This window comes from Bacillus sp. MYb56 (assembly GCF_002976445.1).
GTDB classification, from domain to species: domain Bacteria; phylum Bacillota; class Bacilli; order Bacillales; family Bacillaceae_G; genus Bacillus_A; species Bacillus_A mycoides.
The window spans coordinates 1-57,671 of sequence record NZ_PCOH01000003.1; the positions used below are offsets into that span (position 1 = coordinate 1).

50 protein-coding genes, 3 pseudogenes, 1 riboswitch and 2 other annotated features (1 of these 56 running past the window's edge) are annotated in these 57,671 nt (G+C 34.6%); of the genes and pseudogenes, 15 read left to right on the forward strand and 38 right to left on the reverse strand.

What is annotated here, in order from left to right:
• Nucleotides 1-75 precede the first annotated feature (75 nt).
• From CQ058_RS04735 to CQ058_RS04750, 3 genes are all read right to left on the reverse strand, one after another.
• Nucleotides 76-717, reverse strand: coding sequence for a FusB/FusC family EF-G-binding protein (locus tag CQ058_RS04735; protein WP_002126776.1), 642 nt, complete (start codon nt 715-717; stop codon nt 76-78).
• Between the two features lie 110 nt (nt 718-827).
• Nucleotides 828-1,514 carry a DUF421 domain-containing protein gene (locus tag CQ058_RS04745; protein WP_002126773.1) on the reverse strand — a complete coding sequence of 229 codons (687 nt, stop codon included), beginning with the start codon at nt 1,512-1,514 and terminating at the stop codon, nt 828-830.
• A 155-nt stretch (nt 1,515-1,669) separates the two neighbouring features.
• Complete coding sequence (locus CQ058_RS04750) at nt 1,670-1,933, reverse strand: CD3324 family protein (protein ID WP_002189171.1); 264 nt, start codon at nt 1,931-1,933, stop codon at nt 1,670-1,672.
• 326 nt (nt 1,934-2,259) lie between these two features.
• Here CQ058_RS04750 and CQ058_RS04755 point away from each other — a divergent pair, with 326 nt between their 5' ends.
• Nucleotides 2,260-2,964, forward strand: a complete 705-nt coding sequence (locus CQ058_RS04755) for a polysaccharide deacetylase family protein (RefSeq protein WP_002189169.1) — start codon at nt 2,260-2,262, stop codon at nt 2,962-2,964.
• A 35-nt stretch (nt 2,965-2,999) separates the two neighbouring features.
• On the opposite strand, the gene CQ058_RS04760 is transcribed toward CQ058_RS04755, so the two are convergent.
• Entirely contained in the window at nt 3,000-4,343 is a 1,344-nt protein-coding gene (locus CQ058_RS04760; protein ID WP_002012165.1) for a sodium-dependent transporter, read from the reverse strand.
• A gap of 302 nt (nt 4,344-4,645) precedes the next feature.
• Nucleotides 4,646-4,868: a binding site (T-box leader), on the reverse strand.
• Between the two features lie 220 nt (nt 4,869-5,088).
• Here CQ058_RS04760 and CQ058_RS04765 point away from each other — a divergent pair.
• The gene (locus tag CQ058_RS04765) at nt 5,089-6,723 is read left to right on the forward strand and encodes a putative polysaccharide biosynthesis protein (protein ID WP_002189167.1); all 1,635 of its coding nucleotides are present in this window, start codon (nt 5,089-5,091) and stop codon (nt 6,721-6,723) included.
• A gap of 274 nt (nt 6,724-6,997) precedes the next feature.
• Here the strand turns inward: CQ058_RS04765 and CQ058_RS04770 are convergent, their stop codons facing one another.
• The 5 genes from CQ058_RS04770 to CQ058_RS04790 all read right to left on the reverse strand — a co-directional run bounded on the left by CQ058_RS04770 (nt 6,998) and on the right by CQ058_RS04790 (nt 12,346).
• The gene (locus tag CQ058_RS04770; RefSeq protein WP_002189165.1) at nt 6,998-7,573 is read right to left on the reverse strand and encodes a hypothetical protein; all 576 of its coding nucleotides are present in this window, start codon (nt 7,571-7,573) and stop codon (nt 6,998-7,000) included.
• Between the two features lie 48 nt (nt 7,574-7,621).
• Complete coding sequence (gene cysK, locus CQ058_RS04775; protein ID WP_002189164.1) at nt 7,622-8,539, reverse strand: cysteine synthase A; 918 nt, start codon at nt 8,537-8,539, stop codon at nt 7,622-7,624.
• A 10-nt stretch (nt 8,540-8,549) separates the two neighbouring features.
• Entirely contained in the window at nt 8,550-9,761 is a 1,212-nt protein-coding gene (locus tag CQ058_RS04780; RefSeq protein ID WP_002189163.1) for an MFS transporter, read from the reverse strand.
• Between the two features lie 290 nt (nt 9,762-10,051).
• A complete protein-coding gene (gene hflX / locus CQ058_RS04785; RefSeq protein WP_105589505.1) occupies nt 10,052-11,311 on the reverse strand; it encodes a GTPase HflX in 1,260 nt (419 codons plus the stop codon).
• A 480-nt stretch (nt 11,312-11,791) separates the two neighbouring features.
• Nucleotides 11,792-12,346, reverse strand: a complete 555-nt coding sequence (locus CQ058_RS04790) for a cobalt transporter CbiN (protein ID WP_002189162.1) — start codon at nt 12,344-12,346, stop codon at nt 11,792-11,794.
• 180 nt (nt 12,347-12,526) lie between these two features.
• On the opposite strand from CQ058_RS04790, the gene CQ058_RS04795 reads away from it, so the two are divergent.
• Both CQ058_RS04795 and CQ058_RS04800 read left to right on the forward strand, forming a co-directional pair.
• Complete coding sequence (locus CQ058_RS04795; protein WP_105589506.1) at nt 12,527-12,616, forward strand: 3-oxoacyl-ACP synthase; 90 nt, start codon at nt 12,527-12,529, stop codon at nt 12,614-12,616.
• Nucleotides 12,598-12,699, forward strand: a pseudogene (locus CQ058_RS04800) (ketoacyl-ACP synthase III); the annotation flags it as partial. The gene CQ058_RS04795 and the pseudogene CQ058_RS04800, both read left to right, overlap by 19 nt.
• A 137-nt stretch (nt 12,700-12,836) precedes the next feature.
• Here CQ058_RS04800 and CQ058_RS04805 read toward each other — a convergent pair.
• From CQ058_RS04805 to CQ058_RS04820, 4 genes and pseudogenes are all read right to left on the reverse strand, one after another.
• Nucleotides 12,837-14,024, reverse strand: a complete 1,188-nt coding sequence (locus CQ058_RS04805) for an MFS transporter (RefSeq protein WP_258169449.1) — start codon at nt 14,022-14,024, stop codon at nt 12,837-12,839.
• 235 nt (nt 14,025-14,259) lie between these two features.
• A pseudogene (locus CQ058_RS04810) lies at nt 14,260-14,595 on the reverse strand (YrdB family protein).
• A gap of 531 nt (nt 14,596-15,126) precedes the next feature.
• A complete protein-coding gene (locus CQ058_RS04815; RefSeq protein WP_002189159.1) occupies nt 15,127-15,939 on the reverse strand; it encodes a polyphosphate kinase 2 family protein in 813 nt (270 codons plus the stop codon).
• 90 nt (nt 15,940-16,029) lie between these two features.
• Complete coding sequence (locus tag CQ058_RS04820) at nt 16,030-17,463, reverse strand: carbon starvation CstA family protein (RefSeq protein ID WP_105589507.1); 1,434 nt, start codon at nt 17,461-17,463, stop codon at nt 16,030-16,032.
• Between the two features lie 243 nt (nt 17,464-17,706).
• Here CQ058_RS04820 and CQ058_RS04825 point away from each other — a divergent pair, with 243 nt between their 5' ends.
• Nucleotides 17,707-18,171: a hypothetical protein gene (locus tag CQ058_RS04825; protein WP_002086342.1), complete on the forward strand. Its 465-nt coding sequence runs from the start codon at nt 17,707-17,709 to the stop codon at nt 18,169-18,171.
• Nucleotides 18,172-18,190: 19 nt separating this feature from the next.
• On the opposite strand, the gene CQ058_RS04830 is transcribed toward CQ058_RS04825, so the two are convergent.
• The 4 genes from CQ058_RS04830 to CQ058_RS04845 all read right to left on the reverse strand — a co-directional run bounded on the left by CQ058_RS04830 (nt 18,191) and on the right by CQ058_RS04845 (nt 22,838).
• A complete protein-coding gene (locus CQ058_RS04830) occupies nt 18,191-18,469 on the reverse strand; it encodes a hypothetical protein (protein ID WP_002135550.1) in 279 nt (92 codons plus the stop codon).
• Between the two features lie 27 nt (nt 18,470-18,496).
• Nucleotides 18,497-19,759 (reverse strand): MFS transporter, encoded by a 1,263-nt coding sequence (locus tag CQ058_RS04835; protein WP_002193108.1) that lies wholly within the window; start codon nt 19,757-19,759, stop codon nt 18,497-18,499.
• A 197-nt stretch (nt 19,760-19,956) separates the two neighbouring features.
• Nucleotides 19,957-21,336 (reverse strand): S-layer homology domain-containing protein, encoded by a 1,380-nt coding sequence (locus tag CQ058_RS04840; protein ID WP_002189156.1) that lies wholly within the window; start codon nt 21,334-21,336, stop codon nt 19,957-19,959.
• Between the two features lie 257 nt (nt 21,337-21,593).
• Nucleotides 21,594-22,838 carry an N-acetylmuramoyl-L-alanine amidase gene (locus CQ058_RS04845; protein ID WP_002189153.1) on the reverse strand — a complete coding sequence of 415 codons (1,245 nt, stop codon included), beginning with the start codon at nt 22,836-22,838 and terminating at the stop codon, nt 21,594-21,596.
• A gap of 156 nt (nt 22,839-22,994) precedes the next feature.
• Here CQ058_RS04845 and CQ058_RS04850 point away from each other — a divergent pair, with 156 nt between their 5' ends.
• A complete protein-coding gene (locus CQ058_RS04850) occupies nt 22,995-23,480 on the forward strand; it encodes an 8-oxo-dGTP diphosphatase (protein ID WP_002189152.1) in 486 nt (161 codons plus the stop codon).
• A gap of 27 nt (nt 23,481-23,507) precedes the next feature.
• Here the strand turns inward: CQ058_RS04850 and CQ058_RS04855 are convergent, their stop codons facing one another.
• The 3 genes from CQ058_RS04855 to CQ058_RS04865 are packed head-to-tail and all read right to left on the reverse strand — an operon-like array spanning nt 23,508 to nt 26,663.
• Nucleotides 23,508-25,133, reverse strand: a complete 1,626-nt coding sequence (locus CQ058_RS04855; protein ID WP_002189148.1) for a YndJ family protein — start codon at nt 25,131-25,133, stop codon at nt 23,508-23,510.
• Nucleotides 25,134-25,138: 5 nt separating this feature from the next.
• Nucleotides 25,139-25,750, reverse strand: a complete 612-nt coding sequence (locus CQ058_RS04860; protein WP_002126740.1) for a DUF4166 domain-containing protein — start codon at nt 25,748-25,750, stop codon at nt 25,139-25,141.
• A gap of 4 nt (nt 25,751-25,754) precedes the next feature.
• The gene (locus CQ058_RS04865) at nt 25,755-26,663 is read right to left on the reverse strand and encodes a DoxX-like family protein (RefSeq protein WP_002189146.1); all 909 of its coding nucleotides are present in this window, start codon (nt 26,661-26,663) and stop codon (nt 25,755-25,757) included.
• Nucleotides 26,664-26,855: 192 nt separating this feature from the next.
• Nucleotides 26,856-27,042: riboswitch (Lysine riboswitch) on the forward strand.
• Nucleotides 27,043-27,243: 201 nt separating this feature from the next.
• Here CQ058_RS04865 and CQ058_RS04875 point away from each other — a divergent pair.
• Nucleotides 27,244-28,473: an aspartate kinase gene (locus CQ058_RS04875; RefSeq protein WP_002189143.1), complete on the forward strand. Its 1,230-nt coding sequence runs from the start codon at nt 27,244-27,246 to the stop codon at nt 28,471-28,473.
• Nucleotides 28,474-28,753: 280 nt separating this feature from the next.
• A complete protein-coding gene (locus tag CQ058_RS04880) occupies nt 28,754-29,206 on the forward strand; it encodes a VOC family protein (protein WP_002189141.1) in 453 nt (150 codons plus the stop codon).
• Nucleotides 29,207-29,495: 289 nt separating this feature from the next.
• On the opposite strand, the pseudogene CQ058_RS04885 reads toward CQ058_RS04880, so the two are convergent.
• Nucleotides 29,496-29,935: pseudogene (locus tag CQ058_RS04885) on the reverse strand (helix-turn-helix domain-containing protein).
• A gap of 144 nt (nt 29,936-30,079) precedes the next feature.
• A complete protein-coding gene (gene asnA / locus CQ058_RS04890; RefSeq protein ID WP_002189139.1) occupies nt 30,080-31,063 on the reverse strand; it encodes an aspartate--ammonia ligase in 984 nt (327 codons plus the stop codon).
• A gap of 70 nt (nt 31,064-31,133) precedes the next feature.
• Nucleotides 31,134-31,393, reverse strand: a binding site (T-box leader).
• A gap of 408 nt (nt 31,394-31,801) precedes the next feature.
• On the opposite strand from asnA, the gene CQ058_RS04905 reads away from it, so the two are divergent.
• The gene (locus CQ058_RS04905) at nt 31,802-31,933 is read left to right on the forward strand and encodes a DUF3934 family protein (protein WP_000047589.1); all 132 of its coding nucleotides are present in this window, start codon (nt 31,802-31,804) and stop codon (nt 31,931-31,933) included.
• Between the two features lie 135 nt (nt 31,934-32,068).
• Here the strand turns inward: CQ058_RS04905 and CQ058_RS04910 are convergent, their stop codons facing one another.
• The 6 genes from CQ058_RS04910 to CQ058_RS04935 form a co-directional block, all read right to left on the reverse strand.
• Entirely contained in the window at nt 32,069-35,263 is a 3,195-nt protein-coding gene (locus CQ058_RS04910) for a DEAD/DEAH box helicase (protein ID WP_002193110.1), read from the reverse strand.
• 118 nt (nt 35,264-35,381) lie between these two features.
• Nucleotides 35,382-36,314, reverse strand: coding sequence for a response regulator (locus CQ058_RS04915; RefSeq protein WP_002189137.1), 933 nt, complete (start codon nt 36,312-36,314; stop codon nt 35,382-35,384).
• Between the two features lie 2 nt (nt 36,315-36,316).
• Complete coding sequence (locus CQ058_RS04920) at nt 36,317-37,615, reverse strand: sensor histidine kinase (protein ID WP_087946990.1); 1,299 nt, start codon at nt 37,613-37,615, stop codon at nt 36,317-36,319.
• Between the two features lie 64 nt (nt 37,616-37,679).
• Entirely contained in the window at nt 37,680-39,392 is a 1,713-nt protein-coding gene (malS, locus tag CQ058_RS04925) for an oxaloacetate-decarboxylating malate dehydrogenase (RefSeq protein WP_002012227.1), read from the reverse strand.
• Between the two features lie 74 nt (nt 39,393-39,466).
• Nucleotides 39,467-40,906, reverse strand: coding sequence for an aspartate ammonia-lyase (gene aspA, locus CQ058_RS04930; RefSeq protein WP_002012229.1), 1,440 nt, complete (start codon nt 40,904-40,906; stop codon nt 39,467-39,469).
• A 24-nt stretch (nt 40,907-40,930) separates the two neighbouring features.
• The gene (locus CQ058_RS04935) at nt 40,931-42,202 is read right to left on the reverse strand and encodes a cation:dicarboxylate symporter family transporter (protein WP_002012230.1); all 1,272 of its coding nucleotides are present in this window, start codon (nt 42,200-42,202) and stop codon (nt 40,931-40,933) included.
• Nucleotides 42,203-42,582: 380 nt separating this feature from the next.
• Between CQ058_RS04935 and pyrH the strand changes: the two genes are divergently transcribed.
• The gene (gene pyrH / locus CQ058_RS04940) at nt 42,583-43,323 is read left to right on the forward strand and encodes a UMP kinase (protein ID WP_002168682.1); all 741 of its coding nucleotides are present in this window, start codon (nt 42,583-42,585) and stop codon (nt 43,321-43,323) included.
• 56 nt (nt 43,324-43,379) lie between these two features.
• On the opposite strand, the gene cls is transcribed toward pyrH, so the two are convergent.
• From cls to CQ058_RS04970, 6 genes are all read right to left on the reverse strand, one after another.
• Nucleotides 43,380-44,591 (reverse strand): cardiolipin synthase, encoded by a 1,212-nt coding sequence (gene cls / locus CQ058_RS04945; protein ID WP_002189134.1) that lies wholly within the window; start codon nt 44,589-44,591, stop codon nt 43,380-43,382.
• 131 nt (nt 44,592-44,722) lie between these two features.
• Nucleotides 44,723-45,868 (reverse strand): ABC transporter permease, encoded by a 1,146-nt coding sequence (locus CQ058_RS04950; RefSeq protein WP_002031112.1) that lies wholly within the window; start codon nt 45,866-45,868, stop codon nt 44,723-44,725.
• A 1-nt stretch (nt 45,869) separates the two neighbouring features.
• Nucleotides 45,870-46,979: an ABC transporter permease gene (locus CQ058_RS04955; protein WP_002086376.1), complete on the reverse strand. Its 1,110-nt coding sequence runs from the start codon at nt 46,977-46,979 to the stop codon at nt 45,870-45,872.
• 36 nt (nt 46,980-47,015) lie between these two features.
• Complete coding sequence (locus CQ058_RS04960) at nt 47,016-47,954, reverse strand: ABC transporter ATP-binding protein (protein WP_002189130.1); 939 nt, start codon at nt 47,952-47,954, stop codon at nt 47,016-47,018.
• 124 nt (nt 47,955-48,078) lie between these two features.
• Nucleotides 48,079-49,179 carry a sensor histidine kinase gene (locus tag CQ058_RS04965; RefSeq protein WP_002189129.1) on the reverse strand — a complete coding sequence of 367 codons (1,101 nt, stop codon included), beginning with the start codon at nt 49,177-49,179 and terminating at the stop codon, nt 48,079-48,081.
• 4 nt (nt 49,180-49,183) lie between these two features.
• On the reverse strand, nt 49,184-49,822 hold the full coding sequence (locus CQ058_RS04970; RefSeq protein ID WP_002012250.1) for a response regulator transcription factor: 639 nt from the start codon (nt 49,820-49,822) through the stop codon (nt 49,184-49,186).
• Between the two features lie 324 nt (nt 49,823-50,146).
• On the opposite strand from CQ058_RS04970, the gene CQ058_RS04980 reads away from it, so the two are divergent.
• From CQ058_RS04980 to exsE, 4 genes are read left to right on the forward strand one after another with little or no spacing between them, the layout of a single operon-like run.
• The gene (locus CQ058_RS04980; RefSeq protein ID WP_229168169.1) at nt 50,147-50,587 is read left to right on the forward strand and encodes an RNA polymerase sigma factor; all 441 of its coding nucleotides are present in this window, start codon (nt 50,147-50,149) and stop codon (nt 50,585-50,587) included.
• Entirely contained in the window at nt 50,584-51,027 is a 444-nt protein-coding gene (locus tag CQ058_RS04985) for a hypothetical protein (RefSeq protein WP_002189127.1), read from the forward strand. The genes CQ058_RS04980 and CQ058_RS04985 overlap by 4 nt, the downstream gene beginning before the upstream one ends.
• Nucleotides 51,020-52,090 carry a hypothetical protein gene (locus CQ058_RS04990; RefSeq protein ID WP_002189125.1) on the forward strand — a complete coding sequence of 357 codons (1,071 nt, stop codon included), beginning with the start codon at nt 51,020-51,022 and terminating at the stop codon, nt 52,088-52,090. Before CQ058_RS04985 ends, CQ058_RS04990 begins: the two co-directional genes overlap by 8 nt.
• Nucleotides 52,087-53,043 (forward strand): exosporium protein ExsE, encoded by a 957-nt coding sequence (gene exsE, locus CQ058_RS04995; protein WP_002189124.1) that lies wholly within the window; start codon nt 52,087-52,089, stop codon nt 53,041-53,043. Before CQ058_RS04990 ends, exsE begins: the two co-directional genes overlap by 4 nt.
• Nucleotides 53,044-53,073: 30 nt before the next feature.
• On the opposite strand, the gene CQ058_RS05000 is transcribed toward exsE, so the two are convergent.
• Together CQ058_RS05000 and CQ058_RS05005 are read right to left on the reverse strand one after the other, a co-directional pair.
• Nucleotides 53,074-54,321: a DUF445 domain-containing protein gene (locus tag CQ058_RS05000; protein ID WP_002189122.1), complete on the reverse strand. Its 1,248-nt coding sequence runs from the start codon at nt 54,319-54,321 to the stop codon at nt 53,074-53,076.
• Nucleotides 54,322-54,474: 153 nt separating this feature from the next.
• Nucleotides 54,475-55,812, reverse strand: coding sequence for a D-serine ammonia-lyase (locus CQ058_RS05005; RefSeq protein WP_002189121.1), 1,338 nt, complete (start codon nt 55,810-55,812; stop codon nt 54,475-54,477).
• A 149-nt stretch (nt 55,813-55,961) separates the two neighbouring features.
• Between CQ058_RS05005 and CQ058_RS05010 the strand changes: the two genes are divergently transcribed.
• Nucleotides 55,962-56,507 carry a helix-turn-helix domain-containing protein gene (locus CQ058_RS05010; RefSeq protein ID WP_002012259.1) on the forward strand — a complete coding sequence of 182 codons (546 nt, stop codon included), beginning with the start codon at nt 55,962-55,964 and terminating at the stop codon, nt 56,505-56,507.
• A gap of 48 nt (nt 56,508-56,555) precedes the next feature.
• Here CQ058_RS05010 and CQ058_RS05015 read toward each other — a convergent pair whose 3' ends face one another.
• A complete protein-coding gene (locus CQ058_RS05015; protein WP_003188684.1) occupies nt 56,556-57,236 on the reverse strand; it encodes a prolipoprotein diacylglyceryl transferase family protein in 681 nt (226 codons plus the stop codon).
• Between the two features lie 17 nt (nt 57,237-57,253).
• Nucleotides 57,254-57,671: the 3' portion of a TlpA family protein disulfide reductase gene (locus CQ058_RS05020; RefSeq protein ID WP_002031090.1), read on the reverse strand. It continues 137 nt past the right edge of the window; the window shows 418 of its 555 coding nt (coding positions 138-555); its start codon lies off the right edge, out of view — the gene reads right to left on this strand; it ends in the stop codon at nt 57,254-57,256.

The following is a 57,671-nucleotide window of genomic DNA, read 5'->3' on the forward strand; positions in this document are numbered from 1 at the left end:
AAAACCCCGAATCATGGGGCTTTTTTTAAGTGTCCATGATTCGGGGTACAGTTCAAATACTAGAGGTCTTCTATTTTATTTCTTTAGTCTCTCAATAAAATCCTGTAACTTATCAAGCGATTTCATATTATGATTACAAGCTACACCATCTTTGCAAATATAGTTTCCCTTTCTAACGAAAGTTCCTGGTACATCACCTTTAATTTCAACTAAAAACATTCCTACTTCTTCATGCCCATGACATAATGAACAAATGCTTTTTTTATTTAAACTTTGAAATGTTCCTTGCAGACCAACAAACTTATTTTTATCATTTTTCGCTATAATAAATTTCCTGCTTGACCCTTTATCAATCCAGCTTAAATAAGATAATTCTTTCATGTCCAGTTCTTCCATATCAGGGAGCTTTAATTTTTTCGCTTTAGGAAATAATTTTTTTAATGTTTGTGCTGTAACTTCTTGAAACGGAATGACATACGGATTTATTTTCATTAAAAACGATTCTGCATCTTCTCTATTTTGAACTGTTAATACCGTATCAATTAACTCTTTCTGTTCATCCGTTAAATTCTCAAATACATGTATTATCTTTTCAATCGCAAGTGATTTTAACGCTTGAATTACACCTCTATCATTTGCCGTCGCATGTCCATTTGCTAAAATATAAGCTTGTGACTTTATAAAATTGTATTGATCACTTCTAATAAAAGCTTCCATCTTTATCACTCCATACAAATTGTTGATCTAGTCTTATTGTATACAATGATTCAGCTTTTTGATATGTAAAAGATAACTTAGAAATGAACATTACATACTCTGACTATGTTCTACCGAGGCATTTCCTGACAAAAGAAACCATCATCTGTTTTCCATTCTGCATATAATACATCTTCAAATTTAGTAATCCCTTTTTGCTTTATTTGTTTATAAAGCCATCCTTCATCAAAACCTGCTTCCCTCAAATTATCTTTCACTACTTTACCATCACTAATTAATGAAATCGGTAAGTATACAGGTTTATGTTTTAAACTTAAATCATTTATAGTAGGAGATTCATATTTGCTTTTCTTCAGAACACTTATGTTTCCATTAGGTTCCAAAATCATATATTCAACTTCTCGGATTGAAAATATATCTTTTTGTTGTCTTAGCATTTGTTGTAGTTGATTAATATCCAAATGATTTGAACTTAGTTGTTCCCGGTCAATATATCCATTACGGATAATGATTGACGGAGAGCCTTCAAAAAAACTTCTCGTCCCTCTAAATTTTTGCGTTATCACTTCTATTGTATAAATTAACACTACCCATACAAGTACTGCATATAAAATAGACCATACTTTTATTTCCGGATCATATATAGTATTTCCTACTAATTCTCCGAGAACTATGGCAGAAATAAAATCAAATGGCGTTAACTGAGATATTTGTGTCTTCCCTAATATTTTAGTAGCAATCAATAGCACAAAAAAACCAAAAAATAGTTCTATCGTTATTTGTCCTAGATGATTCATATATGCTCACCTTTCTGCTTTTCACTCAAATGCTCTATACTCTATTTAGTAAAAAGCCGGCACATTTTTTCTATTATCTTGCCCATTCATATCCAATAGATACAAAACAAGAAGAGTCTACTTCAATTTAATAATTGAACTAGACTCTTTTATTTTCATTTAGAATACACAATCTTTTTAATCGTTTCTCCGGAAAGAAAATGCTCCTCCGCAAGTTGATGAATGGAAATTCCACTTTTAAACGCTTCTTTAATAGCTTTGTTTCTTTCATCTAGTTGTTTTCTTCCTCCAGATTGTGTACCCCATTTATAATGTTTTGTTTCTTGTTTTGGAATGTAAATTGTTTCACCTTGTATATACTTTTGAATTTCAGCAATTAAACTTTCTGGTAAAACGGCCTTAGCTTTTACGTATTTCATTTCTGCTCGCCCCTTATTTTTTATGGTTCATTTCAATAAGGTGCAAAGCCAAATATAAAAAATGATACGAGCTCATTTAGGCGATTGTATATTACTTGTCTACCCCACGCAAAGTATCGCCATTTCCATACTTGGCTTTGCATGAGACGCTGCAGTGTCTGGCAATTGAATTATAATCGCCATATAAACACCTCCTAATATACCTTTTGCATTTTATTATATGATAAATTTCTTCCCCTTGCATCCACATCCTTTTTAAAGCACGAAGTTACTTAGTTTGATATAATACTTTTTAGTCCAATCCAAAAGTATAGTGAGGTTGCGTTATGAAAAAGAATATAATCATTACAATCGTTACATTATTCATTATTACTGTAGCATTATTCGGAACATACAAATTGATGAACGCAAGAAGTTTTCAATTGTTTGGAGGTTTAACAAACCGAGTAGAAACAAATGAAAAAGTGATTGCTTTAACTTTTGATGATGGTCCTACTAACAATGTAAAACAAATATTACCGCTACTAGATCGATACGATGCAAAAGCTACTTTCTTTTTAATCGGAAATGAACTAGAGAAAAACCTATCGTTAGGAGAAGATATCGTACAATCTGGACACCAACTTGGAAATCATACATACTCTCATAACAGAATGGTTTTCAAAACTCCTTCTTTTATTAAAGAAGAAATAGAAAAAACGAACTCGATAATCCGTCAAACAGGATATACAGATGAAATTGATTTTAGACCACCTAACGGTAAAAAGCTAATTGGTCTGCCCTATTATTTAAATAAAAACAATATCGAAACAATCACATGGGACCTTGAACCTGATACTTTATATATATCTACAGCTGATAAAATTGAATATGTTAGTAAAAATGTAAAACCAGGTTCTATCATTTTATTACACTCTATGTATGATGAGTCTAATGAAAATTTACAGACCATTGAAGGTATTTTAGACTCTTTATCTAAGAAGGGCTATCAGTTCGTAACAGTAAACGAATTACAAAAAAGAGCAAAATAAAAAGGTAGCGTATCATAGAGCGATACGCTACCTTTTTATATAATTCCAAGTACATTTAGGAATACGATAATAATCGCAATTGGTGCAATATAGCGAAGTAAGAATAACCATAATACGAACAGTTTATAGCCTTTATTTTTACTTACACCAAGTTCTTTCATTAATACATCTTTCTTCATTTTTAAAGGGACAAAGATGGAAACTAATAAAACACCAAGTGGCATTAGTATGTTACTAACCGCATAGTCTGCTAAATCAAAAATTGTTTTCCCAAATGGTTTCACATCACTTAACAAACCGAATGATAAGGCTGATGGAACCCCTACAACAAAGATTAACAAGCCAACAATTAATGCCATTTTTTCACGTTTCCCTTTACTTTTACCTTTAGTTGTTAAAGACGCAACACTAATTTCTAACATCGAAATTGCTGATGTAATAGTAGCAAAGAAGAATAGTAATAAGAAAACAATGAAGAATAATTTCCCGAACGCCATTTTACTGAAAATAGCTGGCAGTACGATAAACAATAGCCCCGGCCCTTGAGATGGTTCCATTCCAAATGCGAATACAACTGGGAAAATCGCTAGCCCTGCAAGTAATGTAATAACAAGTGTTAAAGCTACGATAGAAAATGCTGAACGCGGTAAACTTTCTTCTTTCGGTAAGTATGAGCTATACGTTACCATAACGGCTACACCGACGGATAGCGAGAAGAACGATTGCCCCATTGCATATAAAATGATTTCTGATGTTACGTTTGAGAAATCAGGTTGTAAGAAGAATCGAACTCCTTCTCCAGCACCGTCTAACGTAAGTGCACGAACAATTAATACGAAGAATAAAACGAATAGCGCTGGCATGAAATATTTATTTACTTTTTCAACACCATTTTGTACACCTTTACTTACGATGAAAATAGTAATAAGGATGAATAATAGCTGTGATCCAACTGCTAAATACGGATTGGAAATGATTTCACCAAACGTAGCTTCGTATGCTCCATTTCCTTCCCATAGTCTACCTGTAATTGCATTCCATAAGTATAATATAATCCATCCTCCTACAACACTGTAGAAAGAAAGTAATATGAAACATGTTACAATCCCTAACTTCCCTAACCATGGCCATAATGTTTTTGGTGCGATTTCTCTATATGCATCAACGGCCTCTTTTTGTGTACTTCTTCCGATAACGAACTCAGCTAATAATAGCGGTAAACCAATTAATAATGTGAAACCGATGAAAATAAGGAAAAACGCGCCGCCCCCTCCAATTCCGGCCATATACGGGAACTTCCAAATCGCCCCTAGACCAATTGCTGAACCTGCTGCAGCTAATACGAAACCTAATTTCGATGTCCATTGCTGTGAATTCATTTGTTAATCTCCTCTCTTTATCTTTTTCTGTTTTACAATCCGGTATTTATATTGTTCTATCCATACTCTTTTCTAATACGTTCACTTCCTCCCTAATAATAAAAAAACGCCCCTACGTAAATACGTAGGGACGACAAAAATATCGCGGTACCACCCTAGTTATGAAGATACAACAAAAGTAAGACCTAAATAAAAAACGTCCCTACGCAAATACGTAGGGACGATAAAATATCGCGGTACCACCCTAGTTATGAAGCCACACCAAAATTAGGACCTAAATAAAAAACGTCCCTACGTAAATACGTAGGGACGATAAATATCGCGGTACCACCCTAGTTGTGAAACAATCTTCACCACTTTATTTGATAACGGTATAAACTACCGTCTTTCATTTCCTCATAATGTGAGATTTATGAAAGATGCTCCAGGACGAACTTCATGAATAATCTATATACTGATTCACACCAACCATCAGCTCTCTGAAATAGGGAGATATTCACTACTATACCCTTTCATTGCCCAAATATTATTTTCCGAATTGATTACTATCATTTTTATCATACATTAAAAATAGTGTCAACTTATATTTTGAAATTTTATGCATTACATTCTATTTAAAAATTCAAAATATGACTTTTGTATGAATAGTATTAGAACATTTATGGTTTATACTGTATTAACTTCTCTAGCAGGTTTATAGTAGTATACGATAAATGCAAGACAGCACGAGTAGGAGGAAAGAATTTTGTCTACTTCAAAAGTTTTAAAAGGTACCGCTTTATTAAGTGGTGCAACAATGATTTCACGAATTTTAGGTTTTATATACTTTTTCCCCTTTCAATTATTAGTTGGAACGCAAGGGGTCGCTTTATATGGATACGCATACTCTTGGTACGGTATTTTATTAAGCTTTTCAACAGCTGGTATTCCTATTGCCGTCTCAAAATTTGTTGCAAAACATAATGCACTTGGTGATTATAGTACAAGTAAAAAATTGTATAACTCGAGCGTAAAATTAATGATGTTTATGGGCTTTTTAGGATTTTTAACTTTATTTATTGGAGCACCGTACATATCACAATTTATTATTCGCTCGAAAACACCAGATCCACAATTTATCGCAGACGTAACACTTACGATGCGAGCATTAAGCTTCGCGCTTATTATCGTACCAGCTATGAGTGTTACACGTGGTTATTTCCAAGGTTTTCAACATATGAAACCAAGTGCTGTTTCTCAAGTCGTAGAACAAATCGCACGTGTCGTTTTCATTTTAGTTGGTAGTTTTATCGTCTCAAAACTATTAGGAGGTTCAGTAGCTTCTTCTGTTGCAGTTGCTACATTTGGTGCTGTTATCGGGGCACTTGCAAGCGTCTCTATTTTAATGATGTACTGGAAAAAATATAATGGATTAAAACCTCCTGAAGGTGAGCTGAAAACGAGATCATCAAACATTCCGTTAAGAAGTATTTATATGGAATTACTACGTTATGCAATTCCAATTGTATTTGTAGGCATTGCAATCCCGCTCTATACGTTAGTAGATCAATATACCGTAGCTGATGTCCTTAGAGCGATGGGAGAACCTTTAGAAACCGCGAATGCAGTTTTCGCTTATATAACGAACTATGCCCAAAAGTTAATTATGATTCCGGCTTCACTTGCAACTGGATTCTCATTAACAATTATTCCGGCTATAACGAAATCATTTACAAGCGGGAAGCTAGATGAATTACAAGGACAAATTTCAAAGATATTTCAAGTGTTGTTATTCTTCACTATCCCAGCCGCATTCGGTCTTGCTAGTATCGCTTACGATGCATTCCGCATGGTTTATGTAAATCCTGAAATTGCACTTGGTGGATCACAATATTTAATTTCATTTGCACCTTCTGCTGTATTAAGTGCAATTTTCACAGTTTCAGCCGCTATATTACAAGGAATTGATTATCAAAGAAAAACAATGATTGCATTCTCAGCCGGTATTCTCGTTAAAATTGTGGTGAACACACCGCTCTTACATTTATTCGGTGGACATGGTGCTGTACTTGGGACAATTCTTGGATATCTCGTTTCAAATATTATTATGTTGTACTGCATTGTTAAGTTTGCGAAATTTAAAATTGGCGAAACAGCAAAAACAGTATTTCTTATTACGATTTACTCCGCAGCAATGTCTGCTGTTGTGATCGTATTAAGAGCATTTATAAGCTGGATTATTCCTGGCCAATCTTATGTAGAATCACTGATTATTGTATTTATATGCGCATCAGCAGGAGGACTTGTTTATCTTTTATTCGTATTAACAAGTGGACTTGCTTCGCATATTCTCGGTAATCGTATTCAACGTTTACCCGTATTAGGGAAGTTAGTAAGATAACATGAAACTATAATCAGTGGGTGTTTTGTCCGTCCCCTACTGATTATTAGCCCACAAATAGCAGAGTAAATTTTGAAAATTAACTGCGGTTCTTATATTGGAAATTTTGTAGTTCTTTAAATGCATGAAGCTTGTTTTATCAACAAAAAAGTGGAGCCTCAAGAATAGCATCTTGAGGCTCCACTTTTTTTAACAATGAAATTTTAATCTCCTCTAATTCCGCCTAATTTACAACATCATAACATGACACTTATTTCAAATATTATTAGATTTTTTAAGAGTTTGATGGATACCAAGAGAATTTCGTGTCACTATCCAGCGGTTTATTCTTAGTTTCCTTTTTGATTAAGTTAAACCACTCATTTAACATTTGAGTTTTTGGCAATTGTGCGGCAGGATCATCTTCCCAGATAATATGTGAAAACCACGCTTTTGTTTCCCATTCAAATTGTAATTCTGCAAAGGAAATTGCAGGATGTTCAGCTTCATTAAATTGCTGATTTACTGCATTTGAAACTTCTGAGGCTTGAGGTAACAACTCGTTCTGAATTCTATTTTTTATATTCTCATTTTCTAATTGATCCCAAAAATACAATTGCCCGTTTATTTGATAGAAAATATCAAATGAAGCTTCACTTTTTTTCAAGTTCAGTAATACGAATGCACGTTCCACATTATTATCAGCTGCTTTTACAGCATTAATAATTATATTTTGTGCTATGGATACCCAATAACTATTTGCTTCTTCTATCGGTGATTCAACATATAATTCTTCATTCAATTCTGATAGAGTCGCCTCATGATTATTTACTTGTTCAACTTTTTTGAAAAACCTATTAAAAAACCCCATAACTGCCCCCTTGTTACCTTTTTCTCATTTAAGGTGTTTCCATCAATTTTATTCAAATAGCCCCATACTTAAATAGCGCTCCCCTGTATCAGGTGCAATACATAAAACCTTTTTACCAGCACCTAAACGCTTCGCTATCATTATTGCTGCGTAAACAGAAGCTCCTGAAGATGGCCCTACTAGTAATCCTTCTTGTCTTGCCAAGTTCCTCATTGTAGTTAATGCCTCTTCATCTGCAATTTGCATAATTTCGTTATACACTTCTGTATTTAAGTTTTTGGGAATAAACCCTGGGCTTGTTCCGACTAGTTTATGAGGGCCTGGAACACCACCAGATAACACTGGTGATCCTTTCGGTTCTACTACGGCAATATATAAGTTTGGTAGTTTCTCTTTTAACGTTTCACCGGTCCCTGTAATTGTTCCACCTGTTCCTGCGGTTGCTACAAATGCATCAAGTTCTCCATCCATTTGTTCATAAATTTCAAGTGCAGTCGTATAACGATGAATATTCGGATTTGCTGGGTTTTCAAATTGCTGCGGAATAAAACTATTTGGAATTTCTTTTTGTAACTCTACCGCCTTCGCAATTGCTCCTGGCATTCTTTGTTCTGCAGGTGTTAAAACTACTTCTGCGCCGTATGCTTTCAATAAATTAATACGCTCTTTGGACATATTATCTGGCATAATTAAAATAGCTTTATACCCTTTAGCAGCTGCATTCATCGCTAAGCCAATTCCTGTATTTCCACTTGTCGGTTCAATAATTGTATCACCTGGCTTAATGAGACCATGTTCCTCGGCAATATGAATTAAGTTATAGGCAGCGCGATCTTTCACACTGCGTGACGGATTAAACATTTCCAGTTTTACATACACATCCGCTGCGTCCTCTGGAATAAATTTAGATAATCGGACAACAGGTGTATCTCCTATTAATTCTGTAACGTTTTCACATACTTTCATAGCACATCCCCTATTCTATCTTTTTCTTGTCATTTGGCAGTAACAATGAAGTCAGTCCAATTAATGGTAAACAACTACATAATAGCATAATAAACTGAAGACTATACACATCAGCCAATTTCCCAAGGACTACAGCACCTAATGCTCCAAGACCAAACGCAAGACCGACAATTAATCCTGATACCATTCCAACTTTCCCTGGAACAAGTTCTTGTGCATATACAACGATTACACTAAAACTACTAGAGCTAATAAATCCAATGCATAAAAATAACGGTACAACCCACATAAGAGAAACGTGAGGTAACAATAGTGCAAGCGGCGCTGAACCGAGCATCGAAAAGACAATAATCTTTTTCTTACCGAATCGATCCGCTAGCGGACCACCAAAGAAAGTACCTAATACACCAGCAATCATAAAAGCGAAGACGAAATACTGTGCATTTTTTATAGATAAACCGTAATGCTCTATTAAATAAAATTGATAGAAATTCCCGATACCAGCACCGTACCAAGAACGTACGAATGTTAGAAAAACAAGAAGTATAATAACAAATTTAATGTGCGTACTTACAATCGCATTTTCAGCCTCAAGTGCAGCCCTCTTTTTCCTTCTTACAGCACCAGTGGCTAATTCATTTTTATACCAATTTGATACGAAAATTAGTAATACAATTCCAACTGCTGCAAAGGCTGTAAAACCTAAAGAACCAATTTGACCGAGCGGAACGAAAATTAATGCTGTAAAAATAGGTGCTAGAGAATTCCCTGTATTTCCCCCCACTTGATAAATCGCTTGTGCTAAACCTCGTTTTGCACCGGCTGCCATGTAAGCAACACGAGCGCCCTCCGGATGAAAGACCGCGGAACCTAATCCAATAAATAAAACAGAAATAATAACAACTATAAAGTTCGGTGCAAATGCGAGTCCAATCATCCCAAGCATACTCGAAAACATACCGAGCGGTAATAAAAATGGTGACGGCTTCTTATCTGAATACATCCCAAAAACCGGCTGCATAATCGATGACGTCATATTTAACGCAAACGCAATCCACCCTACTTGCATATAGGATAAATTCATCGTTTTTTCCAAAATAGGAAACAAAGCTGGCACAACTGCTTGCATCGAATCATTCAAAAAATGTCCGAAACTAATCGCAAATAATATTCGATATATTGTCGGTGTTTCTACTGTATTTTTTTGTGAAACTGCCTGCATATGTGTATTTCTCCTTCCTGTACAAAATATATATTTATTACAGTTAGTGTAATAAATTTAGACTTTACTCAGAATAAATTCTGAGTTTTGAAACATTTCTATTCTATACTGGTTTCATTTCTTTTTCCAGAAATTCAACTTCTAAAAAAATATATTTTTTCTATGTGCTTTGTCGGATTTATTTATATGAACTCTTTGTATTTTCTTTTATACTAAGGCAGAACGAAAGGAAGGCTTGCAACTATGAAGAAAAAGACGATCCTAAAACATATTAGGATCGCCTTTTTTTATTAAATAGAAAAACGCTTATATTTCTCATAATCACTCGTCTTACATTCTAGTGCCATTTTCGTACCTTCGTTTTCATAACTCGTAGATAAAACGTGTGCATGATTGTTGAAATACGAAACTACCTGCCCTTGATCATACGGAATTAACATTTCACACTTCGTATACTCTTTATAAATGTGTGAACGAACTACTTCTACAAGCTCTTCAATTCCAACATGTTTCTTCGCAGATAGATAAACGCGATCTTCTTGCACTTTCGGAATTTCAACATCTACCAAATCTGATTTGTTGTATGCATAAATCGTCGGGATATTTTCCACGCCAATTTTCTTTAACGTTTCATTTGTAATATCAATTAATTGCTCATAATTGGGATTTGAGTAATCTACAACGTGAATAAGTAAATCTGCTTCCGCCACTTCCTCTAGAGTTGAACGGAATGCTTTCACAAGATGATGCGGTAATTTACTTACAAATCCAACAGTATCCGTTAATAAAAATGATTTATTATCCGGCAAATCAATATTTCGTACAGATGTCTCTAACTTCGCAAATAACATATCTTTTTCAAATACTTGTTTCCCTACAGTACCATTAAAAATTTCAAGCATTGTATTCATTATCGTTGATTTACCTGCATTCGTATATCCTACTAACGACACAACTGGAATTTCATTTTTCTTACGTTGTTTACGCTGCGTTTGGCGCTGTGCAACAAGTGCTTCTAATTCTTTATTTAGAGCCGCAATTTGTTCTTCAATTTTACGACGATCTAATTCCAACTTCTTCTCACCGACACCTTTATTTTTCGTGCCAACTCCCCCGCTTTGTCTTCCTAAAGATTCACGAAGACCGATTAAACGAGGCATCATGTACTGAAGATGGGCCACTTCTACTTGCAACTGCGCTTCTTTCGTTTTCGCACGTTGCGCAAAGATATCTAAAATTAAAATGGTACGATCAATTACTTTACAATCTAAATCCTCTTCTAAATTTCGAATTTGTGAAGGAGATAATTCGTCATTAAAGATGACCATATTTGCATCTGCTTCTTTCACATACGCTGCTACTTCTTCAATCTTCCCTTTTCCAATATAATGCGACGGATTTACTCGTTGTAAATTTTGCGTCACTTGACCGATTACTTCCACATCACAAGCTTCCGTAAGATTTGCTAACTCTTCCATCGAATATGCAAAATCAGCTTCCTTACCTAAATTTACTCCAACTAATATTGCTCTTTGTAATAATTCTTCCATATATTTATTCCTCCATTTCGATTACGCAAAATAAAAAACACAGGTCACTGCCTGTGTTTTTGTAAACGGATAAGGGTTCACCAAAGAAATAGAAGAAAGCAGTGCTTTCGTCCTATACATGGTCAAAAAGTCCCAAGATAGTATACGTATCCAACAAGTGTTCACCTATACTATCCCATTCTATTTATAAAGGCAAAACAAAAAGAGGGCGTATTCGTCCCTCCCTCTTTTTCACATATAAGCTTAATAAAGGGTTCCTTTAAAATAGGCAGACCAATCCCGTTCACTCTGTACACAGACAGAGCCTTTGAGCGCTATTCAATTATCGGCACAAAGTATTGAGACGTAATCTGATTAAGATCAAAGGAAGCCCCTCCGTTCATTTTAAGTTACATAAAGTGTAGCATAAGTAATTCGCTTTCACAAGATTAAACCACCTATAGAAACCGAAAGAAAATCTTTATATTTTTACTTTAATCGTCATTTTTTGCGAATTCTTTTCACAATAAAAATAACCACAGCTACAATGAATAATACACCTATAACAATAACCACAACTTGCCACAAACTTAAGCCGCTCACCATATCCCCTTTTAAATTCACTTTCTTCGTTGGAACAGACTCTTTTGCAATATGACGTAAAGCCATTTTCTCTATCTCTGCCTCATCTAATCTCTTCGTTCCACTGCAGCTAGATGTCTCCAACAGTTTCACTTCTCCTCTATGAGAAGTGAACACTAGGTACTCTCCTCCCTCTGCAAAACGAAACGCACAACTACTACTACTGCTTGTATATATAATAATTTGCGAAGAACTTGTCCCTTTCCAAATTTTCTTCACTTCAAATAATGTTTTCATTCTTCCGTCCTTCTCTTGAACTTCTAATACCTTACCTTCAAACACTACATCATTTTGTTGTAACCTCTCTTCTGGTGATGCTTTAGTACAATCACAAGCATAAGGTTTCTCTGGTAAAATAAAATAAGTAAAGCTACAAATTAAAACAAGAGACAATACATATACGATTCTTTTCAAGAATCTCAAACCCCTTCATTATCAAATTTAGAAGCTTTCCGTATATTATTTGGACATCACTCCTCAAATCCCTTTCCGTTTATTAAAATATATTAATTTTATTAAACAGAAAATCTTTATCCACATTTTTATGATCTAATATTAGTATCAGATTATAAAAACAAGTTAGGAGATGTTCTTATGAATTCTCAATCTCGTATTACTGCAATTGGTACTTATGTTCCAAATCAAATATTATCTAATAAAGATTTAGAAAAGAAGGAAAATTAAATAATGGAGATACACTTTTACTGTAGGGATTTGGCGATGGATGTATGCATTTAGGGCTTATTGTGGAGTGGGATTTAAACTGAAATTTCCTTTTATACAACTAACATTACGGTAAATAAAATTATATCAACGATTCCAGTTAGACTATTAGTTGATCACAAAAAAGCGGCATTCAAAGATTGATTATCTCCCTTTGAACGCCGCTTCTTTTATCTAAATTTTATTTACCTGTCCGAGACCATATCACAACAGGAATAAACAGTAAGGCTACAGCCCCTCCCGCTAATGATAATGCCGCATAACTGGAATTAGCTACTACCATTCCTGACATCGCTCCACCTGAAGCTCCGGCTAACGCAATAAAAACATCTATTTTCCCTTGTGTTTTAGCACGTGTAGAAGGAGTTGTGGAGTCAACGATTTGTGCTGTACCACTAATCAATCCGAGATTCCATCCTAATCCAAGTAAAGAAAGAGCAACAATTAATAATAGTAAAGAATCACTCGGTGCTATCGCAGCTATGACACCCGCTGCAAGTAAAATCCCCCCACCAGCTATACTCATCTTAGTACGGCCAATTTTATCAATTAACATTCCTGTAACAAGTGATGGAAGGTACATTGCACCTACATGAAAACCAATCACGAGACCTACTGCACTTAATCCATGACCGTGGTGTCCCATGTGAACTGGAGTCATCGTCATAATCGCAACCATCACTATTTGAGTAAGTATCATTACGATTGCTCCAACAGTAACACCACGTTTATTTTCTATCATTTCTTCTGTTACTGGTTGCCCTTTATATGTATGTTCCTGTTTATATCTTTCTATTATGTTAGCAATAATTAACGGATCTGGACGAAGCATAACAAAAAGAACAAGACCCGCAAGTATAAATGCCGCTGCTGATAATATGAACGGACCAGCAAGGTTAGGAATTCCAATTGAATGGGCAAAATCTCCCATTACGCCTACTAAATTTGGACCAGCTACCGCACCAAAAGTCGTCATAACCATCGTAATACTAATAGCAGTTGCTCGCTGCTTCTTATCTGCTAAATCGGTACCAGCATAACGAGCTTGTAGATTCGTCGCTGTACCTGCACCGTATATGAGTAAAGAAACTAGTAAAAGAATAATACTATTTGTTAACGCAGCCAATACAACTCCAATAGCCCCTAGCCCCCCTACTATAAACCCTGTTGCAAGTCCTATTCGGCGACCATATTTTTGCGATAACTTCCCAACAAAGAAAGCGGCTACCGCAGATCCCATTGTAAACATAGCAGCCGGTAATCCTGCATATGCATCTGTCCCAAGCATTTGCTGTGCAAGAAGTGCACCTACTGTAATACCAGCAGCTAACCCCGCTCCACCAAACATTTGTGAAATACTTACGATTATTAACGTTCATTTATATAATTTTTGTTGCTCTTCTTCTGTATACATACGCTTACTTATTAAAGCATCTGCTGTATCTATCATTTCCTCACCCTCCCTATGAAACTAATATCTCTTGTTAATGTACTATAAAACAACAAAATCCCAAAATTTAAAGCGCTTAAATTTATCCATATTTCGTTACTCCTACACCTTAAATAATGCTAAGTTCCTTTCGTGAAGAAACTTAGCAAAAAAATTATTGTTTCCAAATAATGATTAAAGTGCGATTTATTACAAATACCATTCCAAGAATAATAGCTCAGGTTATTTGATCAACAACATATAGAGCAACTGAGGTAACTCCAAACAATATGATTTCCAACATAAACCTATATGGTTCTGGCAGTTTTAATGATGCTTTAGGTGCAATGAAAACCCCCCATATTGTCGCAAAAAGTAGTGGTGAGCCAATGCCAAAAATAAATTTCACATATACACTTTCCCAAAATTGAAAGCCCCAGTAACATAGTGATGCAAGAGCACATAATTCTAGAAAAAATCGAATCGCTAAATTTATAGGTTTTATAAACATTTAAAGAACACCCCTTTGAAAAATATATTTAAAATCCTATGAAAATAATATTATGCATCCGTTATTTGAACTTGATACGTGCCCATTCATGACATGTAAAAAAAAATTATACATCTTATTAATATTATTCAGTTTATCTTTCTAAACTTCGAAAACTTGATCTTGACGGATAATGAATGAAAGCAAATACTTAATGACAGTGATACATATGCCTATAATCACAAAATAAAGAACTCCACGGTTTACGTTTCGCCCATTACCGAGGAGTTCCCAAAATAACTCTATAAATTTTTTTGACAGCTAACGTTCCATAATTAAAATGCGATTCATATTTAGCCTATTCCCCTACTACTCTTTCTTAAAGCTTCCCCTTCCTAAAACAACAAACTTACTACAGCACAAACTAAAATAATTGGTACACTCGCTTTATATAAATATATAAAATACTTCCAACTAAAAAGCTGTCTTGTAATTTGGTAAAACCAAATTACAAGACAGCTTCCCTTCATATTTCCTATACAAACCTTTTTACTATTTGACTCCTGCATCTTGCACAGATTCAATTTTCTTTTTCTTTCCTTCTTTTATTTCATTATAATAAGAAGGTAATTCTATATTATGCTCTAAGAAATAATCCTCAATTAATGAAATAATTACTTTCAATGTTTTCAAACGGGCGTATAATTTATCATTACTCGCGATAATATGCCATTTTGCATTCGGCTTATTTGTATTTTCAAACATGTCTTCTATTGCTTCGACATACTCATCCCATTTTTCACGATTTCGCCAGTCTTCATCTGTAATTTTCCACCTTTTAAGAGGGTTGTTCTCTCTTTCTGTAAATCTCTTTAACTGCTCATCTTTACTAATATGATAGAAAAACTTTCCTATTATGTAATGATCATCTGTTAATAGTTTTTCGAAATCATTAATTTCATCATACGCTCTCGTCCACTCTTCGTTTGTAGCAAAGCCTTCAACACGTTCAACTAATACACGCCCATACCATGAACGGTCGAATATAGTAATTTGCCCGTACTGAGGAAGTTTCCGCCAAAAACGTTGCAAATAATGATACCGTTTTTCATGAGGAGCAGGCGCTCCAATTAGATTTACTTGGAATCCGCGTGGATCAAGATGTTCAGTCACTCGCTTAATTGCTCCGCCTTTACCTGCCGCATCCCAACCTTCCATAACCATCATAACGGCTATTTTCTCTTCTTTTAATATTTGTTGTAGTGCCAATAAACGCATTTGATATTTTTCAAGTTTCTTATTGTACTTAAATTTCGAATCAATTCTTTTCGTTAAATCTACTTTAGCAAGATGCTCTTTTTCCATCAAACGAATCCCCCTTGTTATATGACAATGTTATTTCAACATATTTATTGGTAATTTTTTCTTGTTTCAAAAAAGCTGTGTAGAAAATCTCTACACAGCTTCTTTCTCTAATTGTACATCCACCTCAATATTCTCTCTTCTATTCCTTACAGCTTTCATAAAGAATACAGCAGTTAAAATAACTGTAATAACCGCACCTACAATATACGATGTATTTAGCTGAATATTAAAACCAATTTTCGCATTTAAAATATAAACAACTGTCATGAGCGTCATAAATATCGCTGGAATTAAAGAAACGATATACTGTTTTCCTTTTATAAATAAATACATCGTTCCAATCCATAACGCAATGGCTGCAGTCGATTGGTTAGCCCAAGAGAAATATCTCCATAATAGTGTAAAGTCAATTTTCGTTAAACCATATGCAATAACAAATAATGGAATCGCAATAATTAAGCGATTTTTTAATTTTGTTTGATTGAAATGGAAGTAATCCGCAATAATAGAACGTGCCGCACGGAATGCTGTGTCTCCAGATGTAATTGGTAATACAATGACACCAAGAACAGCTATTGTGCCACCCACAGCACCTAACATCGTCTTCGAGATTTCACTTACAACCGCAGCTGGTGTACCCGATTTAATTAGCTCATTTAATTCACGGTAAGAGAAAATACTCATTGCCGCAGCTGCCCAGATCATTGCAATTATCGCTTCTGCAATCATCATACCGAAAAATACATAACGGCCATGTTTCTCCGTTTGAAGTGTACGTGAAATAATTGGTGATTGTGTTGCGTGGAATCCTGATAAGGCACCACACGTAATCGTCAACATTAATAATGGGAAAATAGGTGCATTGTCTGGATGCATATTTTCAAACGTTAGCTCTGGAATAGGAGAACCTTTTATTATCATCATTCCCCCTATGCCAATAGCACTTATTAGCAATAATGCACCTAATACCGGATAAATTTTACCAATAATTTTATCAATCGGTAAGATAGTCGATAAAATGTAATATATGAAAATTACAGATAAAATAATAGTTATTGACACTTTTCCTTGCAATACAATATCAAGTAATGATGCTGGCGTTGTTATAAATACAGTTCCTACTAATACTAAAAGTAACAATGAAAAAACATTTACAATATGTCTCATTGCATTCCCTAAAAATTTCCCTGCTAATTCAGGAATATGCGCCCCTTTATTTCGTATAGAAATCATCCCTGTAAGATAATCATGAACGGCTCCTGCAAAAATCGCTCCTATCACAATCCAGACAAATGCAACTGGACCATATAAAGCACCTAATATTGGTCCGAATATAGGACCAATATTAAGTAATTGAATCATAGAATTCTTTCGCCTATCCATAGGTACATAATCTATCCCATCTTGATTCACATAAGCTGGTGTCTTTCTCGAATAATTTACTCCAAATATCTTTTCAATTAACTTTCCATATGTAAAATAACCGATTATCAATACGACGATTGACACTAAAAATGTAATCACTTCTATCCCCTCCCCCTTCAGAAAGCATTTTCTTATTTCTATATAAGAAATCGCTTTCAATTTATTCTAGCATGTTTAAATATATTAAATAAACGTTTTATACAGAATTTTTAGCATATTCTTTTTATAAGATAAAAAACAGCCTCTCTTATTTACAATACCCCCTTACATTATATGGTATATTTTTTCACTAAGAGAAGATAATAACAAATAAATCCTTTAAAGAATGGGAGCTCTCTAAAGATGAAACGAAAAATATTTTCTCTCTTTGCACTAATCTGCTTAGCACTACCAATACAAGCTAGTGCATACACATTTCAATCACTACCAATTGCGTCAAAGTCTAAACAGTGGTATATCGAAATTGACAAATCTCATAACTCAAACAAGCAAGCCGTGCAGCCAAAACAAGGTGTATATGATACGTATAGTTTACTCTTAAAAAATATTGGTAATGATGTTGCAAATGTATCGGTGGAAATACTTGATAACACACCTACATCTAAAGCTACCTTTAATCCTACTTCATCTAATAACAACGTTTCAAAAAGTCATACAAGCTTTGACTACATGGTATTCCCATTAGACTTTAATAGCCATAATTTTAAAGTTGTCATTACTTGGGAAGAAAAGAATTTCTCTTACAACGGTCATCCAGTACATGAGAGTAAAAAAATGAAGCAAACATTTGTGTTTAATGAAGAGTAAGTCCTAATTTGATTAGGGCTTACTCTTTATTTACAAAACCCGATTGAATTGCTTCTGTCACTTCTTTTGCAATATGTATTTTTGTAGCGTCTACACAGATTTTTTTGTCCCAAACATGTACTGAAGGCTCTTCATTAGACAAATGCTTAATTAAGATGAATCGATTATATGTCATTTTATTTTCTATAGGAGTAGCAATATACACCGTGAAATTCCTTGCTTCAAATACCTTTTCTCCCAAAACGTATTTACATCCCAACTCATGTACTACTAAATCATGTAGATTTTCTATAGTCATATACCATCCCCCTTTTTGCCTACATAATCAATCGAACCGCCGAATACTTGGTACAGACAATGCCATTCCAATTGTTATGAGTACTAAAATAGCTAGCATTATAATTGTTATCTTTCCACCTATTACAGTAGCTAACCAGCCTACCACCACATACCCTAATGGTAATAAAGCAAATGAGCCTAACATATCAAGACTTGCCACTCTTCCAAAAGCTTCTTCTGGTACAAGCTCTTGTAAACTTGTTTCCCAAATAAGCCCAAATATCATAATACCGAATCCTTCAATTGCCATTAATCCAATTAAGGCGGGTGCCCAAGAAACGAAAGGCATAATTAATAACGCCATTCCACTAATTAAAACACCACCATACGCAAGTAATCCTCTCTTATGCCACCGCTGCCTCCCACCAAAAATTAGTGCTGCAATTACAGCTCCAGCACCAGAAGCAGCCATACCTAAGCCATACACGTAAGCTTCAAAATGATGATGAACATTAAACAACCATGGAATTAATACAACGATAACGCCTGCATAACAAATATTAACGAAAGAAAAGACTAGAATGGTAATCCACAACCACGGATGACTTTTTAAAACTAAAATACCTTCCATAAACTCTTGTTTGTAATCGATCTTACTCTTTTCAATGGGTTTTACTTTTTTAAACTTAATTTCTTTTAAAAATAATAAACATAAAAATGATAACAAATACGTTGCTGCATCTAGTCCGAAGCCTATCCCTGCAGATGTAACTGATACTATTAACCCACCAAGTGCTGGGCCAATTAATCGTATTCCTTGATTACTCATTTGCGTTAATGCATTAGCTGCATTTCGAATTTCCGGTACAAATACTTTTGCTCTTACAGCTGAATATGCCGGCTGAAATATCCCTTCCATAAGTCCATATAATGCAACAAGTACATATAAAAGTGGAATTGTTAAAATGTCCATAAATATAAGTGTTGCAAATAAGAGCATTAATATACAGCGAATTATATCTGTAAATAACATCAATTTCACCCGGTCAATTCGATCCACGACTAATCCAGCAAACGGTAACGCAAGAATATTAGGAAGCATGTATATTGCCATAGTCATTCCCATTACAACCGTTGAACCAGTTAATGAATACACAACGACTGGCAGAATAACCATCGTTATCGAACTACCTAAAGTCGAAAGTAATTGCCCAATCCATAAAAACTTAAAGTGCGGTGACACTTTAACTGGCAATAACAATTTACCGACATAACCTAAATTTTTCTCTGTTGGTATTTCTCCTTGCATATCTCTCTCCTCTTTTCAAATTAAGTTAATACCCAAAAATAAACACAGAAAATTCAATCTTTAATAACTTTAATTATATATGAAACTGTTAAATTATTGGTAGAAATATAAAAAAGAAAATCATAATGAATCTACAAATATTACGTGTTGAATATAAATAAAAAAGGTGTCTTCATATATGAAAACACCTTTTTTATTTATAATTTTAAGTTCTTCTTCAATGTCCAATATTTTTCTTGAGCATTTTCAAGTGAGAATTCTACCCAGCCATTTGGATCTTCACGATATACATTTACTTTTGTACCATTTTCTAATTTTCCAACTTCATTTTGTGTAACATTTGGTACACTCTTTATTGGGTTGTTAAACGGGAATGGAACTTGATAGTAAGATCCTACTGATTGAACTGTAGCTTTCGCATCTTTTGCATAATCTTTATACGGAATTGTTTCGCCTAATGCATCTACATTTAATGTATTAGGGTTTTTCGGTAATCGTTTTACATTTTGATAATCTTTGTTATTGAAAGGCTTAATACGTTCCATAATATTAGCGATTTTGCCAGCCCATTCTTTATCAGTTGAATACATTACATTCATCGCAGGTAATGTGTAACCTTTGAAATACTTAGCACCTTGTTCTAAGTAATTCTTTCTCACATAATCAGCATTGTATGAAATACTTAATCCATAAGATGGTAAATATTTTGCATGTGCGAATGGATCCCAATCATACGCTCGTAGTCCAAATAAATTATGTTTACGATATGCAATTTCTGATTTCCCGTATCCAGACTCTAAGATTGCATGTGCTGCTAAATATAAAGAGTTCACGCCATACTCGTTTTGCGCTTTAATAAAGTCTTGTCCAACTCCAACAAGCGGACTATCGGGATGATATCTTTTAATATAATTATCAATCTCTTGAGCTGTTACATTAGAAGGTAATGTTACATCTAAATCGATATATGATGCCATGGCGTTATATAAAAATTGTGCATATTCTTCACGTGTTAAAACACCTGTTGGATTAAATGCACCTGCTCCATTACCTGCAGCAACACCGTTAGACTCTAATGCACTAATCGCTTCATTTGCCCAATGATCTTTCGGAACATCATTAAATGTATGATTAGCTTTTACTTTTAGTTTAAAGGCTTTCTGTAAAATTACAGCCATTTCAGCACGAGTTAAAGATTCTTTCGGTCTAAATGTTCCTTTACCATCACCTACGAAAATCCCCATATCTGTTAAAGCTAAAATTTCTTTTTGGAACATTGTTGTCCCTTCGTTAATATCAGAGTATGGATTTTTATATTCGCTTTTCGCTTCTGCCTTTAACGCGCGATACATTAATGCGGCTACTTGCTCACGAGTTACAACATCCCCGAATCCAAACTTACCATTATCATATCCTGCAATAATTTCTTTTGACGTTAAATTAGTAATTGCTTTATACGACCAATGACCTTTTGGAACGTCTGGAAAATCTTTTTCAGCTGCAAATGAAGTTGCCGGAGCCATCACTACTTGAAGTGCGACTGTCACTGCTAACACATTAGAAATAATTTTTTTCATATTTTTTAACACGTTATGTATATGCTTGTCCCGTGTTAACTTGCCTCCCTTTATAATAAAATTTTCCCTATCAAACTAACAAACTCTTAATTAGTCAACAGTAAAAGTATACGTGATACAAATAAACTAATCTACCATTATTTTATTTATAATCAGCATAATACGATATATCTTTTTATTTTGATACAAAATTATATAAACTCATATAAAAAGTCCATCATCTCTATATAGATGATGGACTTAACAATTAATATTTTTTATTTAGCTAAACGATATTTTGAAACATCGAAACCTTTCCACTCATAATAATCTAAAATCCCAGCATAAACTGCCTCTGCAGCAATTTGTCTTCCTGATTCAGTAGCTAATTTGCCATTATCTATATTATTATCAATAAAGGCAAGCTCTGTTAAAACTGCTGGTACTGTATTTTTATTTACTACATAAAATGAATGATCATCTTTTATATCTCTATCTCTTGTATGTAGTGCCTCTACTACTCGCTTTTGAATTTTTTTCGCTAATACTTCGCTATCCTTTTCAATCTGTGTCTCTTCTCCACGCTTGGATTTTTTATAGTAATACGTTTCTGTTCCATAACCATCATGATTTTCAGAAGAATTTGCATGAATGCTTACAAATATATCTCCATTGTTCTCTTGACCAAATTTCACTCGATTCGCAAGAGATTCATTTTTGTTACTTCCTGGATTTCCGTTCTCTTCACGTGTTAACAAAGCTTTTAAAGGTGTATTTTTCTCTAACAACTTCTGTAATCTTAAAGATGTATCAAATACAATTTTATTTTCCTCTACACCTTGCCCTGGATTCCCTGGATCAAATCCTCCATGACCAGGATCAATAATAACTACTTTTTCTACTAAAGGGTTACCTATTTTAAGAGAATCTGCCTTTTTAATAAATTGAGCTGCCTCTGCTTTAGTTAGAATTTTTTCAGGATCCCATTTATCACCAGTACCAACAGAAATCCCCAATTCAACTAGGATGTTAGCTTTTGCTTTACCCCAGCTTTTTTCTAAATCACTGAATTTAGTTGCTGGAGTACCATTTACTTTAGAATCTAATTTGTAAGCTTCTACAATAAGAGAGGCCATTGAAACTCGGTCAATTTTCCCAGTTGGATCAAATACGCCTGGGCCCTTCCCTTTAACAACACCAGCTTTTTCTACAGCTGCGATGTATGGGGTATACCATCCGTTTTGAGAGTCACCGAAAGATGGTTTAGCATCTTTATCGAATGGTAATTTTAAGATTTTAGCCATCATTGTAGCTGCTTCTGCACGAGTGATCTCTTTTCCAGGCTCGAACATTCCTTTCTCGTTACCTGTAACTGCGCCTTTTTCTGCTAAGTAGTTAATAGAATCTTCTGCCCAGTGCCCTGCTTGGACATCTGGAAACGTTTTTATTTGTGCGAAACTACTAGATGAATAAGATAATATACTAGCTGCGATTATTCCTGCTGCGATTATTCTATTTTTCATAGAATATATTCCCCTCTCAAGTACAATTTTTTATATAACAGAGTAATTATAGTTCTGAAAATTAGTACTAGTCAATTGCATTTTGTATAATTTTGTCTTATTATTGTATTTTTTGGAACAAATAACTATAGTTAAACTATAAGAGGGGAGATTCGTATGAGCAAGCATTGGAAAAGTATCGAACACCGCATTTATACAATGTGTATGATTCAGCATAATAATGAAGTATTACTAATACAACGGCCGGATCATCTAGGCTTCCCTGGTTACATCGCTCCGGGCGGAAAAGTAGATTTCCCAGAAAGTATCGTTCAAGCCGCTATAAGAGAAGTAAAAGAAGAAACTGGATTACTTGTTTCTAATTTAATCTTTAAAGGATTAGACGAATATGTAAATCCAAAAGAACAGGTTCGCTATATGGTTTTCAATTATTGGACAAATTCATTTGAAGGTAACCTTCTCCCTCACCCTCCAGAAGGAGAATTAGTATGGGTTCCAATTGACTCTGCGTTACAGCTTCCCATGCAAGAGTGGTTTAAAGAAAGATTCCCATTATTTTTTGAAAAAAGCACTTTCGAAATTCAACGTGTTTGGGATCGTGACTTAGATAAACAAGTTGCTATGACAATTACCCATACATAAAAAGCTTGGAATCTCTCCAAGCTTCTCTTACTTCTCCTCTATTTTCTTAATCTCATAATCAATTTCTAAAAACTTGACTCCGAATATCCACATTCTATGGTGAGCTGTTAACATTTGGTTCGCGCTCTCTTTAATGATAAATGTCTCTGCTAATGGTAAACGTATTGTAAAGAAACGAGTATATAAATAAATCCCCTCATCTCCCCTGCCATTCTCTCTTAACTTACTTGTAATGATTAAAGCATTATCATCATTGCATAATTTCAAAACTCCCGTCATATTCGAATATAGTAAAGGTAATCCGATATTCATATATGTCTCATTCTTATGTGTATGTTTTGAGTAAAGAGCTACAAAAATAGATTCTCCTGCTTCATTTTTTCTTAGCCAAGCCCTTACATTCTCTCTTCCATCCTTCTCATCTATTATCCCAATGATAGAGCCATGCATCGTTTCCCACTTGCCGCCCATTCCTAAATGTATTTGTCCTACACGCTTACTCATTTTCTCATAACAAAATGCAACCGGGCGGAACCAACGAGTCCATTTAATATGCGATTGTAACTCATACTCTTTTGTATTTTCATAAAAACGAATAATACTTAAAGGAATCTTCGTCATGTCAAATGCCTCACTATGAAAATCATTCATTTTATCAACTAAACCTTTGTATTCCTTGCTATCTATTAAATTTCTGTTATGTAAAAATGCTTCACCAACTGTCGCATTTCCTCTTAACCTGCTCATTGTTTTCCCGTAATATTTATAATTCGGAGTACTCTTTTCAATCATCCAACCAAGAAAAGCTGGTAACGCTACTCCAATTCCATTTACAACACCATGAATCCAAACCATTTGTGCAATTGTAATCGTCATTACTTGTTTGAAATTTCCGTATGAATATATGAGTGAAAATATTATTGTTACCATAAGTGTGCTGGATGAAAGAGTAAGGAGAATCTTTGCACTTATAGCATTGAATTTCGTTCTCCACACGTAAACTCCATATCCATAAATCGCACATAAATATATGAACACTGCAAAAAATTCAAATATCCTTGAGTATGTAATTCCTATCGCAACTGTCATAGGTGAAATGACTATGATAAACATAATAGCATCATACACTTTACTTCTCTTTTCTCTTTTCCTCCCTATTAAACCCGCTGATAATGGTAATAAAAACGCCGAATAATGAAAGTGTGCCGCTGTAAGTAAAACAATGTCAGAACTAAAGTGCATAATTGAAACCTTTGCTACTGAAGCAAAAAACCAAAAACCACCTAAAAACAAATAAATAAACGCACTATCGATAGCCGTCTCTTCTATCGGTTTCCATCCTCTTTCTAACAATCTACTTACACCAAATAACGCAACGATTCCTGTATATGCAAACCAAAGTAGCGCAAAGAAATAGTGATTTGTTACGAAAGCTAGCATTGCACTGATTGCTGCGATTGGATATAAAAACGATACAAATTTATAAAATAATACATACGATCCATTTCTTTTTTTCTTGTCAATAATACAAAAAGACATCGGTATAAATAACAAAATAGATAATAAAATAATTGCTTCAACTGGGTTTACATTTGACCACTCACATATTAGAAAAATAATATAGCAAGCAAGCCCAAATAGTATATTTTTCATATCGTTTATTCCCTTTCCACAAATGTTCCCTTATATGAAAATAACGAACCAATTAACGGATTCCGTACTTGTACATGAATTCGAAAACATTGCAGTGCATCATCATAACTTTCAACAATTTTTGCCTCTCCGTATAAAAATCTAGGTAACGGTATTTTTCTTCCAAACATAAAAAACCATTGTTTCTTTGAAGAAATATGCATCCCGCCTTTTTCATCAATATAAAAATTCAATGTAGAAACGAGTAAATGTGGCTCACCAAAATAATCTACAATTTCATTATTCTCTTCATCCAACTGCATAACAGCGTTAAAATATCTTTTCTTATTATGAAAATAAAAAGTACGATTCCACCGTACAAACTCATTTCCATGTTCATCTCGCTCAGCGGTATTATGTATCACAAACGGAACTTTTTGCCCTCGCTCAGAGAAAAACATTCGAAACTTCGATGTAATTTTTAATATTAATTTAACGAAAAAAGATCCTCCATAAATTTCATCCATTTCCCCTTCCCCAATAAAGCTATTTTCCTTTGTTATCGCATATCGTTCCTGCAATTTTGGATGAAGCCTTTTATAAGAATCCCCTAATAATCTTTCATAAATATTAACCATATACTTATCCCTTTCTCGTCCTCTTGCAATTTTTTGCGCTTGGCAAATTAGTGCTATTTATATAACCGACAATCGATAACCCTATTAGAAGAAAATTTAATGTAATCGGATTAAACGGTTGCGTAAAACTAGCGATATTCGTCGATCCTGCCGCTAATGTTAAAACTATCAACAATATAATATGCAATATAAATAGTTTTCGCTTTTGAAGTGGCAATAGCCACATAACACCCCATATTATTTCTAAAAATCCAACTATTTTAAGTATAAAAATACTACTTTCATTCGATCCGATTAGTGCAGAAAGCATCTTTACTTCTTCTGAATGAGTAAACATCAATTTCGGTACAATCCCTTGATATAACCATACGAAAGCAAATAAAAAGCAAACTAGCCAATACGTCATCGTTCTTCTAATTAGCAACTTAGGATGAAGTCCCTTTTCTAACCATAATTTTAAAGCATCAAAACTCCATGCTGTCGCCCAACCTAATAGTGGACGAAAAACATATAAATCTATCACATTTCCTATACGACCAAATCTCGTATCATAATCATATTGCGTTTCAAAATGAATATGTTCTTCATTCGGTGTATACTTCCAATAACCACGCCCTATTTGTATAAGTGATAATTGATTGTCTGTCCAAAATTTTAAAGAGGAAATGCGTTCTCCAGTTTCTTTTCTTATTTCACCTATCGATCCCCCTTCTCCGGCTATTTCAAGTCCAAATCCGATCTTTGTTTTATATAAAAACTTCTGTGGTTCTCCCTCTTTTTTTTCTAAATACGAAATCTCAGTAAAACGAGCATCCCACTCTGTATGTATATCAGGCTCTTGTGTATATGCCCATAGTTTCTCCATTGTTGTTTTCATTTCTGTGGCTACATAAATAGGCTTTTTCTTCCCCATCCTTCCACCTCCCATGCGCTATATTTTCAATGTACATGCAATGAATCGATTTTGCTACATTTTTCACAAACTAATTTAATAAAAAGATAGAATTTCAAAAAAATACAAAAAACACTTGATTCCCTGAAAAATTTAAATTATTATAAAACAAATGTTACCAACAACTTCATAAATCATACACTCTCGCCTAAAACGTGAGATAGAGGTTGCAACGCTTATAAGTATTCTAAAGGAGACACAGAGATGTCTATGAATTTAGAGGAAAGGAAGTGTTGCCGAAATTGATAAATTTCTCTGCATTTATCAATTGGGGCTGTTTTCGAATAGAAACAGAACTGTCATATGTACAGACGTGTACGTATGAAGAGCTATCTACAAAAAAGAGATATCATTTTTATGATATTCCTTTTTTGGCGGTTTTTTTATTAGCTCCGTTTTCTGTTTCCCTTTTCCTGTAACAGCACCATCCTCACTTATTTGAGATGGTGTTTTTTGTTTTTCTCTCTGGTAACTACAGGAATATTGGGATTTGTATATGTCCTAACCTATTCTTAAAAATGGACGAAAGAAGGAATTCGTAATGGAAACGATTGTACAAAAATTTGGCGGTACTTCTGTCGGAAGCGTCGAACGCATTCAACATGTAGCAAATTTAATTATTGAAGAATATGAACGAGGACATAGTATTGTCTCTGTCGTTTCAGCAATGGGAAAAAGTACGGATAAACTTGTAGCACTTGCTAACGCTATTACTGAAAATCCAAGTAAACGTGAAATGGATATGCTCCTATCTACAGGAGAACAAGTAACCATTTCATTATTAACAATGGCACTACAAACAAAAGGTTATAACGCAATTTCATTAACAGGATGGCAAGCTGATATTACGACAGAATCTGTACATAGTAGTGCACGGATTATTGACATTAACACTACTCGTATTCAGTCTCACCTTACTGAAGGCACGATTGTTATAGTAGCTGGTTTCCAAGGAGTAAGTGAAGAAAATGAAATTACCACACTTGGCCGCGGTGGCTCTGATACGACTGCTGTCGCATTAGCTGCTGCACTAAAAGCAAAAAAATGTGATATTTATACGGATGTGACCGGCGTATATACGACTGATCCACGAGTTGTACAAGATGCTTATAAATTAGATGAAATTTCTTATGACGAAATGTTAGAGCTTGCCAACCTCGGTGCTGGCGTATTACACCCACGCGCTGTTGAATTTGCTAAAAATCATAATGTAATTTTAGAAGTTCGCTCAAGTATGGAACAAGAAAACGGAACAATTGTAAGGGGAGAATGTAACATGGAACAACAATCAATCGTTAAAGGTATTGCATTTGAGGATAATATTACACGCGTCACAATTAAAGGATTAGAACAAGGTGCACTCTCAACAGTCTTCTCTACATTAGCAGCGGCACATATTAATGTAGATATCATCATTCAAAGTATTACAAATGAAGGAACTGTTCACCTCTCCTTCTCAATCCATTCTAATGATTTAAAAGAAACATTAGAGGTATTGGAACAAAATCAAGAAACACTTCACTATGAATCTGTAGAATATGAAAATCATTTAGCAAAAGTATCCATTGTAGGATCTGGTATGGTCTCTAATCCAGGTGTTGCTGCAAATATGTTCACTACTTTAAAAGAAGAAGATATTCATATTAAAATGGTAAGTACATCAGAAATTAAAGTATCTGTCGTTATTGACCGTCTTCATTTAGTAACGGGTGTTGAAGCACTTCATCAATCATTTATGGCGAAAATTGAGCCTTTAGTGCAAATGAGCTAATTTCCACCTGTAAAAATTAAAATAAATTATATTAATCTATTTCCTTCCTATATAAATAGAAAGCTGTTTGCATAGTGGAAAGTGAGAAAAAGGTTATTTAGTTTAAAATAAAGTCGTTTAAAGAACAATAAAATTGTTAAAAAATAGAAGAAAGTCATTCTATTCAACAATCAGGAAGTTATCTCCCACCTAACTTCCTCGCATTCGCCGAATTTTGAGGTGGGAGTCTTATTGCCCGCAAATAGCGGGATAAATTTTCACACATAAGGAGATAAAGACTATGACAAAAAACAAATTACTAAGAATGGACAATGTCAGCATCGTTGTAGAATCCCTTGATGACGCAATCTCTTTCTTCGAGGAGATTGGCTTGAACCTCGAAGGGCGAGCGACTGTCGAAGGTGAATGGGCTGGTCGCGTAACAGGATTAGGTACTCAGTGCGTGGAGATTGCTATGATGGTTACGCCAGATGGCCACAGCCGAATTGAACTTTCGCGATTTCTCACCCCACCTACTATAGCAGATCATCGGACAGCTCCTGTAAACGCCCTCGGTTATCTACGCGTCATGTTCACCGTTGAAGACATTGACGAAATGGTATCCAGACTTACTAAGCATGGTGCTCAGCTCGTTGGCGAAGTAGTTCAGTACGAGGACTCGTATCGACTCTGCTACATTCGTGGAACCGAAGGAATTCTAATCGGTTTGGCGGAACAACTCAGTAACAAATAAGTAAGTGACGTTTTATAAAAGGCCTTTACTGAAATATACATTACTGAAGTAAAAATATTTGAAGAAAATTCTTATTCAATAAAACTTAAATTTTCAACCCCGTCCTAACCTTAGAACGGGGCTATACTCGTTTGAGCTTTTAAAATTAAATAACTTTATTATCATTTTACACATAGATTTCAAGACTCTATACAAACAGCTTTTTAACATATTACCTATATCTAAAAATCGTTATAAAACAATTATATTATTCGCAATACCTTTACCTAGGAAATATAACGGACTCTTCTCACTTCTTATCATATATATCTTTTCCTTTAAATAACGAGCGAAATTCATTCAAAATAACTTTCTTCACGTCGGAATAAAAGACCATCATGAATAGCGCAGCCCCTAATAAAATCTCTTGAATTCCTTCGTAATCAATGAAAGCACTCATAATTAGCAAACCAAATCCAATATAAAAACCAAACTCATTCTCTTTCTCAAAATCCTCATCTTCTTCATCAATATGTATTTTCTCTTTAAAGTTTTGATTCCCTTTTATTAATTCATCGAGCGTAACGTTGTACATTTCGCTCAATAAAATTAAATTATCAATGTCAGGGTAACTTTTATCATTTTCCCACTTATACACCGCTTGCCTAGTTACACCGATTTTCTTTGTAACATCCTCTTGCGAAAAACCCTTTGACTCTCGTAGTTTTTTAGCTGTACTCCTAAGTTCATAACGTCCCCTCCTTTAACAAATTATTACATAAAAGGAGATAAAAAAGAAAGAAACTATTAGTAACACTCACTGTAAACCAGCAGTTTACACAATAAAAAAGGGAGAGTAACTCTATTTTCGAGCCACTCTCCCTCTCACTTATATTAAAACAAATGAATGTTTTCTTTCTTGCAAGCTTCACGTAAATCATCAGGCCATACAGAAGATTGAACTTCACCGATATGTGCTTTACGTAAGAAGTACATACACATTCTTGATTGGCCGATACCACCACCAATTGTTAATGGTAGTACGTCTTCTAAAATACCTTTATGGAAATCATACTCACGTTTGAAGTCTTCACCAGTTTTCATTAATTGCTCATCAAGTGCTTTACTATCAACACGAATTCCCATTGATGATAATTCGAACGAAGCTTGTAGTACTGGGTGCCAGAATAAAATGTCACCGTTTAATTTCCAATCATCATAATCGGATGCGCGTCCATCGTGCTTTTCACCTGAACGGAGTGCATCACCAATTCCAATAATAAAGACTGCACCGTGTTCTTTCGCAATCGCATGTTCACGATCTTTCGGTGTTAATTCTGGATATTTATCTTCCAGTTCTTGAGAAGTAATGAAAACAATTTCTTCTGGTAAATACTTTCCAAGGAACGGATACTTTTCAAATAAGTGATCTTCCAATTCTTTGAATATTCCATAAATTGTTTGTACTGTTTTTTGTAAGTAATCGACAGTACGCCATTCTTTTTGAACGATTTTTTCCCAATCCCATTGGTCAACATAAATGGAATGTGTTGCATCAAGTTCTTCATCACGACGAATCGCGTTCATGTTTGTATATAAACCTTCACCAGCTTCATATCCGTATTCATGTAATGCGAATCTTTTCCACTTCGCTAGTGAATGCACAATTTCTAATTCTTCTCCTGAATGTAACATATCAAATTCAATTGGACGTTCTACACCGTTTAAGTGATCGTTTAATCCTGATTTTTTCGTTACGAATAATGGTGCAGATACGCGGAATAGTTCAAGACGTTTTGCTAATTGATCCTCGAAAAATGTTTTAACTTCCTTAATTGCGATTTGAGTCTCTCTTACTGTCATTAATGATTGATACATGGTGGTTTCCTCCTAAAATGTTTGGATGTTGTGAAAAGAAGCCAACAAAAAAAGCCCTTCTTTCCCAAAAAACTGGGACGAAAGACTTTGGTTCCGCGGTACCACCCAAATTAGCAACAGAGGTTGCTCACTTATACAGTACGGAGATTAAAAAATCTCGATACTGTTCTTCTTGTAACGGCGAAGTTCCCGGCTAAGTCTACTTTCCTATAAAGGATTTCGGTTAGCGACTCCAGGAGGTTCTTCATAATAGGCTTCGTATCAGGCTCACACCGTCCCTGACTCGCTTAAACTACATCCTACTACTACTCGTCCTTTCATAGTCGTTTTATTGTCACATCTCTGAAACATTTTATTAATGATTATTCTATACAAAAAATAGATAAAGTCAACAAAAAGTTTTAAAAAATTTTTCAATTCTTTATTTTATGCCTTTACCGATTGTTCTTAATATAACATTTTTATTTCCTTTGTCTCTTCAATCCAAAAAACATTTCACTAATTGAAACTAACATATATACAACAACTAGTGTGATTGTTCGAAATATAGAATCCGCAGTATTTCTTATTATTTTCATTTTCTTTATAATTCCTTTCAGTTTACTCGCAATTTCATGATATACTATAGCATTCAAGCAGTTTGTTTTTATTTAAAGCAAGCATAGTCATTTATCGATAGTATTTTTCTAAAACATTGGCTATTATCAAATCAGATTTTTTATATAACGGAGTGATCATATGAGTAAAACGAAAGCAAAACCGAAAAAAGGTGTAGGACAAGGTACAGGAAGTAAAGGATGGAACCGTTGGCAATCAAGTGCGAAAAAGAAAGCTGCAAAACCATACAAAAGTAAAGGTACAAAGAAATAAAATAAATAGTGGGAGACGAACAACTCCCACTATTTAAAGTTTCACTTTATCTCTTTACTTTGTACAAAACAAAATATAATTATTACAACAAAAAAGCTATGCTTTCATCACTATGAAAGCATAGCTTTTTCCATATTAAATCATAAGAATATCGCGGATTTCTTCCTCCGTAATAGAAGATAACTTCTCTTCTCCCGGCTCGATAATTTCAGCGATTAAATTTTTCTTACTCTCTTGTAACTCGTGCATTTTTTCTTCAATTGTTCCATGTGCTACTAACTTAATCACTTGCACTGTATTTTTTTGTCCCATTCGATACGCTCTATCCGCAGCTTGTTGTTCAACAGCTGGATTCCACCACAAGTCGTACAATATAACTGTATCTGCACCTGTTAAATTTAGTCCTGTGCCACCAGCTTTTAACGAAATAAGAAATAGATCCCCTTCTCCTTCGTTAAACCGATTGCATAGCTCTACACGTTCTTGCGCTGGTGTACTCCCGTCTAAATAAAAGTATGGAACTGCTTGACGATTTAATTCACGTCCGATTATCGAAAGCATCTTCGTAAATTGGGAAAAGATAAGAATTCTCTTCCCTGTACTTCTGCATTCCTCCAAAATTTCTAGCAGCTGATCAAATTTAGCTGAACTACCTTTATAGTCATCAACAAACAAAGCAGGATGACAACAAATTTGCCGTAGTCTCGTTAAACCAGCTAAAACCCGAATTTTATTTTTACGTAACGTATCTTTATCCAAATGTTTTAACGTTTCTTCTCTTAACTTTGCTAAATAAGCTGCGTAAAGCCTCTTTTGATCTGGTAAAAGTTCTGATGATTGTAAGTGCTCAATTTTTTCTGGGAGTTCGTGTAATACATCACCCTTTAACCTTCTTAACACGAATGGTTTTACCCGCTTCGCAATATCTTCTCGTCTTAAATCACCGAACTCTTTTCTTCCCGGTAATAATTCTGGGAAGACAACGTGGAAGATAGACCATAGCTCTTCTAATGAATTTTCTACAGGTGTTCCTGTTAATCCAAAACGGTACTCCGCCTGCACTGTTTTTACCGCTCTTGCAGTTTGCGTCGTATGATTTTTAAATGCTTGTGCTTCATCAAGAAATAGCGTATGAAATGGCTGCGCATATAACCTTATATCTCTTCTCAGTAAAGGATATGACGTAATTACTACATCAAATTTCGTTATATCTTTTAAAATTTTTCGGCGCTCTGCTTGATTTCCATCGGCAATAACTGCTCTAATATGTGGAGCGAATTTTTTTAACTCGCTAAGCCAGTTGTAAACGAGGGACGACGGAGAAACAACTAATATAGGCAGTTTCTTCTCTCGAATTTCCGGCAAAACAGAGTCTATAAAAGCAATACTTTGCAACGTTTTCCCCAGTCCCATATCATCAGCTAAAATGCCGCCAAAACGATAATAGGCAAGTGTTTTCATCCACTGGAATCCGTATGTTTGATACTCTCTCATTATCGCATCTAAGCCACTTGGCACCGCAAACTTCAGCTTTTTAGGATTTTGAATGTTCTCTACCAATTCTTGAACAGACTCATCTAAACTTAATACGTTTCCTTCTTGCAGTGAATTCATCCATTTCACACTACGAATAAGAGGGACATCTATTTCTTCGCCCTTTAAAAATTCTTTTCGAATACTAGATTCTTTTATAAACTGATTAATACCATTAAACTCTTTACTCTCAAGTGATAGTAGAGCACCACTTGCTAAACGATAATATTTTCGTTTCTCCTCAAGAGCGACTAATACCCCTTTAATTTCTGCCTCTGGAATACCTTTTATATCAAAGCGGAATGATAACCAATCAATTCTCTCTTTCCTTCTAACTCTTATAAGAGGAGCTGTGTCTCCCTTATGAATTCGTAATTTGATGGCTGACGTCGCATAAATATCAACTAAACCTTTTAACGTTGGAACAGCATGATATAAAAAGTTATACTCAGCTTCTTCATTATGCATAAAATAACCGCCTTCCGTTTTCGCAAAGGCACTTTCACTCATAATGTCTAAAATCTCTTTTTCCTTTTTCTCATCACGATTAAAAACAGATGGCTGCCCATCCTCTTCTAACGGATTAATCACGACGTTTCCATAATGAAATTCGAGACCTGCTAACAAACGATTTTTCACTCGATCTAAATACAATTTTGCTTTTAGCGAAGGCGTTTCCACACAATCTGCTACTACCTCATCTATTCGCACAGTTCCTAGCTTCATTAACCCTGGTACAACTTTTGCTACAAAGTGCTCCATCTTATCTGCTGGAATATACAATTGGTTACTACTAGAACGATTCATCATTTTTTGTAATTCGATAAGCCGCTTACAATCCTCAGCGTTCAACTGATACAGTTTCCCTCCAAATAGAGCATAACTATACGTATCCATTACTTCTACTTGTTGTAAGCCGTCAATATAAAGTGTAAACCCACCGTTACTCCCTTTATTAAACTCAAAATGTAAAGGAAGTAGCCCTTTTGAAATTTGTAAACCATGAAAAGATTTTCCATCTTGATTAAGTCCCACAAACTCAACTTTAGAAAGTAAAGAAAGCATATCCTTCCATGAAGCTGGCGGTATTAAAATCATACTATCATCTTGTTTTGCATGTACTTCCAGTGTATCCTCATACATTTTTTCATTATGATAAATTTTAATGAGCTGCTGAATAATCGCATCCGTTTCTTGCCTGAAGCTATGTACATCTGGTGTGTATGTAAATTCATTGGAACAATGAAAAGTCTCTCTTTTCTCCACGTTAGAAAGAAATTCTCTAATATGATTTATAAAGTATGTTTTCGCAAGTTTTAACTGAATTCCAAGAAGGGCCCCACCGCTTTTCGTCGCTACTGGTGAACATATAAACGCAACATCTAATATTTCACGTGTATCAAAACGGTGTTGTTTACTTTTTGGCCGCAGTGGTTTGTCTGCAAACAACTGAAACATCCCGCTCGTTAATTGATCATTTCCGCTCATATTTTCGGACATGCCGCCCGTTTGCTGGTTATAATTTATTTGTATTAGTACGGCTGCAACATGTTGACAGTACGTTTGAAAAGACGCTAATGAAGGACAACTACATTTCGCAACAACATCACCTTTTTTAGCTTTTTCTACTGTAACATGAAAATCTTCATTCCCTTTTACCGTTGCCTCGCAAATTTCTTTATTTTCATCATAATGATCTATTATTACTTTATTTGATTTATAATAAGCTTCACCTCTTTTATATGAGGTCTCTCCGCATACTTCTTTAATAATCGATTTATTTAATGTAAAACTCATTTTTTGACACTTCCTTAATTTAAAACCAGTTTCTCTTAACTAACATTTTACATGCTCTACGAGAAAATATAAAATGTAGATTTAATAAAAAAAGATGCTCATTTATAAGCACCTTTTTTCACGCTATCTCCATCAACCGTTTCGCCTCAAAATACAACACTTGAATAAACTTTTTCGTATTAATTCGCGTATGTCCAGAAGTTGCTACTTCTTCTTTTTTCATTTCTGTCATCCGTTTTCTAACTACAGTGAAATCAAAAAATTTCGGAGCATAGCTTTCAAATTTCGGATTTGAAAAGTCTGTTAATCCAAGGGAAGCTAAGTGATTTAACGATTGATAAATCGCTCTACGTACCCTTTGTTCAGATGCTTTTCTCTCCTTATCTATATCTGCATCTGAAGCTATATTCTCTAATTTTCTTATAGTTATATGGTGAAAGATATCTTTTAACGCTGGAAATCCAAATTCAAATGTTTGTGCTTTTTCTTGTCCATATAAATATTCCAACATACTAAGTAAATCTTTACTTCCATTCTCTCCTGCAATACCGAGTTCTGATAATAAATAGCGCCCTGAATCTGCTATTCTTTTTCCTTCTTGCATTGGCTCATTTCGAACTTGCGGCTGTTCCCACTTAAAAACGTTATTCAATGATTTTTGAATATCATGTATAGAGCGCTCTAAACGAATACGTTCCATTACTTTACGTACAACAGACATAACCTCAATTTTATTTAATGGTTTTGTAATATAATATTCAACACCAAGTGTATACGCCTCACCAATAAGCTGTTTCGATTCAACTTGAGAAATCATAATGATTTTCCCTGTAAAAGAGGATGCAATATGGCGAACTGTTTCAATCCCATCTCGCATTGGCATTAATAAATCAATAAATAAAATATCTACTTTTTTAAAATTTAGTTGATCCGCTTCAATAAAAGCTCCATCTTCCGACTCTCCAATTACTTCCCCAAGATCGCCATCTTCAATAATTTGTGAAAGCATGGAGCGGAAAACTTCATCATCATCTACGATATAATAAAACAACTTTATTCTCCTTCCCGCTTTAAACTGCACTCCGGTAAACAAACGATAAACTTACACCCTCCGCCAGTTTCTCGGTCTTCTAATCTCACTTCTCCACCTAGCTCTGTTACCATTTCGTTTATGTAAGACAGTCCAATACCTGTTGAAGGTGTTCCCGTTTGATCATACTTTGAAGTAAATCCTGGCTTAAATACTAATTTCTTATACTTCTGTGCAATACCAGGACCATCGTCAATTACTTCGAAGAATATATGTTTATCTCGTTTATATAGCTTAATAATAATGAGACCTCTACCCTCAATTGCTTCAACTGCATTTGCAACTAAGTTATTAAAAATGGATAAGACCGTGTACACATGATATTCTGCATGCTCACCTTCTATATGTTCCGAAAAACGTATATCTTTTTCTAACATTTCAGCATATTTCTCATTAATTCTTACAATCATTTCCGCTAATTCATGTCCTTCTACATACTCAGCCACATTTTTATCTAATAACAGTTTAGATAGTCCTGCAAAAATTCTTTGATTATCCTTTTTGATTTCGTGCACTTCTCCTGCTATTTTTAATGCTGTTTTGCTATTTAAATCATCGTTCGCTTGTAAGTTTCGATATAGTTGATATGCTTCTTGTGTAATTAACTCAGCATTTTGTAACGTTTTTTTCAAATGGACAGATTCCACATATAAATTAGAGAGGTACATTAACATATTTTCATTTTCTTTTCGAACTTGTGATTCTTTTAACTTCGTTTCATATAAGTTCATCATATTTAAAAAACCAAGTGCAAAGAAACTACGGAAAATAGCAATAATAATTAGTTTATTCACTTCAGAAACTGTTATCGTTGTCCCCAGCACTAACATATGATAAAACGCAAGTTCAGACATACTTGCGATAATTTCAATTGTAATTCCAAGACATCCTATCACAATTGGCTTCTGATGAAACTTATTCACCCTACAAAGCGAAAAAAGACTTCCATAAATAAAATAATAAAAGAACACAGGATAACGCAAATAAAATGATTCTGTCATATGGAATGAACCTTGCAATACCCAGTCAAGACATACACGAAATAAGACTACAGATATACCTACAAGAATACCTGCAGCTGCTGCTGGCACTCTTCTTAAAAATAGTAATAAAAAGAAGAAAAGCGGTGTCCCGAAACTAACACGAAACATATCATTAAAAGGATGAAAATTCAGCTCTCCAGCAATCGGAACAACAACCATTAATATAATTAAAAGATACATATCTTTCTTCCATAATTGATTCCAATTCAAAGGTGCCACTTCCTATGCTTTTTTTCAATTGTAAAAGTGAAAGCCCGCTTATAATTATAAACGGGCTTTATTTCTATATTCTAACCTTTTCTACCGCTTTTATTTGGCGATACTCCGGTTCCCATATTGCTTCTTTTACTGCAATCTTAATATCGTCATCACTTAAGTTCTCTCTAGCAACACCTTCTGCAACTGCAACTTTCGCTACTTCAATCGCAACCAGTTCAGAGATATTACGTAACTCTTCAACTTCTGGCAAAATAGGCGCTCCTGGCTGACTTGTATCTACCATACTTGCAACTGCTTCTGCTGCTGCTGCGAACATTCCATCCGTCATGACGCTTGCACGAACAACAATTGTACCAAGACCTAGTCCTGGGAAAATAAGTGCGTTATTTGACTGTCCAATCACATACGTTACACCGTTATATGTAACCGGTTCAAACGGACTTCCTGTTGCAACTAATGCTTTTCCTTCTGTCCACTCGATTAAATCTGCTGGTTTCGCTTCAGCAAGTGGCGTTGGATTCGACATTGGTAAAATGATTGGTCTTTCTACGTGAGAAGCCATTTCTTTAATAATTTCCTCTTTAAATGCGCCTGCAACAGTAGATGTACCAATTAAAATTGTCGGTTTTACATGTTTCACAACTTCAGCAAGTCCGATAGCATCATTTTGTTTCCAATCACTTACTTCAGCTTCTTTTCTTGCATATGGAATTTGGAAATCAAGAAGATCTTCCATATTATCTGTAACCAACCCATTACGGTCAATACACCAGAAACGATTATGTGATTCTTCGTCTGATAAGCCGACACGAACCATTGCATCTCTTACTTGATCTGCGATACCGATTCCAGCCGTACCAGCACCAAACACAACTACACGGTGTTCACTTAACGGTACACCAGAAGCTTTTACTGCCGATAATACAGCAGCAAGTGAAACTGCCCCTGTACCTTGAATATCATCATTAAATGTACAAACGTCATGACGATATTTATCTAAAATTTTTCGTGCATTACGAGAACTGAAGTCTTCCCAATGTAGAAGTGCTTTCGGGAATTGTTTATTTACCGCTTGAACAAACGTATCAATAAATTCATCGTAAGCTTCACCTGTTATACGAGGGTGACGATTTCCAATATAAAATGGATTGTTTAATAATTCCTCACGATTTGTACCTACATCTAAAATTACCGGTAATACACGGCTAGGATCGATTCCAACTGCGGCCGTATATACAGCCAATTTCCCGATTGCGATGTTAATTCCACCAACACCCCAATCACCAATTCCTAATATACCTTCTCCATCCGTTACAACGACTAAATCAATGTTTTCAGCTGTTGCACCGATATTTGCAAATGCATCTTCAATACCTGATGGATCGTTAATTGATAAATAAATGCCACGTGGTTTACGGTATTCATGACTATATCTTTGAATTGCTACACCTACAGTTGGTGTATATACAATCGGTAACATTTCACGTAAATGCTCTGTTAAAATACGATAAAATAACACTTCATTTCGATCATGTAACGCTGTTAAGTATACATTCTTTAATAAATCATCCGGCTGAGAACTAAATTGTTCATATGCTCGGCGTGCTTGTTCTTCTAACGTTAAAACCGCTGGCGGTAATAACCCTTTTAAACCTAACTCTTCTCTTTCCTCTTGTGTGAAAGCTACCCCTTTATTTAAAAGTGGTGTTGATAATACTTCTGCTCCTCTTAATGTTGTTTCTAATGCACCATTAGAAGCCACTGTAAACTTACTCATAACATCCCTACCTCTATTCATATATAGCATTTCTATATTGTAAACAAAAAAGAGGGGATTGTCCCCCTCTTCTTTTAATTTTTCTTTAAAAGAGTTGCTCCTGCAATCCCTGGGTGTGTCATTTCGAATGGATCTAGAATTAACTCTAATTCTTCTTGTGACAATACACCATTTTTCACACATAGTTCTCGAACGGATTGCCCTGTCGCAATTGCTTCTTTCGCAACGCGAGCTGCTGCTTCATAGCCGATATGAGGGTTCACGGCTGTAATAATTCCTACACTCTTCTCAACGTACTCTTTTAAGCGATCTTCATTCGCTTCAATTCCTTTTAAGCAATTATCTGTAAAGGCACGGAAACCGTTATTCATAATGCTAATAGATTGAAGTAAGTTGAAAACAAGTACTGGTTCCATAACATTTAATTCTAATTGTCCTGCTTCTGAAGCAAGGCAAATGGTATGGTCGTTACCAATTACTTGGAACGCAATTTGATTAATTACTTCTGGCATAACAGGGTTTACTTTCCCTGGCATAATAGATGAACCTGGTTGACGAGCTGGTAGCATAATTTCCGCTAATCCAACGCGTGGACCTGATGCCATTAGACGAAGGTCGTTCGCAATTTTAGACATGTTCATCATACATACTTTAAGTGCTGCAGATACTTCAGTGTACGCATCCGTATTTTGAGTTGCATCTACTAAATCTTCTGCACCAACAAGTGGTAGTTCACTAATTGTAGCTAAATGTTTTACAACTGCTTCAATATATTCTGGATCTGCATTTAAGCCTGTACCAACTGCAGTTGCTCCCATATTTACTTCATATAAATGTTGACGTGATTGCTTGATACGTTTCATGTCACGTTCAAGTACGCGGGAGTATGCTTTAAATTCTTGTCCAAGACGAATTGGCACAGCATCTTGTAAATGTGTACGACCCATTTTAATAACATGATCGAACTGTTCTGCTTTTAATTCAAATACATCATGCATATAACCCATTGTTTGTAATAAGCCTTCTAATGCATTTAATGTTGCAATATGAATCGCTGTTGGGAATGCATCGTTTGTTGATTGTGCCATATTTACATGACTGTTTGGACTAATATAATCATAGTCTCCCTTTTCCATTCCTAATAATTCAAGGGCACGATTGGCAATGACTTCATTTGCGTTCATATTCATTGAAGTTCCTGCACCGCCCTGAATTGGATCAACGATGAAATGATCATGCCATTTCCCCTCAAGGATTTCTTGTGATGCTTCTGCGATAGCACCACCCTTTTTCAATTCCAATCTTCCTACATCTGCATTAGCAAGTGCTGCCGCTTTTTTTACAATTGCTAACGCTTTAATTAAACCTTCATGAACTTTGTATCCTGTAATCGGGAAATTCTCTACTGCACGCATTGTTTGTACACCGTAGTACGCATAATTTGGTACTTCTTTTTCACCTAAAAAATCTTTTTCAATTCGTACTCCATTTTTAACTTCAGTTAATGTTGCCATGATTACTCACTCCTTAACAATCTCTTACGCTGCTTTTGTTTGTTTGACCGTTTCTACATATTGTTTTGCTTTCTCATCATCGAATTCGCCTTCCCACTTCGACATAACAATGGCAGCTAATGCATTTCCTAATACATTGACAGCTGAGCGAATCATATCTAAAATGCGGTCAATTCCCGCAATTAATGCGATGCCTTCTAGCGGTAAGCCCATTGATCCTAACGTCGCTAATACAACAACGAATGATGCACCCGGAACTCCCGCCATACCTTTGGATGTTAACATGAGAACGAATAGTAGCGTTATTTGCTCCGTCAGTGACATGTGTACACCGTACATTTGTGCAACAAACAATGCCGCTAACGCTTGATAAATAGCTGATCCAGTCAAGTTAAATGTATAACCTGTCGGAATTACGAAAGAGGCAACTGCCTTTGGACAACCGAACTCTTCCATTTTTCTCATTATATTAGGTAAAACAGCTTCTGAACTTGCTGTCGTAAATGAAAGAATAAGTTCTTCTTTTAAAATTTTCATTAATGTAAAAATATTTACTCCAACCATTCGCGCATTAATACCTAATACAATCACAACGAATAGTATAACAGTTACGTATACAGCTAGCACTAGTTTTCCTAAAGGAAGTAGTGTTGCTACACCAAATTTTGCAACCGTAACAGCAATTAATGCGAATACACCAAATGGTGCGAATTTCATCACTTGATTTGTAACCCAGAACATCGCTTCGAGCACACCTTCAAAAAAGTTAAAAACAGGCTTTCCTTTTTCTCCGATTGCTGCGACTCCTAAACCGAATAGTACTGAGAAGAATATAATCGGTAATAAGTCACCTTGTGTAATAGACTCAAATATATTTTTCGGTACAATATGAACAATCGTTTCTGCAAAGCCTTTCTTCTCTGTTGCATCTGCTGTTTGTTTATAAGAAGAAATATCACTTTGCTGTAAATTACTCATATCAACGCCAGTACCTGGTTGGAATATATTTGCTGCAAGTAATCCCATTAAAATAGCAATCGTCGTAATAATTTCGAAATAAAGAATTGTCTTACCGCCCAGTTTCCCAAGCTTTTTCATATCACCTACACCAGCTACCGCAACAATTAATGCTGAAATAACAATCGGTACTACAATCATTTTAATTAAATGAATAAATATATCCCCAACTGGTGTGATATAAGAAATCGCCGTTTTATTGCCATAAAAGATTGCCCCTACTACAATCCCTAAAACAAGTGCGACAAAAATTTGTGTTGCCAATCCGAATTTTTTCATTTATGTTCATCCCCTTTTATGCGAACGCTTTCATTTCGTATTTATAAAAGCTTACTCACACATCATATAGGCGAACCTACAAAATCATACAAAAACCTACAAGTTCGTCACAAAAAATTCAAATTTATTTCTTATAATATTCATTGACACTTTTTTATAAAAAAGAAATAAAATAACCTTGATAAAACATCAGATTATTTCGTATAATCTAAAAGATATACGTATTCTAAATAAATGGGGATGAAAAGGAGTGGATGTTATGAAAAATCACGTGAAGAAGTTCATCATATCTATTTCTTTTCTATTTCATTTTCTTACGAAGGAACAAAGGCATTCGCCTTTGTTCCTTTTTTATTGCAATCTATATAGGGGGAATTGTTATGAAACCATATAAACGCGTCCTAATTAAACTAAGTGGCGGCGCACTTGCTGATCAATCTGGAAATAGCTTTAACTCCAAACGATTAGAACATATCGCAAACGAAATAATATCCATTATTGACCTAGATATCGAAGTATCCATTGTCATCGGCGGCGGTAACATTTTCAGAGGTCATCTAGCTGAAGAATGGGGAATTGATCGTGTAGAAGCTGATAATATCGGTACGCTAGGTACGATTATTAACAGCTTAATGCTTCGCGGCGTTTTAACAAGTAAAACAGATAGGGAAGTACGCGTTATGACTTCCATCCCTTTTAATGCAGTAGCTGAACCATATATTCGCCTACGTGCAGTACATCATTTAGATAACGGTTATGTTGTCATATTCGGTGGTGGTAACGGGCAACCATTCGTTACAACAGATTACCCAAGTGTACAAAGAGCCATTGAAATGAATAGCGACGCCATTTTAGTCGCAAAACAAGGGGTAGACGGTGTCTTTACAAGTGATCCAAAACATAATAAATCAGCGAAAATGTACAGTAAACTGAACTATAACGATATTGTTAGGCAAAACATACAAGTAATGGATCAAGCAGCTTTATTGCTTGCTCGAGATTATAATTTACCGGCACACGTCTTTAACTTTGATGAGCCTGGCGTTATGAAAAGAATTTGTTTAGGTGAACATGTTGGGACATTGATTAATGATGATGTATCGATGCTTGTGCATGAATAATAGTTATTCCCATCAAAAAAGGGTGTCCTTTATAGACACCCTTTCTTCCTTAATTATTATAAATAAAAATCAACTAATCCCGCCAACTTCTCCTTACAACGCTCCCAAAAAGATAAGTTATCAAAAAACTCTTTCGTCATTTCTTTCGAATCATTAAAATCCTCTATTAACGCCTTATTTACTTGCGCTACGATAGGACCACCATGAATATACAAATTCATCTCATCATTTATATAGAAGCTACGCGCAGTAAAGTTTGTTGTACCAATAACGGTTAATTCATTATCAATCAGCATTAACTTCCCATGAAACATCCCTTTTTTATAGCCATATACAGTAATCCCACTTTTAACAGCTTGACGTATGTAAGGATACGCCGCCTCTTTAATGAGAGGAATATCTGGTTTATATGACCAAAGTATTTTCACTGTAACACCACGCTTTTGCGCCCCAATTAAAGCATTCATTAATTCTTTATTTTTCGCTATAAAATAAGGCGTTGTAATTACAATCGAATGCTTCGCTTGTTTTATTAACTTTATATATTTTTCAGCGACATAATGTCCATTGTAACTAGCCATAGTATGTAACGTGTTCCCTTTACTAGCCTTATTCGTACTCCTCTTTATATCTTCTTTCGCATCTCGTTTCCAATCTAAAGCAAACTGTTCTTCTAAATCTTTCGCTCCTTCCCCTCTTATCCGTACATGATAGTCACGCCAATATCCAAATCGCTTATCTTTCCCTAAGTACTCATCCCCCATATTAAAGCCACCCGTATAGCCAATCTCCCCATCAATCGTCGTAATACGACGATGATTACGATGATGAAGTGAATAAAATCCGAATGGCAATTCAGGTTTTCTACTATATGTAAAATGTACACCACTTTCCCGCAATTCATTTTTCATCTTTCTTTCAAATGATAAATCATTAATGCGATCAACCGATAAATATACGTTTACTCCTTCTTTCGCCTTCTCCTTTAATAAGTTTAAAAAAGTATGGCTACTTTTATCATCCGATAAAATATAAAAATAAGTGTAAATAGATCGCTTCGCTTCACTTATATCAGTAAATAACTGTTTATAAAAGGACTTCCCTTCCACATATAATTGAAAGTCACTATAATGAGGCGCATACTCTGTCGGCATGTTTTTCCCGGCTTCCATTTTCCTTCCGAGCGTAACGTCAATATGCATCCAAATTAAAATAACAACGAAAATAGCAATAATAATAGAAGTAACTCGCAATATCTTTTTAATCATTTGGATTTCCTTCCGATCATATTACTTACTATTTCGTAGTGTTTCATTAAATTACTTTTTCATACGAAATGTATTCCTTACTTTTAATTACGAACAAAAAAGGCGTGGCATTTACGCCACACCTTTTTTCATTAAACAAAGTTCCTCGCATCATTATTTCTTCCAAACTTATAAATAGCAATTAAGAAGAATGCTATCGCGAAAGCGAATAAAATTAAAATATTTAAATACAACTCAGAAAATGGAATGCCTTGCTGTAGTTTTGAAATCGTATCTAGTAACCAACGCTGCGGAAGGAAATCAGCTACTTTTTGTACTGCTTTCGGCATAATGTCGTACGGGAAATAACATCCAGCAAGTAAACATGTTGGTACTATTACTATATTTTGCATTGCATTTGAAGCAGTTGAACTTTTTGAAAAAGACACAATGACTAACGATAAACCAATTGCAATTAAAGCGAATATCATAAGCACACCAATCATAACTATGAAAGGCATATTTATAGTTGTGTGAAAAACATTCGTCATAAAGAATACTGCAATTACAATTTGTACTGTTAATATCATCATATTTACTGCGACATTAGATAATATAAATTTCTTTCCGTCAATCGGCGTTGATAATAATCTAAAATACGTTCTGTTCTCTTTTTCTTTTAAAATAAATCCTGATAAGTTCACTGCTGAAAATAACATAAACATAATAAGATAACCCATCGTTTGATTTGTCATATCTTTATTTTTTGAAGTATCTTCAAGTGTCTCAGACTTTACTTTAAATGAACTTTTTTGATAACCCGCGTACATACTATTAAACGTACTTTGATCGGCCCCTGCCACTTTACTAATCGCAGCGATGTTATCAACATAGTTATATAAATACGATTTTATAAATCCTGTTACTTGATCGCCTTTAATCGATGAAATCTCAATATGACTCGGTTTCCCTTCTCGAACACTTTCAGAAAAACCAGACTGTAATGTAATAACACCATCAAGTTTTTTTGAAGTGAGTTTATCTTCCACTTCAGATTCCTTAATTTTACTAACATTTACATGATTGAGTCCTTCTAAAAATTTCACTGTATCATTTGCGATAGGTTGATTTTCTTTATTTATAACCCCAATATTTAACGTTCCTTGCCCTACATTCCCATATATCGAAAAGGAAATGAGCGTTCCTATTATCGGCAAGCTAATAATAATGAGTAACCCCTTTTTATTTTTCAGAAGCACAGATAACGTTTTTTGTATGAGCCATAAAATATCTTTCATACTATAGCCCCTCCCGTCTACGTAATGCAATAATCGCAATTAATAAGAAGATTGCTGAAATCCCAAGATTTAAAGATATTACCGGCAGTGCCGCTCCTACATCATTTGCATAAATAATTTTCATAATAGCTGTGTTTGCCCACGTTAATGGTGATAAATTCGTAACGGAATTTTCTTCCACTACGAAATACGCACCACCAAAAATAGACGCTAATTGCACAACAACCATAATAATCGCTCTAGATGCCTCACCTGTTTTTGTAATATATCCGATTCCTAAACCGAAGCTAATTGCTAAAAAGACTTCTGTTAGTAAAATAATAAATATGATTCCAATATGGTCGCCCCAATTCGCTTGAAAAACAAATTTACTAAATAAAACGACAAGTAATAGACAAAGTGCATTCGCTACAAGACTACCGAGCACTTTCCCAATGAAAATTTCAGCCTTACTTATAGGTGCTGCAATTAAACGATCTCCTGTTTTACGTATTCGTTCTCCTCGAATTAAAAAACTCGCCCCCATTGCAGCGTACAGTGCAATCATCGTCGTCATTACAACCGCATAGTAATCCATAGAACCTGGTTTTTTAGCAGCTTGTAAAGATGTTTCTTTAATATAATCATTATGATTTCCGTTTGAAATAACTGCGCTAACCTTACTCGGGTCTACTTTTGCAACTTCGGCCACTACGTTGTACTTATCAACAAATGTTGTAAGCATGCCTTCCACAATACTTCCCTCAATACTACTTTTGTCACTTCCATAAAATTTTGCACCATCTTTATTTAACTCTACATAAGCAGCATATTTATTTTGCTTCACTTCTTCTTTCCCATCTATACCTTCGGAAGCTTTTTTAAAATGAATACCTGATTTATCGACTTCTTTTGTAAATGCTTCAAATGATTGAGAAAACGTGCTACTTGCTTCATCTTTATATAGCACTTGTATATCCTTAAACGATTGACTATCGCTATTAAATGCATTCGTTAACGCTGTTCCTAACACAAGCATAAGTACAATCGGAAATGCTAACATAAAAACTAAAGTTCTTACGTCCCTGAAATCTCTTTTAATGTGCATCACTGCAATGTTAAAGATGTTCAATTGATGAACCTCCCTTTACCTTTTCTTCATTTACCTTTATTTATCTCGTAAGTTTCTTCCAGTTAACGTAAGAAATACTGTTTCTAAGTTTGGAGCCTGCTCCTCTAACGAACGAATTTCAATGTCATGATTAATGAAATACTGAATAATTTTATTTAAATTATTTAATCCTGCATCCGAGTTTACCTTGATTACGTTCTCTTCAATTTGAATAGCTTTCACACCATTTATCTCTTTTAAATTTTCTACATCTAAATTTTCTACTGACTTTACTTCAATCCAAATATCTTTCGTATCTGTAATAATCGCTTTTAACTGTTCTTTCGTTCCTTCTGCAATTACTTTACCGTGATCGACAATTGCTATTTTCGTACAAATCTCTTCCACTTCTTCCATGTAGTGACTCGTATAAATAATCGTACTTCCCATTTCATTTAATTTTCGGACAGACTGAAGAATGTAGTTCCTTGACTGCGGATCAATTCCAACTGTCGGTTCATCCATAATAATTAACTTCGGTCTATGAGCGATTGCACAAGCGATATTCAGTCTTCGTTTCATCCCGCCAGAAAAGTTTTTCGGATAACTTTTATGTTTATCACTAAGGCCTACAAATTGAAGTGCTTCCTCTACTCTCGCTTTTAGCTCGGCTCCTCGTAATCCATACAATCCAGCAAAGAATTTCACATTTTCATAGGCAGTTAACTCTTCATAAATCGCAATATCTTGCGGAACGATACCGATATTCATTTTCGCAAATCGATTATGTTTCTTTATATTTTTTCCTAGTATGCTAATTTCACCTTCATTACTTCTTAACAAACCAGCAATCATATTAATCGTTGTACTCTTACCAGCACCATTTGATCCTAAAAAGCCAAATATCTCTCCTTCTTTAATAGATAAAGACATATTATCTACTGCGATGAAGTCACCAAATTTTTTCGTTAAATTTTTAATTTCCAATGTGTTCATCATTTCACCCCTATTTCGGTTTCTCTGCTTTTATTATAAACAAAAAGAATGAACCTGCTCAGTGCAGAAGTTCACCCTTTTCACATGAGATTATTCACTTTTTTCATATGAGATGATTCATCCCTCATATCGGCAACAACATCGTTACTGAAAAACCACTTGTTCCATCTACAATAATTTTTCCGTTTACAGACGCTGTTCGCTCCTCCATCCCCATAATACCGAGGCCTTTCTTAACAAGAGCTGCACCTTTACCATTATCCTTCACTTGTACTTTCACCATCTTGTTCAGTACATGAATATCGATTGAAATGACTGTCGCATCAGCATATCTCATCGCATTTGTTAACGCCTCTGTAACGTTTTCACCGATAATTTTCCACTGAATGGGAGAAATCATATCTAAGTTACCTTTATAAACGAAAGGAATATTCATATCATGCTTACCGGCAAATTCCTCTATGAATAATTTCATACGATGAATGCCAATTTGCTCAGTTGATGGCTTCATATTTTTTAATGTAATCCGAATGCTTTCAATTCCATCTTTTGAAATATGAATGGCATTTTGTAATAATTCCGCAGATTTTTCTTTATCTATTTCCATTAATCTCTTTGCTGCTTCCATTTGAATTAGTGCACCTGTCATTGAGTGACCGATTTTATCATGAATTTCTTGAGATAGTCGATTTCTTTCCTCTAATTTAAATGTGTATTCAGATTGCCTTATGTAATCTTTATTTTCATTTAAGCTTTTCGTAAGTCTTTGTATGTCTTTTCTCATTTTATCATTTTGCATTTCTAGTTTTAATAATCGTGCTATATAGCGGTGAGCTATCGTTAAGGAAAAAAAACAAAATGCACTAATAAGTCCATACGTCATCTGAATACCTTCACCTATAAAAATAATAGGAAGAATCATAATGAAAAAGATTAACCATTTCTTTTTTATGTAATAATTTGCAATTTCATATAAGTTCAAAGGTAAAAACAAAATAAAAAACGGATGAATCTTCCATGTAAATAACATAACTACGCCAATTGACACACAAGTTAATATGTTTTTGTACGTATCTTTTTTAAATATAGAGATCAACACGTTTACAGAAAGATATAAAAGCAAAGTAAGTATAATCCATGGTAAGTTCGTAACATTTAAATGAATGTAGCTAAACACTATATATAAAAAGACAATAAGTTTACTTACAGTTAACCAAAATTCCATAACATTAATCTACTTTCCCTGTTAAGTAATAAATCGCAATTTGCGTGCGATGTTCTAGTCCAGTTTTCCCTAAAACTGATGTAATATAATTTGCAATCGTTCCTTCAGATATGAAAAGTTGCTTCGAAATTTCTTTATTTGAGAAACCTTTCGCAATTAATGCGATAATACTAAGCTCTCTTTCTGTGAAAAGGCTCTTATCAATTTTAGATTCTTCCTCTTTACTTTCCATTAAATTAGACTTAATTTTATCAAGCACTACATCTTGCATAACAGTTTGACCGTTATATACTCCTTTTATTGCATCACGAATACGCTCCGGATCATTATTTTTTAATAAATAACCTTTCGCTCCGTTTTTTACTGCGTCCAAAATATATTCATCATCATCAAATGTCGTTAAAATGAGAGGCTTCGTTTTTGTCTCTTCACAAATTAACTTCGTCGCCTCTACCCCGTTCATGTTTGGCATACGAACATCTAAAAGCGCAATATCAACTTCATACTTTTTACAATACGCTACAGCTTCTTTTCCATCATTTACAGTATCTAATACTTCAAACTCTTCATATGTATTTAAAATAATTTTCATACCTTCTCTAATAAAAGAATTATCATCGGCTATTAATATTTTAATTTTCATGTTTGTTAGTATGGACCTTATCCTACTAACATTCACATCCTTTCTCTGTGTAACATTTCCTTCTTGCTCATTATATACTTCTCTTTACCATTTTTTCACACCTTTTTCATATAGCCCTCCTGCTAAAAATATATTATTCTTTTTTTATAACATGTGTAGGGTGACTTATCATTTCTTACGTCTATATAATAGAATGCGTCAAAAAGGAGGGAGAGACCGATTGAGGAAAAACAATTAGTTGCAAAAGCACAGCAAGGAAGCGAACATGCTTTTCGTATCCTTGTACAAACATATCGTCATTATATTTTTCAAGTTATCTTTTCCATTTTAAGACATGAAGAAGATGCTAAAGATGTTACACAAGAAGTATTCGTAAAAATTCACGCCTCTCTCCCAAATTATCAATTTCGCGGATTAAAAACGTGGATGGCACGTATTGCCACCAATCACGCTATTGATTATAAGAGAAAAAAAGCTAGAGAAAACGAAGAACTCTCCTTATGTAAAGAAACTGCGGAAAATATAAAATCCTCTCATAATATCGAGGCATTATTATTGACGAAAGAGCAAAAATTACTCATTGCTCAAAAACTGCGAGAACTTCCCGACAATTACCGTGACGTCGTTCTCGCACATTACTTAGAAGAAAAAAGTTATCAAGAAATTGCTTTGCAAGAAAATATTGAAGTGAAAACAGTCGAAATGAAACTGTATCGGGCAAGAAAATGGATTAAAAAACATTGGAAGGAGGAAGAGTTTCTATGATGCATTATTCAAAAGGAGATTGGCGCAATTATACATTAGATGTTATATCAAACAATGAACGTGAATCTATGGAAGAACATCTTTATGAATGTGATCATTGTTTAGCACTTTATATGGAAAGTATTGATGAACAACACGAAAACCTTCCAATGATAAATGATGATTCATTTACGAACGAAGTTATGACGCAAATTAATTTTGAAACGTTACAGCCTAATGAAAATATAAAAACAAACTCACTAAAGCGCACAATTATTCACTACATAATTGCGACTGCGGCTACAATTATTTTTATGGTAAGTGGTTTATTCCAGTATATTTTCACAGCGACATCAAATTTCGAGAAATCTTCAAAACATAACGAGTCTTCTATCTCACAACAAATTGTAAACAAATCGGTAGACACATCAAAAAAGGACGGAGGTTCAAAGCATGAATAAAAATCCCTTTTTAGCACTTGTGTTAGGGCTAATTCCTGGGCTTGGACATTTATATTTAAAGAAATTCGGACGATTTATTTTATATAGCGGCGGGGCTTTATTTCTATTTATCTTTGCAGCATTTTGTACAATAGCATTAGGAGCGCGTGATATTGCTTTTCTTTCTCTATTTTTACTAGTCGTGTTATGGGCGATCAATTTATTAGATTTAGTTATCACTATTATTAATCAATCGAAAAAACAAGCAGCCGGAGAATTTACAGAGTTCTCTAAAGAAAGCGAACGATTTTATATCATTCTTCTATCAATCATTCCTGGGCTTGGTCATTTTCAATTAGGACTTATGCAGCGAGGACTTACATTTTTAGTAGCTTGTACAGGAATAGGAAGTATGATTATATTCGTTGCACTCTTAACATCTCAAGAAAGTTTTCTTATCTTCCTTATTACGCTACCTGTTTTATGGATTTATAACTTCTTTGATGTTGTTCAACAACTACAGAAAAAAGAACGCGGAGAGCAACTAGATGACCGTACTATTTTCGAAGAGTTTGAAGAGCACCGAGAACAAGGAAAGAAAAATAAAACATTCGCTTCCATTTTAGCAATGTTTCCTGGAGCAGGACATATGTATTTAGGCTTACAGCGCCGTGGTCTTCAGCTTATGGCAGCCTTTTTACTATCTATTTATTTGCTCGACTTATTAAGACTTTCTGCGTTTTTATTTTTAGTACCAATCATTTGGTTCTATAGCTTTTTTGATGCGTTACAGCAAACTGCAAAATACGGAAAAGAACGTGTAAATGACGAACCTATCATTGACTATTTTATAAATCATCAAAGATGGATCGGTATTGGGTTAATTACACTCGGTGGTTATTATTTATTAGATCAAACAGTCCTTCCTATTTTGAATGACTATTTTGCAACTATATTTAATATTCATCTTAGCGAACTATATTATCGCTATTTCCAAACATCTATCGTTGCTCTCCTTTTAATTGGTGGCGGCTTTAAATTGTTACTTGGAAATAAAGAAAACAAAGGTGGTACAAACGAATGAGAACATGGCGCGTTGGAACATTCTCAATGGGGCTCTCCATTATTACATTAGGTTGCTTTTTACTATTTTCAGTCGTAAAAGGAGTTCAAGCATTAGATACATTAACAGCCTGGTGGCCTGTTTTACTTATCATACTTGGCGCTGAAATTTTACTATACCTTCTATTTTCTAAGAAGGAACATTCATTTATTAAATATGATATTTTTAGTATTTTCTTTATCGGAGTTTTAGGAAGTGTTGGAATTGCTTTTTACTGCTTATTATCAACTGGATTACTAGAAGAAGTTCGTCATTCTATTAACACAACTAGGCAAACGAGTAATATTCCAGACGGACAACTTGATATACCTGAATCTATCAAAAAAATCGTAGTGGATGCGGGGCATCACCCTCTAACGATAGAGGGAAATAATACAAATCAAATTCATCTTTTTGGAACATATGAAATGACGACAAAGGCAAATGAAAAACCTAATTTAAAACAAGAGGATTTCCTTTCAGTTCAAACGGCTGGAGAAACGATGTATATAACGTTAAAACCATTACCGGTTCAGCATACGTTTTTTAACTTCGCACCACAGGTGAAACAAACACTCGTTCTTCCGCAAAATAAAAATGTAGAGATCCGCGCTTCGAATAACGAACTATCTCTTTATCCAGGTCAATTACAAAATAATTGGTTTGTACAAAACAGTTCAAACGTATCTGTTCATTTAACTAAAGAAAGTGATGTTTCTTTAACAGCCGTAACAAATCAAAAAGAAACTCACGGAAACACACCTTGGGAACAAGTAGAAGATTTAGCGAAAAAAGAAAATAATTCTTCAGAAGAAAATCCAGAATTAAATGGGCAAGAACATTGGTATAAAAACTCGATAAAAACAGGAAATGGAACGTACAAATTAAATATTGAGAAAGCTTATAATTTAAATATGAGCGTTATCGAAAAATAAGAAACCTTCCACAATTGTGGAAGGTTTTTCTCATATAATCGCTTTTATTCCTTCTAAAATTAATCCAATCATAAAACCACAAACAGCCCCGTTCACACGAATCCACTGCAAATCTTTACCGACATTATTTTCAATCATTTCGATTAATGTTTTATCATCTAACTTATCAAGGTTTTCTTGCACAAGCTTTCCAATTTTCGAATGATTCTTTTCAACAATAGTAACAACTTGTTTTTGTAACCAATCTTCTATTTTTTGAACAGTCAATTCGTCTTCTTTTATTTTATTCATTTGTGTTTGTAAGAATGGAACAACATATTTATCAGCAAATTCTTCATTCTTCACAAAAGTAACTGCCCTACTCTGTACTTGCTCTAGCATCTCTTTTATTTTGTCAGTAGCATCCCAATTTGCAATCCATTTTTCTTTCCACTTCTCTAATTCCTGTAATAAAGATTCATTTTCTTTTACATTTATAATCTCTTGACGAATTTTCGCTAATATAAGTTGCCTTGTGCTATTATCTGCATCTTGTAAGCTGTTAATATTGCTAATGATAAACTTCTGCAAAATGCCGCCGATTTTATCCTCATCAACAATATTCATAAACGATTTCAAAGTAAACTGTAGGAATCCATCTACTTTTATGTTTTCCATCGCCTTCATGCCTAAGCTTCCGAGCTGATAACGTGCTTCATCTTGAGCTGTCCAATCTTTCACTTTTACTAATATGTAATCAAGTGTTTTTTCATCATATTCTTGCACTACTAATTGATCCACGAGAACTTGTAATATGTTACTTGTATTAATTGTATGCAAATACGTTTTTAATTCTTTTTCAATAATAACTGCTAATTTTTCCGTATCTATTTGAAGAATCGCTTTCTCAGCAATTGTTACAATCCCTTTTTTCACAGCGTCAGACTGTAACTCTTTCTCAGCAATTTGCAGTACCGTTTGTGCTAGCTGCATTTCTTTTACTTTACTTGTAATACTTTCTTTCGTCAGCCATTCATTTTCTAACGTAGAAACGAGACCCTTTGTTACCCGCTTACGATTTTTCGGTAATAATGCTGTATGTGGAATTGGAATTCCCAACGGATGACGGAATAAAGCTGTAACCGCAAACCAATCCGCAAGTCCACCAACTAACCCAGCTTCAAATCCCCCTTGAATAATCTCCCCAGCTACCGTTCCTTGAAAAGGGATGGAAGCCGCAAAACCTACGCCCATAACCCCAAGCGAAATACCCGCTATATATTTAGTCTGTAATGACATCGTATACACATCCTCTTATTATGTAAAATAAAGCTTTTTGTTATTTTTATTCGATATTAGCAATCCTTTATATCTATACTATAAAGAACTAGTGCGAAAATAACAAAGAATTTTATGTACATGAAAAAAATGAGGCTGTAAATAGCCTCATTTTTATTTACACGTTAATTCCAAACCTTTCTTATAATACCCATTCATCACGTCTTCCGGAACCATACTCCCACCAGTTCCCCACACAATATGAGTACCTTTCTTCACCTTCTCTGTTAACTGTTGTTTTTGTAAATACTCATTTTCAGCTTTACATACATTCAACGGCCCTATCATACCCGCTAATGCAGAAGGCTCTAAATAAATATTTTCAGTATCAGCCAGTTCTTTTAATAATCTATATAACTCTTCATCACTTACTGTATAATTTCCACTCAAAAATGGTTCCATCGTTTTACCGACAAATCCAGATGGTCTTCCTACTGCAAGCCCATCCGCATCAGTTACATTGTTAATCCCGATATCTTGAACGGCAATTTTATCGTGAAGCCCTGTCATTAAACCGAGTAACATACACGGAGAGTGCGTAGGCTCCGCAAAGAAACAGTGCACATTGTCTTTGTACAATAACTTTAAACCAAATGCTACTCCGCCAGGCCCGCCACCTACCCCGCACGGAAGATAAACGAATAAAGGGTGCTCTTCATCTACTACAATTTCTAACTCTTCTAATTGTTTTTGTAAACGTGACGCTGCTACTGCGTATCCTAAAAATAAATCATGTGAGTTTTCATCATCAACAAAATAACAGCTAGGATCTGCATCTGCTTGCAGTCTTCCTTCTTCTACTGCTTTACTATAATCAGCTTCATATTCAATAACGTTTACACCTTTACTTCTTAATAAATCTTTTTTCCATTGTTTTGCGTCTGCTGACATATGGACTGTCACATTGAAACCTAATTTCGCACTCATAATACCGATGCTAAGCCCTAAATTCCCAGTAGAACCTACTGCAATTGAATACTTCGCAAAGAAACCTCTAAATCTATCACTATCTAAAATTGAATAATCATCTTTCTCTGTTAACATTCCATGCTGCAATGCTAATTGCTCTGCATGTTTCAACACTTCATAAATGCCGCCTCTTGCCTTTATTGATCCTGATATCGGAAGATGACTATCACACTTTAATAATAATTCTCCTAAAATAGGCTGCTCGTAATTTTTCTCTAAAGATTGTTTCATAGAAGAGATTTTCACTAAAGGTGATTCTATAATACCGCCTGTTTCTTTCGTTTCAGGAAATACTTTCGCAATATATGGTGCAAAACGCTTTAATCTCTCTTCCGCGTCTTTTACATGTTCTTCATTAAGTGGCGAATTTTTTATTGCTGTTTCATACTTTTCCATATTCGGGTTTACCCAAAATACTTCTTCTGTTGCGATTAAGTTATTTACTAGTGGATATTGCTCTTTTAATGCCTCTATCTCCTTCATTCCTCTTCCTCCTCATATCCTTGTAGATAGCCATATAATAAATTATAATTAAATTAATTTTAATATAGTTTAACATAAATAATTCATTTTAGTTAATTTTAATTTAATTTATTTAAATATAATTTAATAATTATTAAGGAGCATTTATTATGGAAAATATAGATATTGGTAAAAAGATTGAAAAACAAAGAAAAGAAAAAGGATTAACTAGTAAAGAATTAGCAAAGATGGCCGAAATCACACCATCAATGCTTAGTCAAATTGAACGTGGTTCTGCTAACCCTTCTATTCAAACATTAAAGGTACTTGCAAAAGCTCTTGATGTTCCAACATTTAGTTTTTTACTTGAAGAAAATAATACAGACGATTTAATTGTACGTTCTCATAAAAGAAAAAAAATGATTATCGATAATTTATCATATGAATTGTTATCACCTGATTTCACAGGAAATTTAGCAACAGCAATTATGACTATCCCACCAAATACTGCTTCATCAGAAAATGTTCTAGAACATAAAGGTGAAGAATTAGCATTTGTATTAGACGGAAAAATCACATTGCACTTAAATGAAGAAGAATACACATTAGAAACTGGTGATAGCGTAAAAATACCAGCTTATTTAAAACATAAATGGGTAAATCAATTCGAGAAAAATGCGATTGTTTTATTTTCTGTTACTCCGCCGATTTTTTAATTCATATGATGATACAAAAATAGCCATGCTCTCCGTGCATGGCTACTTTTACTTTTTTGGTACGAACAAAATCCCTAGACTAATAACACAAAAACTGAGTATTTGCTGTATTGAAAGACCAACTAAAACCGAATTTTGTTCACTAATAAGTGAAATAATGATATGAGCAATTCCCTCGCAAATTAGAAAAAAGCTTATATTCTTTCCATTTCCTAATCTTTCATTTTTAATCCATAACGAGCCAATTATACCGAGTGCGAGTATAATCTCATACATGAAAATAGGATGATACAAAAATTTTGATTCATATATTTTCATCCCCCACGGCAGTGTCGTTTGTGCACCTACTTCTTGATGGAATATAAAATAAAAGATTATACTCACGCAAAATCCAAAAGGTAATGTATCAAGTAAAATCCGAAGAGAAAATTGCTCTTTTTTACTTTTCCAAACAATATATATACTCGCAATTACGCACCCTACTATAATATGCTGAATACTTCCTACAGCTAATAATGCTGGCATTGGCGCCCCAATGGCCCATACCGGATTTAAAATTGCCGGTGCGAATTTCCATACTAATACAATGATAAGAAAGCCATTCGTTACTGCATCCATCATTTTTTCATATTGAATATTTTGCTTTTTCATCCTTAGTTTCATTAGAGTAAATCCAAATAAACTTCCTATTATAAGAGAAACGGGTTGTAACCTCACCATCCACTCCATCACTATGAAATCCCCTCTTAATTCTCAATTATTTTCTTAAACTTCTCTTCTAATTGATCTGGAGGTAATACCCCTCGTGCATGATCTACAATAATTCCATCTTTATTAACAAAAAATGTCGTTGGTAAAGAAAATACTTTATAATCTATTCCAGCTACTCCGTCCATATCTAATAGAACAGGAAATTTAAATCCGTGACGATCTGCAAATGCGCTCGCTTCTTGTACTGGATCCCCGATTGTTGCATTTACCGCAAAGATTTCAACATCCTCCTTATATTTATCATACAAACGAACTAGATCAGGAGCCTCCATTTCACATGGACCACACCATGATGCCCAAAAATTAATAACATATGGTTTTCCCTTTGCATCATTTAACGAATAAAGCTTCCCATCTAATCCTTTTAATGTTATGTTCGGCGCTTTAAATCCC

Coding starts and splice junctions, on each gene's coding strand:
- CQ058_RS04780 (WP_002189163.1), bottom strand. CDS start 9,761: ATGCAGGCAGTTTCACAAAAAAATACAGTAGAAACACCGACAATATAT.
- CQ058_RS04970 (WP_002012250.1), bottom strand. CDS start 49,822: ATGAAAATTAAAATATTAATAGCCGATGATAATTCTTTTATTAGAGAA.
- CQ058_RS05015 (WP_003188684.1), bottom strand. CDS start 57,236: ATGGAGTGGATGGTGAGGTTACAACCCGTTTCTCTTATAATAGGAAGT.
- CQ058_RS04960 (WP_002189130.1), bottom strand. CDS start 47,954: ATGAACACATTGGAAATTAAAAATTTAACGAAAAAATTTGGTGACTTC.
- CQ058_RS04950 (WP_002031112.1), bottom strand. CDS start 45,868: ATGAAAGATATTTTATGGCTCATACAAAAAACGTTATCTGTGCTTCTG.
- CQ058_RS04835 (WP_002193108.1), bottom strand. CDS start 19,759: ATGCAAGGAGAAATACCAACAGAGAAAAATTTAGGTTATGTCGGTAAA.
- hflX (WP_105589505.1), bottom strand. CDS start 11,311: ATGGAAGAATTATTACAAAGAGCAATATTAGTTGGAGTAAATTTAGGT.
- malS (WP_002012227.1), bottom strand. CDS start 39,392: ATGAGTAAGTTTACAGTGGCTTCTAATGGTGCATTAGAAACAACATTA.
- CQ058_RS04905 (WP_000047589.1), top strand. CDS start 31,802: ATGAGTAAAACGAAAGCAAAACCGAAAAAAGGTGTAGGACAAGGTACA.
- CQ058_RS04880 (WP_002189141.1), top strand. CDS start 28,754: ATGACAAAAAACAAATTACTAAGAATGGACAATGTCAGCATCGTTGTA.
- exsE (WP_002189124.1), top strand. CDS start 52,087: ATGAGAACATGGCGCGTTGGAACATTCTCAATGGGGCTCTCCATTATT.
- CQ058_RS04830 (WP_002135550.1), bottom strand. CDS start 18,469: ATGACTATAGAAAATCTACATGATTTAGTAGTACATGAGTTGGGATGT.
- CQ058_RS05010 (WP_002012259.1), top strand. CDS start 55,962: ATGGAAAATATAGATATTGGTAAAAAGATTGAAAAACAAAGAAAAGAA.
- cls (WP_002189134.1), bottom strand. CDS start 44,591: ATGATTAAAAAGATATTGCGAGTTACTTCTATTATTATTGCTATTTTC.
- CQ058_RS04910 (WP_002193110.1), bottom strand. CDS start 35,263: ATGAGTTTTACATTAAATAAATCGATTATTAAAGAAGTATGCGGAGAG.
- CQ058_RS04755 (WP_002189169.1), top strand. CDS start 2,260: ATGAAAAAGAATATAATCATTACAATCGTTACATTATTCATTATTACT.
- CQ058_RS04750 (WP_002189171.1), bottom strand. CDS start 1,933: ATGAAATACGTAAAAGCTAAGGCCGTTTTACCAGAAAGTTTAATTGCT.
- CQ058_RS04935 (WP_002012230.1), bottom strand. CDS start 42,202: ATGAAAAAATTCGGATTGGCAACACAAATTTTTGTCGCACTTGTTTTA.
- CQ058_RS04795 (WP_105589506.1), top strand. CDS start 12,527: ATGAATTCTCAATCTCGTATTACTGCAATTGGTACTTATGTTCCAAAT.
- CQ058_RS04865 (WP_002189146.1), bottom strand. CDS start 26,663: ATGGGGAAGAAAAAGCCTATTTATGTAGCCACAGAAATGAAAACAACA.
- aspA (WP_002012229.1), bottom strand. CDS start 40,906: ATGGCAACATTAACTGAAGTTAAAAATGGAGTACGAATTGAAAAAGAT.
- CQ058_RS04825 (WP_002086342.1), top strand. CDS start 17,707: ATGAAACGAAAAATATTTTCTCTCTTTGCACTAATCTGCTTAGCACTA.
- CQ058_RS04985 (WP_002189127.1), top strand. CDS start 50,584: ATGATGCATTATTCAAAAGGAGATTGGCGCAATTATACATTAGATGTT.
- CQ058_RS04860 (WP_002126740.1), bottom strand. CDS start 25,750: ATGGTTAATATTTATGAAAGATTATTAGGGGATTCTTATAAAAGGCTT.
- CQ058_RS04770 (WP_002189165.1), bottom strand. CDS start 7,573: ATGGGGTTTTTTAATAGGTTTTTCAAAAAAGTTGAACAAGTAAATAAT.
- asnA (WP_002189139.1), bottom strand. CDS start 31,063: ATGTATCAATCATTAATGACAGTAAGAGAGACTCAAATCGCAATTAAG.
- CQ058_RS04990 (WP_002189125.1), top strand. CDS start 51,020: ATGAATAAAAATCCCTTTTTAGCACTTGTGTTAGGGCTAATTCCTGGG.
- cysK (WP_002189164.1), bottom strand. CDS start 8,539: ATGAAAGTATGTGAAAACGTTACAGAATTAATAGGAGATACACCTGTT.
- CQ058_RS04815 (WP_002189159.1), bottom strand. CDS start 15,939: ATGGAAAAAGAGCATCTTGCTAAAGTAGATTTAACGAAAAGAATTGAT.
- CQ058_RS04855 (WP_002189148.1), bottom strand. CDS start 25,133: ATGAAAAATATACTATTTGGGCTTGCTTGCTATATTATTTTTCTAATA.
- CQ058_RS04965 (WP_002189129.1), bottom strand. CDS start 49,179: ATGGAATTTTGGTTAACTGTAAGTAAACTTATTGTCTTTTTATATATA.
- CQ058_RS04850 (WP_002189152.1), top strand. CDS start 22,995: ATGAGCAAGCATTGGAAAAGTATCGAACACCGCATTTATACAATGTGT.
- CQ058_RS04840 (WP_002189156.1), bottom strand. CDS start 21,336: ATGAAAAAAATTATTTCTAATGTGTTAGCAGTGACAGTCGCACTTCAA.
- CQ058_RS04875 (WP_002189143.1), top strand. CDS start 27,244: ATGGAAACGATTGTACAAAAATTTGGCGGTACTTCTGTCGGAAGCGTC.
- CQ058_RS04760 (WP_002012165.1), bottom strand. CDS start 4,343: ATGAATTCACAGCAATGGACATCGAAATTAGGTTTCGTATTAGCTGCA.
- CQ058_RS05005 (WP_002189121.1), bottom strand. CDS start 55,812: ATGAAGGAGATAGAGGCATTAAAAGAGCAATATCCACTAGTAAATAAC.
- CQ058_RS04745 (WP_002126773.1), bottom strand. CDS start 1,514: ATGAATCATCTAGGACAAATAACGATAGAACTATTTTTTGGTTTTTTT.
- pyrH (WP_002168682.1), top strand. CDS start 42,583: ATGAAACCATATAAACGCGTCCTAATTAAACTAAGTGGCGGCGCACTT.
- CQ058_RS05000 (WP_002189122.1), bottom strand. CDS start 54,321: ATGTCATTACAGACTAAATATATAGCGGGTATTTCGCTTGGGGTTATG.
- CQ058_RS04845 (WP_002189153.1), bottom strand. CDS start 22,838: ATGAAAAATAGAATAATCGCAGCAGGAATAATCGCAGCTAGTATATTA.
- CQ058_RS04735 (WP_002126776.1), bottom strand. CDS start 717: ATGGAAGCTTTTATTAGAAGTGATCAATACAATTTTATAAAGTCACAA.